This window comes from Streptomyces sp. NPDC025784, assembly GCF_055558435.1.
Genome location: NZ_JBVHMN010000001.1, coordinates 1,237,493 through 1,292,017, shown reverse-complemented (window position 1 = coordinate 1,292,017; position 54,525 = coordinate 1,237,493). Strand labels below are relative to the sequence as shown.

General features: G+C 71.4%; 55 protein-coding genes, 1 tRNA gene, 2 pseudogenes and 1 riboswitch (2 of these 59 only partly in view). Of the genes and pseudogenes, 37 read left to right on the top strand and 21 right to left on the bottom strand.

Going from position 1 to position 54,525, the window contains the following annotated elements:
- From ACZ4IF_RS05645 to dapE, 5 genes and pseudogenes are all read left to right on the top strand, one after another.
- Window positions 1–934, top strand: a pseudogene (locus tag ACZ4IF_RS05645) (MFS transporter) (it extends 498 nt beyond the left edge of the window).
- 293 nt (window positions 935–1,227) lie between these two features.
- Complete coding sequence (locus tag ACZ4IF_RS05640) at window positions 1,228–3,027, top strand: DEAD/DEAH box helicase (protein WP_345640869.1); 1,800 nt, start codon at window positions 1,228–1,230, stop codon at window positions 3,025–3,027.
- A 524-nt stretch (window positions 3,028–3,551) separates the two neighbouring features.
- Window positions 3,552–4,193, top strand: coding sequence for an IclR family transcriptional regulator (locus tag ACZ4IF_RS05635; RefSeq protein ID WP_028804724.1), 642 nt, complete (start codon window positions 3,552–3,554; stop codon window positions 4,191–4,193).
- 726 nt (window positions 4,194–4,919) lie between these two features.
- On the top strand, window positions 4,920–6,368 hold the full coding sequence (locus ACZ4IF_RS05630) for an amino acid permease (RefSeq protein WP_467559751.1): 1,449 nt from the start codon (window positions 4,920–4,922) through the stop codon (window positions 6,366–6,368).
- The gene (gene dapE / locus ACZ4IF_RS05625) at window positions 6,365–7,435 is read left to right on the top strand and encodes a succinyl-diaminopimelate desuccinylase (protein WP_467559749.1); all 1,071 of its coding nucleotides are present in this window, start codon (window positions 6,365–6,367) and stop codon (window positions 7,433–7,435) included. The genes ACZ4IF_RS05630 and dapE overlap by 4 nt, the downstream gene beginning before the upstream one ends.
- On the opposite strand, the gene ACZ4IF_RS05620 is transcribed toward dapE, so the two are convergent.
- Window positions 7,407–9,008: a PucR family transcriptional regulator gene (locus ACZ4IF_RS05620; protein ID WP_467559747.1), complete on the bottom strand. Its 1,602-nt coding sequence runs from the start codon at window positions 9,006–9,008 to the stop codon at window positions 7,407–7,409. The two genes, dapE and ACZ4IF_RS05620, sit on opposite strands and share 29 nt — an antisense overlap.
- Before the next feature lie 105 nt (window positions 9,009–9,113).
- On the opposite strand from ACZ4IF_RS05620, the gene ACZ4IF_RS05615 reads away from it, so the two are divergent.
- From ACZ4IF_RS05615 to ACZ4IF_RS05605, 3 genes are read left to right on the top strand one after another with little or no spacing between them, the layout of a single operon-like run.
- Window positions 9,114–10,019: a chorismate synthase gene (locus ACZ4IF_RS05615; RefSeq protein WP_467559745.1), complete on the top strand. Its 906-nt coding sequence runs from the start codon at window positions 9,114–9,116 to the stop codon at window positions 10,017–10,019.
- Entirely contained in the window at window positions 10,016–11,137 is a 1,122-nt protein-coding gene (gene menC / locus ACZ4IF_RS05610; RefSeq protein ID WP_467559743.1) for an o-succinylbenzoate synthase, read from the top strand. The genes ACZ4IF_RS05615 and menC overlap by 4 nt, the downstream gene beginning before the upstream one ends.
- A 15-nt stretch (window positions 11,138–11,152) precedes the next feature.
- Window positions 11,153–11,941: a S16 family serine protease gene (locus ACZ4IF_RS05605; protein WP_467559741.1), complete on the top strand. Its 789-nt coding sequence runs from the start codon at window positions 11,153–11,155 to the stop codon at window positions 11,939–11,941.
- Window positions 11,942–11,967: 26 nt separating this feature from the next.
- Here ACZ4IF_RS05605 and ACZ4IF_RS05600 read toward each other — a convergent pair whose 3' ends face one another.
- The 7 genes and pseudogenes from ACZ4IF_RS05600 to ACZ4IF_RS05570 all read right to left on the bottom strand — a co-directional run bounded on the left by ACZ4IF_RS05600 (window position 11,968) and on the right by ACZ4IF_RS05570 (window position 17,022).
- A complete protein-coding gene (locus ACZ4IF_RS05600; protein ID WP_467559739.1) occupies window positions 11,968–12,153 on the bottom strand; it encodes a hypothetical protein in 186 nt (61 codons plus the stop codon).
- 33 nt (window positions 12,154–12,186) lie between these two features.
- Window positions 12,187–12,719, bottom strand: a pseudogene (locus ACZ4IF_RS05595) (helix-turn-helix domain-containing protein).
- Between the two features lie 12 nt (window positions 12,720–12,731).
- Complete coding sequence (locus ACZ4IF_RS05590) at window positions 12,732–13,694, bottom strand: glycine betaine ABC transporter substrate-binding protein (protein WP_467559737.1); 963 nt, start codon at window positions 13,692–13,694, stop codon at window positions 12,732–12,734.
- Window positions 13,691–14,560, bottom strand: a complete 870-nt coding sequence (locus ACZ4IF_RS05585) for an ABC transporter permease (protein ID WP_467559735.1) — start codon at window positions 14,558–14,560, stop codon at window positions 13,691–13,693. Before ACZ4IF_RS05585 ends, ACZ4IF_RS05590 begins: the two co-directional genes overlap by 4 nt.
- Window positions 14,557–15,870: a betaine/proline/choline family ABC transporter ATP-binding protein gene (locus ACZ4IF_RS05580; protein WP_467559733.1), complete on the bottom strand. Its 1,314-nt coding sequence runs from the start codon at window positions 15,868–15,870 to the stop codon at window positions 14,557–14,559. Before ACZ4IF_RS05580 ends, ACZ4IF_RS05585 begins: the two co-directional genes overlap by 4 nt.
- On the bottom strand, window positions 15,863–16,510 hold the full coding sequence (locus tag ACZ4IF_RS05575) for an ABC transporter permease (RefSeq protein WP_467559990.1): 648 nt from the start codon (window positions 16,508–16,510) through the stop codon (window positions 15,863–15,865). Before ACZ4IF_RS05575 ends, ACZ4IF_RS05580 begins: the two co-directional genes overlap by 8 nt.
- 41 nt (window positions 16,511–16,551) lie before the next feature.
- Window positions 16,552–17,022, bottom strand: coding sequence for an Lrp/AsnC family transcriptional regulator (locus ACZ4IF_RS05570; protein ID WP_359491795.1), 471 nt, complete (start codon window positions 17,020–17,022; stop codon window positions 16,552–16,554).
- Window positions 17,023–17,144: 122 nt separating this feature from the next.
- Between ACZ4IF_RS05570 and hppD the strand changes: the two genes are divergently transcribed.
- The 5 genes from hppD to nthA all read left to right on the top strand — a co-directional run bounded on the left by hppD (window position 17,145) and on the right by nthA (window position 20,508).
- Window positions 17,145–18,290, top strand: coding sequence for a 4-hydroxyphenylpyruvate dioxygenase (gene hppD, locus ACZ4IF_RS05565; RefSeq protein ID WP_467559732.1), 1,146 nt, complete (start codon window positions 17,145–17,147; stop codon window positions 18,288–18,290).
- Window positions 18,291–18,378: 88 nt separating this feature from the next.
- Window positions 18,379–19,296, top strand: coding sequence for a phage baseplate protein (locus ACZ4IF_RS05560; RefSeq protein ID WP_467559730.1), 918 nt, complete (start codon window positions 18,379–18,381; stop codon window positions 19,294–19,296).
- 4 nt (window positions 19,297–19,300) lie between these two features.
- Window positions 19,301–19,654: a hypothetical protein gene (locus tag ACZ4IF_RS05555; protein WP_467559728.1), complete on the top strand. Its 354-nt coding sequence runs from the start codon at window positions 19,301–19,303 to the stop codon at window positions 19,652–19,654.
- A complete protein-coding gene (locus ACZ4IF_RS05550) occupies window positions 19,647–19,934 on the top strand; it encodes an SH3-like domain-containing protein (protein WP_467559726.1) in 288 nt (95 codons plus the stop codon). Before ACZ4IF_RS05555 ends, ACZ4IF_RS05550 begins: the two co-directional genes overlap by 8 nt.
- The gene (gene nthA / locus ACZ4IF_RS05545) at window positions 19,924–20,508 is read left to right on the top strand and encodes a nitrile hydratase subunit alpha (protein ID WP_467559724.1); all 585 of its coding nucleotides are present in this window, start codon (window positions 19,924–19,926) and stop codon (window positions 20,506–20,508) included. Before ACZ4IF_RS05550 ends, nthA begins: the two co-directional genes overlap by 11 nt.
- 33 nt (window positions 20,509–20,541) lie before the next feature.
- Here the strand turns inward: nthA and ACZ4IF_RS05540 are convergent, their stop codons facing one another.
- Window positions 20,542–22,230, bottom strand: a complete 1,689-nt coding sequence (locus tag ACZ4IF_RS05540) for a tetratricopeptide repeat protein (protein ID WP_467559722.1) — start codon at window positions 22,228–22,230, stop codon at window positions 20,542–20,544.
- Between the two features lie 92 nt (window positions 22,231–22,322).
- Between ACZ4IF_RS05540 and ACZ4IF_RS05535 the strand changes: the two genes are divergently transcribed.
- Window positions 22,323–23,738 (top strand): FAD-binding oxidoreductase, encoded by a 1,416-nt coding sequence (locus ACZ4IF_RS05535; protein ID WP_467559720.1) that lies wholly within the window; start codon window positions 22,323–22,325, stop codon window positions 23,736–23,738.
- Window positions 23,739–23,757: 19 nt separating this feature from the next.
- Here ACZ4IF_RS05535 and ACZ4IF_RS05530 read toward each other — a convergent pair whose 3' ends face one another.
- A complete protein-coding gene (locus ACZ4IF_RS05530; RefSeq protein ID WP_426675494.1) occupies window positions 23,758–24,231 on the bottom strand; it encodes an SsgA family sporulation/cell division regulator in 474 nt (157 codons plus the stop codon).
- A gap of 244 nt (window positions 24,232–24,475) precedes the next feature.
- On the opposite strand from ACZ4IF_RS05530, the gene ACZ4IF_RS05525 reads away from it, so the two are divergent.
- Window positions 24,476–26,134: an RDD family protein gene (locus ACZ4IF_RS05525; RefSeq protein WP_467559718.1), complete on the top strand. Its 1,659-nt coding sequence runs from the start codon at window positions 24,476–24,478 to the stop codon at window positions 26,132–26,134.
- Window positions 26,135–26,227: 93 nt separating this feature from the next.
- Window positions 26,228–27,010 carry an RDD family protein gene (locus tag ACZ4IF_RS05520; RefSeq protein WP_467559716.1) on the top strand — a complete coding sequence of 261 codons (783 nt, stop codon included), beginning with the start codon at window positions 26,228–26,230 and terminating at the stop codon, window positions 27,008–27,010.
- 58 nt (window positions 27,011–27,068) lie between these two features.
- Here ACZ4IF_RS05520 and ACZ4IF_RS05515 read toward each other — a convergent pair whose 3' ends face one another.
- Window positions 27,069–27,353: a hypothetical protein gene (locus ACZ4IF_RS05515; RefSeq protein ID WP_179332442.1), complete on the bottom strand. Its 285-nt coding sequence runs from the start codon at window positions 27,351–27,353 to the stop codon at window positions 27,069–27,071.
- A 441-nt stretch (window positions 27,354–27,794) separates the two neighbouring features.
- Between ACZ4IF_RS05515 and ACZ4IF_RS05510 the strand changes: the two genes are divergently transcribed.
- Together ACZ4IF_RS05510 and ACZ4IF_RS05505 are read left to right on the top strand one after the other, a co-directional pair.
- Window positions 27,795–30,146, top strand: coding sequence for an immune inhibitor A domain-containing protein (locus ACZ4IF_RS05510; RefSeq protein ID WP_467559714.1), 2,352 nt, complete (start codon window positions 27,795–27,797; stop codon window positions 30,144–30,146).
- 121 nt (window positions 30,147–30,267) lie between these two features.
- Window positions 30,268–30,600 (top strand): hypothetical protein, encoded by a 333-nt coding sequence (locus ACZ4IF_RS05505; RefSeq protein ID WP_467559712.1) that lies wholly within the window; start codon window positions 30,268–30,270, stop codon window positions 30,598–30,600.
- Window positions 30,601–30,708: 108 nt separating this feature from the next.
- On the opposite strand, the gene ACZ4IF_RS05500 is transcribed toward ACZ4IF_RS05505, so the two are convergent.
- Both ACZ4IF_RS05500 and ACZ4IF_RS05495 read right to left on the bottom strand, forming a co-directional pair.
- Window positions 30,709–31,293 carry an isochorismatase family protein gene (locus tag ACZ4IF_RS05500; protein ID WP_095934632.1) on the bottom strand — a complete coding sequence of 195 codons (585 nt, stop codon included), beginning with the start codon at window positions 31,291–31,293 and terminating at the stop codon, window positions 30,709–30,711.
- Window positions 31,294–31,490: 197 nt separating this feature from the next.
- A complete protein-coding gene (locus ACZ4IF_RS05495) occupies window positions 31,491–32,819 on the bottom strand; it encodes a nicotinate phosphoribosyltransferase (RefSeq protein WP_467559710.1) in 1,329 nt (442 codons plus the stop codon).
- 93 nt (window positions 32,820–32,912) lie between these two features.
- On the opposite strand from ACZ4IF_RS05495, the gene clpS reads away from it, so the two are divergent.
- The 7 genes from clpS to ACZ4IF_RS05460 all read left to right on the top strand — a co-directional run bounded on the left by clpS (window position 32,913) and on the right by ACZ4IF_RS05460 (window position 37,769).
- The gene (gene clpS, locus ACZ4IF_RS05490; protein ID WP_028804747.1) at window positions 32,913–33,230 is read left to right on the top strand and encodes an ATP-dependent Clp protease adapter ClpS; all 318 of its coding nucleotides are present in this window, start codon (window positions 32,913–32,915) and stop codon (window positions 33,228–33,230) included.
- Window positions 33,231–33,242: 12 nt separating this feature from the next.
- Window positions 33,243–33,848: a DUF2017 domain-containing protein gene (locus tag ACZ4IF_RS05485; RefSeq protein WP_359491664.1), complete on the top strand. Its 606-nt coding sequence runs from the start codon at window positions 33,243–33,245 to the stop codon at window positions 33,846–33,848.
- Window positions 33,849–34,178: 330 nt separating this feature from the next.
- Window positions 34,179–35,630: an amino acid permease gene (locus ACZ4IF_RS05480; RefSeq protein ID WP_467559707.1), complete on the top strand. Its 1,452-nt coding sequence runs from the start codon at window positions 34,179–34,181 to the stop codon at window positions 35,628–35,630.
- Between the two features lie 143 nt (window positions 35,631–35,773).
- The gene (locus ACZ4IF_RS05475; protein ID WP_467559705.1) at window positions 35,774–36,196 is read left to right on the top strand and encodes a M67 family metallopeptidase; all 423 of its coding nucleotides are present in this window, start codon (window positions 35,774–35,776) and stop codon (window positions 36,194–36,196) included.
- A gap of 79 nt (window positions 36,197–36,275) precedes the next feature.
- The gene (locus tag ACZ4IF_RS05470; protein WP_323186695.1) at window positions 36,276–36,377 is read left to right on the top strand and encodes a putative leader peptide; all 102 of its coding nucleotides are present in this window, start codon (window positions 36,276–36,278) and stop codon (window positions 36,375–36,377) included.
- 145 nt (window positions 36,378–36,522) lie between these two features.
- Complete coding sequence (locus tag ACZ4IF_RS05465; protein ID WP_028804751.1) at window positions 36,523–36,801, top strand: MoaD/ThiS family protein; 279 nt, start codon at window positions 36,523–36,525, stop codon at window positions 36,799–36,801.
- Window positions 36,802–36,818: 17 nt separating this feature from the next.
- Entirely contained in the window at window positions 36,819–37,769 is a 951-nt protein-coding gene (locus tag ACZ4IF_RS05460; RefSeq protein ID WP_345640929.1) for a PLP-dependent cysteine synthase family protein, read from the top strand.
- Window positions 37,770–38,246: 477 nt separating this feature from the next.
- On the opposite strand, the gene ACZ4IF_RS05455 is transcribed toward ACZ4IF_RS05460, so the two are convergent.
- Window positions 38,247–38,705 (bottom strand): type II toxin-antitoxin system PemK/MazF family toxin, encoded by a 459-nt coding sequence (locus ACZ4IF_RS05455; RefSeq protein WP_345640931.1) that lies wholly within the window; start codon window positions 38,703–38,705, stop codon window positions 38,247–38,249.
- Window positions 38,706–38,962: 257 nt separating this feature from the next.
- On the opposite strand from ACZ4IF_RS05455, the gene ACZ4IF_RS05450 reads away from it, so the two are divergent.
- On the top strand, window positions 38,963–39,715 hold the full coding sequence (locus tag ACZ4IF_RS05450) for an MBL fold metallo-hydrolase (protein ID WP_467559702.1): 753 nt from the start codon (window positions 38,963–38,965) through the stop codon (window positions 39,713–39,715).
- An 81-nt stretch (window positions 39,716–39,796) separates the two neighbouring features.
- Here the strand turns inward: ACZ4IF_RS05450 and ACZ4IF_RS05445 are convergent, their stop codons facing one another.
- Both ACZ4IF_RS05445 and ACZ4IF_RS05440 read right to left on the bottom strand, forming a co-directional pair.
- Window positions 39,797–41,062, bottom strand: coding sequence for a PTS transporter subunit EIIC (locus ACZ4IF_RS05445; protein WP_345640936.1), 1,266 nt, complete (start codon window positions 41,060–41,062; stop codon window positions 39,797–39,799).
- Between the two features lie 234 nt (window positions 41,063–41,296).
- Entirely contained in the window at window positions 41,297–42,586 is a 1,290-nt protein-coding gene (locus tag ACZ4IF_RS05440) for a PTS transporter subunit EIIC (RefSeq protein WP_467559700.1), read from the bottom strand.
- Between the two features lie 175 nt (window positions 42,587–42,761).
- Between ACZ4IF_RS05440 and ACZ4IF_RS05435 the strand changes: the two genes are divergently transcribed.
- The 4 genes from ACZ4IF_RS05435 to rdgB all read left to right on the top strand — a co-directional run bounded on the left by ACZ4IF_RS05435 (window position 42,762) and on the right by rdgB (window position 45,077).
- On the top strand, window positions 42,762–42,995 hold the full coding sequence (locus ACZ4IF_RS05435) for a PTS sugar transporter subunit IIB (RefSeq protein ID WP_095934620.1): 234 nt from the start codon (window positions 42,762–42,764) through the stop codon (window positions 42,993–42,995).
- Window positions 42,996–43,073: 78 nt separating this feature from the next.
- Window positions 43,074–43,820, top strand: coding sequence for a ribonuclease PH (gene rph / locus ACZ4IF_RS05430; RefSeq protein ID WP_028804758.1), 747 nt, complete (start codon window positions 43,074–43,076; stop codon window positions 43,818–43,820).
- 141 nt (window positions 43,821–43,961) lie between these two features.
- Window positions 43,962–44,354, top strand: coding sequence for a hypothetical protein (locus ACZ4IF_RS05425; protein ID WP_467559697.1), 393 nt, complete (start codon window positions 43,962–43,964; stop codon window positions 44,352–44,354).
- A gap of 120 nt (window positions 44,355–44,474) precedes the next feature.
- Window positions 44,475–45,077, top strand: coding sequence for an RdgB/HAM1 family non-canonical purine NTP pyrophosphatase (gene rdgB, locus ACZ4IF_RS05420; protein ID WP_467559695.1), 603 nt, complete (start codon window positions 44,475–44,477; stop codon window positions 45,075–45,077).
- Window positions 45,078–45,129: 52 nt separating this feature from the next.
- Here the strand turns inward: rdgB and ACZ4IF_RS05415 are convergent.
- From ACZ4IF_RS05415 to bcp, 4 genes are all read right to left on the bottom strand, one after another.
- A tRNA-Leu gene (locus tag ACZ4IF_RS05415) sits at window positions 45,130–45,204 on the bottom strand.
- 8 nt (window positions 45,205–45,212) lie between these two features.
- Entirely contained in the window at window positions 45,213–46,067 is an 855-nt protein-coding gene (locus ACZ4IF_RS05410; RefSeq protein WP_467559693.1) for an HNH endonuclease, read from the bottom strand.
- Window positions 46,064–46,687 carry an HNH endonuclease gene (locus tag ACZ4IF_RS05405; protein ID WP_467559691.1) on the bottom strand — a complete coding sequence of 208 codons (624 nt, stop codon included), beginning with the start codon at window positions 46,685–46,687 and terminating at the stop codon, window positions 46,064–46,066. Before ACZ4IF_RS05405 ends, ACZ4IF_RS05410 begins: the two co-directional genes overlap by 4 nt.
- Before the next feature lie 132 nt (window positions 46,688–46,819).
- Entirely contained in the window at window positions 46,820–47,287 is a 468-nt protein-coding gene (bcp, locus tag ACZ4IF_RS05400; protein WP_359491693.1) for a thioredoxin-dependent thiol peroxidase, read from the bottom strand.
- 138 nt (window positions 47,288–47,425) lie between these two features.
- Between bcp and ACZ4IF_RS05395 the strand changes: the two genes are divergently transcribed.
- From ACZ4IF_RS05395 to ACZ4IF_RS05385, 3 genes are all read left to right on the top strand, one after another.
- A complete protein-coding gene (locus tag ACZ4IF_RS05395) occupies window positions 47,426–47,764 on the top strand; it encodes a DUF3618 domain-containing protein (RefSeq protein ID WP_028804764.1) in 339 nt (112 codons plus the stop codon).
- A 173-nt stretch (window positions 47,765–47,937) separates the two neighbouring features.
- Window positions 47,938–48,240, top strand: coding sequence for a GroES family chaperonin (locus ACZ4IF_RS05390; protein ID WP_187285621.1), 303 nt, complete (start codon window positions 47,938–47,940; stop codon window positions 48,238–48,240).
- Window positions 48,241–48,291: 51 nt separating this feature from the next.
- Window positions 48,292–48,357: riboswitch (guanidine-III (ykkC-III) riboswitch) on the top strand.
- Window positions 48,358–48,387: 30 nt separating this feature from the next.
- Window positions 48,388–48,708: a DMT family transporter gene (locus ACZ4IF_RS05385; RefSeq protein WP_095934614.1), complete on the top strand. Its 321-nt coding sequence runs from the start codon at window positions 48,388–48,390 to the stop codon at window positions 48,706–48,708.
- Window positions 48,709–48,781: 73 nt separating this feature from the next.
- On the opposite strand, the gene ACZ4IF_RS05380 is transcribed toward ACZ4IF_RS05385, so the two are convergent.
- Entirely contained in the window at window positions 48,782–51,181 is a 2,400-nt protein-coding gene (locus ACZ4IF_RS05380) for a transglycosylase domain-containing protein (protein ID WP_467559688.1), read from the bottom strand.
- Between the two features lie 224 nt (window positions 51,182–51,405).
- On the opposite strand from ACZ4IF_RS05380, the gene ACZ4IF_RS05375 reads away from it, so the two are divergent.
- The 4 genes in view from ACZ4IF_RS05375 to ACZ4IF_RS05360 are tightly spaced (at most 49 nt apart) and all read left to right on the top strand, a layout consistent with a single transcriptional unit that may run on beyond the window.
- Window positions 51,406–52,206 (top strand): ABC transporter permease, encoded by an 801-nt coding sequence (locus ACZ4IF_RS05375; RefSeq protein ID WP_345640964.1) that lies wholly within the window; start codon window positions 51,406–51,408, stop codon window positions 52,204–52,206.
- Window positions 52,207–52,255: 49 nt separating this feature from the next.
- Window positions 52,256–53,089 (top strand): ABC transporter permease, encoded by an 834-nt coding sequence (locus ACZ4IF_RS05370; RefSeq protein WP_467559987.1) that lies wholly within the window; start codon window positions 52,256–52,258, stop codon window positions 53,087–53,089.
- A 3-nt stretch (window positions 53,090–53,092) separates the two neighbouring features.
- Window positions 53,093–54,067: an ABC transporter ATP-binding protein gene (locus ACZ4IF_RS05365; RefSeq protein ID WP_467559685.1), complete on the top strand. Its 975-nt coding sequence runs from the start codon at window positions 53,093–53,095 to the stop codon at window positions 54,065–54,067.
- Window positions 54,068–54,077: 10 nt separating this feature from the next.
- Window positions 54,078–54,525 carry the beginning of a DUF1707 SHOCT-like domain-containing protein gene (locus tag ACZ4IF_RS05360; protein ID WP_467559683.1) on the top strand. Its footprint extends 449 nt past the window's final position, so the window shows 448 of its 897 coding nt (coding positions 1–448); it begins with the start codon at window positions 54,078–54,080; the stop codon falls past the right edge of the window.

Below are 54,525 nucleotides of genomic sequence, written 5' to 3'. Positions count from 1 at the left end.
CCGCTCGCCGCCGGGGCGGTCACCGAACATCTCGGCTGGCGCTGGGTGTTCGTCGGCATCCCGGCCCTGGTCACCCTTCCGCTGGCGCTCGCCCTGCCGGAGATGCGGCGGCGGGCCTCGGGAGGGGAGCGGCCCCCGGCCCGGACCGGCCGCGCCCGCCTCGACCGGCGCCGCATCCGGCTCGCGCTCGGCATCTCCCTGGGCGCGGCTCCTCCAGTACGCAGCCCAGGACCTGCGCCCGCTGTCCCTCGCCCCCGCCCTCGCCGGCGCCGCGTTGCTCGTCCCGGCCGTGCTCGCACTGCTGCCCCGCGGCACCTGCCGGGCGGCCCGCGGCCTGCCGTCGGTGGTGCTGCTGCGCGGGGTCGCGGACGGCACGTTCATCGCCGCCGAGTCCTTCGTGCCGCTCATGCTCGTCACCCAACGCGGCCTGTCCCCGACGCTCGCCGGGCTCTCGCTCGCCGCGGGCGGCGGCTCCTGGGCGCTGGGGTCCTATGTGCAGTCCCGGCCGCGGACGGAGCCGTACCGGGAGCGGCTGATGTTCCTCGGCATGGTGCTGGTGGCCGCCGCCATCGGCAGCGCTCCCACCGTGCTGATCCACGCCGTGCCCGTGTGGGTCGTCGCCGTCGCGTGGGGGTTCGGCTGCTTCGGGATGGGTCTCGTGGTCGCCTCCACCAGTGTGCTGATGCTCCGGCTGTCGCCGCCCGGGGAGGCCGGCACCAACTCCGCCTCCCTGCAGATCTCCGACGCCCTGTCCAACGCCCTGCTGCTGGCCGCGGGCGGCGCGGCCTTCGCGGCGCTGGGCGGCGGCTCGGTCACGGACGTCACGGCCTCGGCGGACGGCTCCCACCCGGCCGCCTTCGCCGCCGTGTTCCTGCCGATGGCGGCCCTCGCGCTGATGGGGGCCTGGGTGACGACACGCCTGCGGGAGCGGTGACGGGGAGCGGTGACGCCGGTCGCCTGCCCGGAAGAGCGGTCCCGCGCCGGCCGCGGCCGTGTGACCTCGGTCCTCTCCGCGGTGCCCGCACGAAGGTTTCCCCGGCACCGTCGGCGCGAGCTGTGACCTCAGTCCCATCCACGGGTGACCCGGCACCGTCCGCGCGTTGACACGAGGGGTACGCCGGTAGGGTGGCCCGGTTGTCATACGTAGCCGAGCCGCCCGCCCGTCTCCCCCCACCGATCCGTCCGACGTCCGGCGCGCGGCCTTTGATTCGACCACCCACGGAGACCGTGACTACCACCGCCGCCAGTGCCTCCTCGTCGCACCACCTCTCGCCCGCCTTCCCCGGCCGCGCCCCCTGGGGCACCGCCAACAAGCTGCGTGCCTGGCAGCAGGGGGCGATGGAGAAGTACATCCAGGAGCAGCCGCGCGACTTCCTCGCCGTCGCCACGCCCGGCGCCGGCAAGACGACCTTCGCGCTGACGCTCGCGTCCTGGCTGCTGCATCACCACGTCGTGCAACAGGTCACCGTGGTCGCGCCGACCGAGCATCTGAAGAAGCAGTGGGCCGAGGCCGCCGCGCGCATAGGGATCAAGCTGGACCCCGAGTACAGCGCGGGCCCGCTCGGCAAGGAGTACCACGGCGTCGCCGTGACGTACGCCGGTGTCGGTGTCCGGCCGATGCTGCACCGCAACCGCAGCGAGCAGCGCAAGACCCTCGTCATCCTCGACGAGATCCACCACGCCGGTGACAGCAAGTCCTGGGGCGAGGCCTGCCTGGAGGCGTTCGAGCCGGCCACCCGCCGGCTCGCGCTCACCGGCACGCCCTTCCGGTCCGACACCAACCCCATCCCTTTCGTCACCTACGAGGAGGGCAACGACGGGATCCGCCGGTCCGCCGCCGACTACACGTACGGATACGGTTCGGCCCTCGGCGACGGCGTCGTGCGGCCCGTCATCTTCCTCTCCTACAGCGGCAACATGCGGTGGCGTACGAAGGCGGGCGACGAGATCGCGGCGCGGCTCGGGGAGCCGATGACGAAGGACGCCGTCTCGCAGGCCTGGCGCACCGCGCTCGACCCGCGGGGCGAGTGGATGCCCAGCGTGCTGCGCGCCGCCGACCAGCGGCTGACCGAGGTCCGCAAGGCCATTCCGGACGCGGGTGCCCTCGTCATCGCCTCCGACCAGGACTCGGCCCGCGCCTACGCCAAGCTGATCCGTGAGATCACCGGGACGAAGGCGACGCTCGTGCTGTCCGACGACGCCGGCGCCTCGGACCGCATCGACGAGTTCAGCCACAACCAGGACCGGTGGATGGTCGCCGTCCGCATGGTGTCCGAGGGCGTCGACGTGCCCCGGCTCGCGGTCGGGGTGTACGCGACCACGATCTCCACGCCCCTCTTCTTCGCCCAGGCCGTGGGACGTTTCGTGCGGTCCCGCAGGCGCGGCGAGACCGCGTCGGTCTTCCTGCCGACCGTCCCCGACCTGCTGACCTTCGCCAACGAGATGGAGGTCGAGCGGGACCACGCGCTCGACAAGCCCAAGAAGGAGGGCGAGGAGGACCCGTACGCCGAGTCCGAGAAGGAGATGGAGGAGGCGAACCGGGAGCAGGACGAGGACACCGGAGAGCAGGAGCAGTTCTCCTTCGAGGCGCTGGAGTCCGAGGCCGTCTTCGACCGGGTGCTGTACGACGGCGCCGAGTTCGGGATGCAGGCCCACCCGGGGAGCGAGGAGGAGCAGGACTACCTGGGGATCCCGGGGCTCCTCGAACCCGAGCAGGTGCAGCTCCTCCTCCAGAAGCGGCAGGCGCGGCAGATCGCGCACAGCCGCAAGAAGCCCGACGATGAGGCAGACCTGCTGGAGCTTCCCGCCGAGCGGCGGCCCGTGGTCACCCACAAGGAACTCCTGGAGCTGCGCAAGCAGCTCAACACGATGGTCGGCGCGTACGTCCACCAGAGCGGCAAGCCGCACGGAGTGATCCACACCGAACTGCGCCGGGTGTGCGGCGGCCCGCCGAGCGCGGAGGCGACGGCGGGTCAGCTGCGGCAGCGGATCGCCAAGGTGCAGGAGTGGGCCACCCGCATGCGGTGACCCCGGGTGCGGGGTGCCGGTCAAGGGGTGTGGGTGCCGTTGCCGAGGGTGCCCGTGCCGGGGGTGCCGGGTACGGGTTCCGAGCGGCGGCATCGGGTACGGGCGCGGGTGTCGGGCAGGGGAGCGTCGCGTTGCGGCCCGACCCGCGTGCGGCCGAGTACCGGTGCGCCGCGCCGCCCGAGTCCGGCTCCGCGCCGGTGCGCGGCGGGGTACGTGCGCCGGGCGTGCGCGCGGTCCGCTTCGGGCGCTGCGCACCCCATGATTCGGGGCAAACGGAATCAGTCCGTACCAGCCGATGCCCGGATTCTGGACGGAGACTTCCGCTGAGCGGACCAGCTCGCTACTGTCCCGCTACGCACACGCCCCGTGGCAGCGCCGCCGCGGAGCGCAGCCGTGAAGCGACTCCGCCCGGGATCACCCCGGGTCGCCAGCCGACCGGCGGCCTCTGAAGCGCGTCGCCGACGGGACTCGGTGACGCACAGCCGCGAGGGGGCCGTCGACCTCACCACTAAGGAGTGGGCGTCGTGACCGCGGAGACCTCTCAGACGCTCGACAGGGGACTGCGGGTCCTCAAGCTGCTCGCCGACACGGATCACGGGCTGACCGTCACCGAGCTCTCGAACAAACTGGGCGTCAACCGGACCGTTGTGTACCGCTTGCTGGCCACGTTGGAGCAGCACGCTCTGGTCCGCCGCGACCTGGGCGGTCGTGCCCGGGTCGGGCTCGGGGTGCTGCGGCTGGGCCGTCAGGTGCACCCGCTGGTGCGGGAGGCCGCGCTGCCGGCGCTGCGTGCGCTGGCGGAGGACATAGGGGCGACCGCTCACCTCACGCTCGTCGACGGCACGGAGGCGCTGGCCGTCGCCGTCGTCGAACCGACGTGGACGGACTACCACGTCGCCTACCGCGCCGGGTTCCGGCATCCGCTCGACCGGGGGGCCGCGGGGCGGGCGATCCTCTCCGCCCGGCAGGCGTCGGCGGAGGAGCCCGGGTACACCCTCACGCACGGCGAGCTGGAGGCCGGGGCCAGCGGCGCCGCGGCACCGCTTCTCGGCGTGACGGGGGTCGAGGGGAGCGTGGGCGTCGTCATGCTCGCCGACTCCGTGCCGGAGAGGGTCGGGCCCCGCGTGGTCGACGCCGCGCGCGAGGTCGCGGACGCCCTCCGTTGAAACCGGACGCCACGGAGCGGGCTCAGCGCCGCGCCGGGCCCGGACGACGCCGGGTGCGTATGTCGCCGAGCTGAGCCCGGACGGTCCCGGGCAACCCGTTCCCGGGCCGGGCCCGAGCCCGGACGACGCCGGGGGAGGGCGTAGATTGCCGCGCCGAGTCCGGACGCTGCCCGGGTATCTCGTCGGCACGCTGAGTCCGGACGCTGCCCGGGCACCCGTCCCCACGCCGAGCCCGGACGTCCCCGGGCAACCCCGTGCGCACGCCGACCCCGGACGCCCCGATCGCTCCGTCCCCGCGCCGCGCCCCGCTCCGGGCACCCCCGCGCCCCGCACCGGGCACCCCCGCGTCCCGCACGGAGACCGGAGCCCCCGCTCCGCGCGGAGACCGGAGCCCCCGCTCCGCGCGGAGACCGGAGCCCCCGCTCCGCGCGGAGACCGGAGCCTGCGCTCCGCGCGGAGACCGGAGCCCCCGCTCCGCGCGGAGACCGGAGCCTGCGCTCCGCGCGGAAACCGGAGTCTGCGCTCCGCGCGGAAACCGGAGTCTGCGCTCCGCGCGGAAACCGGAGTCGCCGTCGCCCGGCCGCGCAGGCCCGTCGCGCTCCCTCCGCTTTGGCCGGGACGACAAACCCTTTCGCGTATCTCTGGCCGATGCTCCCACCGGCCGGGGCTGTGGCGTCCGCATCATCAGGGCACTGAAGCGGACGGTGCGGTGGAGGGAGCAGCACGGTGGAGACAGTGCGTACACGGCCGAAGGCCGGTCCGGGGAGCCGGCTGACGCGGCGGCAGGACGTCGGGGCGCTGGTCGCCGACGCCGCCGGGAGCCCGCTGAAGCGGACCATGGGGGTCGGGCAGCTCACGCTGCTCAGCGTGGGAGCGACCCTCGGCACGGGCATCTTCGTGGTGCTGGGGGAGGCCGTCCCCGAGGCGGGCCCCGCCATCGTCGTGTCGTTCGTGCTGGCCGGGGTGACCGCGCTGTTCTCGGCGCTGTCGTACGCCGAGCTGGCCGGCATGATCCCCGGCTCCGGTTCCTCCTACAGCTACGCCTACGCCACCCTCGGCGAACTCGTCGCCTGGGTCTGCGGCTGGTGCCTGATCCTGGAGTACGGGGTGTCGGTGGCCGCCGTGGCCGTGGGCTGGGGCCAGTACGTCAACGAACTGCTGGACCTGACCGTCGGGGTCACCCTGCCCGAGTGGCTCAGCGCGCCGCCGGGCGACGGCGGCGTCCTGAACGTCCCGGCTGCCGCGATCGTCGTCCTGTCCATGGTCGTGCTGCTGCGCGGGGCCCGGGAGAGCGCCGTCGCGAACACCGTGATGGTCGGTGTGAAGATCGCCGCCCTGGTCATGTTCTGCGCGGTGGCCTTCACGGCCTTCCACGCCGGGAACTTCACCCCGCTGTTCCCGCTCGGCACGGCCGGGATGAGCGCGGGCGCCGCGTCGCTGTTCTTCTCCTACATCGGCTTCGACGCCGCCTCCACGGCGGGCGAGGAGGCGCGGAACCCGCAGCGCGACCTGCCCCGCGCGATCATCCTCTCCCTCGTCCTGGTCACCGCGCTGTACGTGCTCGTCGCGGTCGCCGCGCTCGGGGCGATGCCGTGGCAGCGGTTCGAGGGCACGGAGGCCACGCTCAGCCAGGTGCTCGTGCAGTCGGTGGGCGGCGGGAACCTGTGGCCGGTGCTGCTGTCGGTGGGCGCGGTCGTCGCGACCACCAGCGTCGTGCTGACCGTGCAGTACGGGCAGATACGCATCCTGTTCGCGATGTCGCGGGACGGCCTGGTGCCGCCGTTGTTCTCCAAGGTGCACCCGAGGACCGGGGTGCCGCGGGCCAACACCGTCATCGTGTCGCTGTTCATCGCCGTGCTCGCCGCGCTCGTCCCGCTGGGCGCCCTCGCCGACGCCACCAGCATCGGCACGCTGTTCGCCTTCATGCTGGTGAACCTGGCGGTGGTGCTGCTGCGGCGGCGCAGCCCCGAGGCGCCGCGTTCGTTCCGGGTGCCCTTCGCGCCGGTCACGCCGATCCTGGGCGTGGGCTTCTGCGCGTACATGCTGTTCAGCCTGGGCGCCGACACCTGGGTCGCGTTCGGCGCGTGGATGGCGGCCGGACTGGTGATCTACCGGCTGTACGGGATCAGGCACTCCAAGCTCGACCAGGCTCCGGAACGTGAGGAAGCGGCATGACCCGGCTCGATCTCTTCGCCGACGTCGTCGCCCTCACCGGCGCGCTCGTCGACATCCCCTCCGAGAGCGGCCACGAGGCCCGGCTCGCGGACGCGGTCGAGGCGGCGCTCGCCGCGCTGCCGCATCTCACCGTCGAGCGGATCGGGCACTCGGTGGTCGCCCGCACCGACCTCGGTCACCCCGAACGGGTCCTGATCGCGGGCCACTTGGACACCGTGCCGGCCGCGGGCAACCTCCCCTCCCGCCTCGACGGCGGCCTCCTGCACGGCCTGGGTGCCTGCGACATGAAGGGCGGTGTCGCCGTCGCCCTGCGCCTCGCGGCCGCCGTCCCCACGCCGGCCGCCCGTGACGTCACGTACGTCTTCTACGAGTGCGAGGAGGTGGAGGGCGACCGCAACGGTCTCGGGGTGATCGCAGCCGCGCGCCCGGAGCTGCTCGCCGCGGACCTCGCGATCCTCATGGAGCCGTCCGACGCCGGGGTCGAGGCCGGCTGCCAGGGCGTGCTGAGCGCCGACATCACGGTGCGCGGCGAGCGGGCGCACACCGCGCGGTCCTGGAGGGGCGTGAACGCCGCCCACCGCGCCGCCGCCGTCCTCCAGCGGCTCGCCGACCACACGCCGCAGCGGGTCGTGATCGACGGGCTGGAGTACCGGGAGGGCCTGAACGCCGTCGCCGTACGCGCCGGGGTCGCCGGGAACGTCGTCCCCGACGAGTGTGTGATCACCGTCAACTCCCGGTTCGCGCCCAGCCGTTCGGCCCAGGAGGCCGAGGCGTACGTACGGGACCTGTTCCCCGGTCACGACGTCGAGGTCACCGAGGTCGTCCCCGGCGCGCTGCCCGGGCTCGGCCAGGAGGCGGTGGCCTCGCTGGTCGCCGTCCTCGGCGTGGCACCGCGCCCGAAGCTGGGCTGGACCGACGTCGCCCGGTTCGCCGCGCTCGGCGTCCCCGCGCTCAACTACGGCCCCGGCGACCCGGTGCTCGCGCACACGGCGGGGGAGTACGTGCCGGTGGCGCAGCTGCACGCGTGCGAGGAGCGGCTCAGGAGCTGGCTGTCGGCGTCCCCCTGAGCCCCGCGAGTGCCCTCAACTGGAGCCACAGCACCAGCCGTTCGTCGGGATCGTCGAGGTCGATGCCGAGCTGCTGCCGGGCCTGCCGCAGGCGGTAGCGGCAGGTGTTGGGGTGCACGGCGAGCAGCCGCGCCGCGCCCGCCATGTCGCAGCCCGCGTCCAGCCAGCAGATGAGGGTGCGGGCGTAGTCGGTGCCGTGCTCGGCGTCGTACGCGAGGACCGTGCGCCATGCTCCTGCGCTCAACTCCCTTCTCTGGCCGAGCACTTCCGCGAGTCGGAGCAGGGTGACCCGGGGTCGTACCTCCTCGACGGACGCGACGGGCAGCTCCGGTCCGAGGACGCGCAGCACCAGGTCCGCGTCGTCGCGGGAGGCCGTCACCTCGGCGAGCCCCGGCACGACCTCGCCGAGGCCCGCCCGCACGGGCACCCGCAGTGCCTGCCCTGCCCGCCGCACGACGTCCTCCACGAGCTGCTTGTGCCGCGCCCCGCCGCGCTCGCCGACCGCCGGCAGCAGCGCGTACACGACCCCGTCGGCGAGGACGCAGGCGTGCCGCCCGTAGCGCGCCTCGCACTGGAGGCGTACGAGGTCCAGGAGGCGCAGCGCGGTCTGTTCGACGTCGGCCGCCGAGACGGCCGGACCGAGCACGAAGGCGGCCACCCGGACGGGTGCCGGGCCGCCGTCAGGGCCGATGCCCAGGCCGAGCCGGTGGGCCGCGGCGGCGGGGTCGGCGGTGCCGTCGAGGAGCCGGCGCAGCAGGTCGCCGTTCTGGTGCCGGGCCAGCTCCTGCGCGGCCCGGGCCCGCAGCAGCAGCATCGCCGCGGTGGACGCGGCCTGAGCGAGGGCCGCCTCGGCGTCCGGCGCGAGATTCCCGTCGTCGACCACCCAGAGCGAGCCGAGGGTCTCGCCGCCGGCGCGCACCGCGACGGCGAGACGGGGCAGCAGGTCGGCTCCGGTGCCGGTGCCGAGCGCGGGCAGCCGTACCGGCCCGCCGGCCGCGAACAGCACCCGGTACTGCTCGGAGTTCTCCGGGCTCCTCGGCACCTGGAGGCCGAGGATGCCCTGCCTGCGGTCCTCGTCGACCGACTGGCCCGGCACGGTCGAGTACGCGAGGATCCGCTGGCGAGGGTCCTCGACGGCGGTGGCGCCGCCGACGGCCGCCGCGACGGCGTCGGCGAGCGCGAACAGGTCGCCGAGGGCCGCACCGCTCCCGAGGCCCGAGGGGACGGCGCCGATCGCCGAGGCGAGCAGCAGGTGCACGTGGTGCCAGGCGGTGTCCTCGTCGACGGACAGCAGGGCCACGCCCGCCGCCTCGGCCTCCGCGCGCGGTCCGTCCGGGCCGCGCACGACGAGCCCGCTCATCCCGGCCCGCGCCGCCGCCCGCGCGAGCGGTGCCGCCGCGGACGCGTGGACGCCGACGGCGAGCAGCAGCGCCCCGGGCGCGTTCGGCAGTGGCGTGTGGGCGTCGTGGAGCAGGGCCTCCGTCACGGGCACGGTGAGCCCGTGGGGCGCGGTGTGCAGCCGGACCGGGCCGCCGACGACGTCCAGCAGGTCGCCGAGGGTGCAGGCGTCCACGGGACCTCCCTCCCGGCAGTGGCTTGGCCGATCTCATCAGGAACGTACGCGCTCGTTGTCCTGATGCACAACGCGAGGGCGGCGGTGAGCTCGGAGACTCGACGTATGACAGGAGATTCCACGGCAGTCGCCCTCAGGGCGGCGGGTGCCACGGCAGGGGTTCCCGGGGTGGCGGAGAGCGCGACGGGCGGGGCGCGGGAGGTCGCGCGGGCCGCGGCCCGCGCCGCGGGCGTAGAGGTCCGCACGGTGCACGACGTCGCCGGCATCGCCGCCGTGACCGACTTCTTCAGCGACGTCTGGCAGACCCCGCGCAGCACTCCGCCGTACCCGGCCGAGGTGCTGCACAGCCTCGTCCACGCGGGCGGCGCGGTGCACGTGGCCTTCGACGGGGGGCGGCCGGCCGGCGCCTCGGTCGCGGTCTTCGGCCCGCCCGCCGGAGCGGACGTGTACTCCTTCGTGGCTGCGGCCCGTGCCTCCGACCGGGGTGTCGGGTACGCCGTGAAGCAGGCACAGCGCGTCTGGGCCCTGGAGCGCGGCGCCCGGTCGATGCGCTGGACCTTCGACCCGCTGGTCGGCCGCAACGCCCGCTTCAACCTGGTCAAGCTGGGCGCCGCCGGCACGGAGTACCTCGTCGACTTCTACGGGCCCATGGCGGACGGGGTCAACGACGGGGACGAGAGCGACCGGCTCACGGTGACCTGGGACCTGGTCCGTCCCTCCCCGTCGCGTCCGGCGCCGGACGCCGCGGCCCGCGACGCCGCGCCCGCCACGCGTCGCGCCCCCGACGGCGGTCCGCTCGCCCGCCGGGACCCCGGCGAGCGCCACGTGTGGTGCCGCGTGCCGCACGACGCCGTCGCGCTGCGGTCCGCGGACCCGGTCCTGGCGCTGCGCTGGCGGCACGTCGTCCGGGAGGTCTTCACGGAGGCCTTCGCCGAGGGGTTCACCGCGACGGGGATGTCCCGCGACGGCTGGTACACGCTCACCCGCAGCCCCGAGGAGGGCACCGCATGAAGCTCGAACGCGTCGAGGTCGTCCACATCGCCCTCCCGCTGGTCACCCCCTTCCGGACGTCCTTCGGCACCATGACGACGAAGGACACCTTCCTGCTGCACGTCGTCACGGACGTGGCCGAGGGCTGGTCGGAGTTCGCCGCCGACCCCGAACCGCTGTACTGCTCGGAGTTCGTGGCGGGCGCGGAGATCGTGCTGCGGGACTTCCTGCTGCCGCGCGTGGCGGTCCTCCCCGACCTCACGGCCGCCGCCGTCGCACCCGCCCTGGCGAAGGTCAAGGGACACGAGCTGGCCAAGGCGGCGCTGGAGACCGCCGTGCTCGACGCCGAACTGCGTGCGCACGGCATGTCGCTCGCCACCTACCTCGGCGCCGTGCGCGACCGGGTGCCCGCGGGCGTCTCGGTCGGCATCAAGGACTCCGTCCCGGCCCTCCTCGACGACGTCGAGCGCTACCTCTCCGAGGGGTACGTCCGCATCAAGCTGAAGATCGAACCCGGCTGGGACCTGCACCCCGTGCGCGCCGTGCGCGAACGCTTCGGGGCCGCGCTGCCGCTCCAGGTGGACGCCAACACGGCGTACACCCTCGCCGACGCCGAGCAGCTGCGCGGCCTCGACGCGTACGGGCTGCTGCTGATCGAGGAACCCCTGGAGGAGAACAACCTCCACCAGCACGCGCTGCTCCAGAGCCGCATCGCCACCCCCGTCTGCCTGGACGAGTCACTGCACAGCGCCCGCGACACCGCGTCCGCGATCGCCATGGACGCGTGCCGGGTCGTCAACGTCAAGCCCGCCCGCGTCGGCGGCTATCTGGAGGCCCGCCGCATCCACGACGTCGCGCACGCGCACGGCGTCCCCGCCTGGTGCGGCGGCATGCTGGAGACGGGCATCGGCCGCGCCCCCAACCTGGCGCTCGCCGCCCTGCCCGGATTCACCCTCCCCGGCGACACGTCCGCGTCGAGCCGCTACTTCGCCGAGGACATCACCGAGCCCTTCGTCCTGCAGGACGGGCATCTGCCGGTGCCGCGCACCCCGGGGATCGGGACCGAACCGCTCCCAGAGGCGCTGCGCCGCTTCACGACCGCGCGGCGGGACCTGTACGGGGGGCGCGCCGGGCGGTGACGTTAGATTGATCCCGTGCTCTCACGCCTCACACGTCCCAAGGCCCTCGCCGTCTGCGCCGTTCCCGTCGTGGCACTGCTCGCCACGGCGGTGTTCGCGCCGCTGCCGTTCTCCGTGGCGCAGCCCGGCCTGACGGCGAACGTCCTCGGCGAGAACAAGGGCGTCCCCGTGATCACGATCAGCGGCGCGCCCGTCCGTGACACCAGCGGTCAGCTGCGGATGACCACGATCGAGGCGACGGGTCCCGACGCGAACGTCTCGCTCGGTGACGTGCTCGACGGCTGGTTCGCCACGGACCGCGCCGTGATGCCGCGCGACTCGGTCTACCCGAGCGGGAACAGCGTCGAGGAGATCGAGCGGCACAACGCGGACGAGATGAAGAAGTCCCAGGACACGGCCACGGAGGCGGCGCTGTCGTACCTCCACGAGAAGGACGACGTGAAGGTGACGCTGAAGCTCGCCGACGTCGGCGGACCCAGTGCCGGACTGCTCTTCTCGCTCGGCATCGTCGACAAGCTGGACGGCGACGGCAGCGGCGGCGACCTCACGGGCGGCCGGAACATCGCCGGTACGGGGACGATCGACGCCGACGGGAAGGTCGGCGCGGTCGGGGGTGTGTCGCTGAAGACCCAGGCCGCCCGGCGGGACGGCGCGACGGTCTTCCTGGTGCCGAAGGCGGAGTGCTCGGAGGCGAAGGCGGAACTCCCGGAGGGACTCCGCCTGATCCCGGTGACCAGCCTGGCGGGCGCGGTGGACGCCCTGGTGGCGCTGGACGCGGGCAAGGGCGGGGTCCCCGGCTGCTAGGGCGACGCCCCCGAGGAACGGCCGGGTCAGTGCGCCACGGCCGTCCCGGGCGTGGCGGCCGGCCGCAGGCCCACCTCCACGAGGGTCCAGCCGAGCCGGGTGCGCAGCTCGCGCGGGGGCCGGGCCGAGGCCGCGAGCCGGTGGGCGTCCGCCCGGGCGCGCAGGTCGGCGGCGCGGGCGTGGTGCAGTCCAAGAGCGTTGTCCGGGTGCATCGGGACGACCTTTCTGCGGCCTGATCGGGCCGGTCAGTCGGAGACGTGCGGGAACGCGTGCGTGTGGATACGGACCTGTTCCGCCGCGCGGGGTCGTCCTCGGGGGCCTCGCGGGCGCGGTAACTCTCGATCAGTTCGTGCATCCTCCCGATGAGTTCACGGGCGCTTGCCGGTGTCAGGCGCAGGGTGAAGTCGCTCATGTCGCCGGCGTGGGACCATTCCTCGGGCCAGTCGCCGCGCGTGGCCAGCCACGTCGACAGTTCGTGGCCGTGGCTCGTCGCCACCTCGTGCAGGAACAGGTCGGCGGCCCCGCGCACCGCCGGGTCGGGGTGGTCGAGCAGCCCCTCGTCGAAGCCCATGCCCTGGTCGACGGCCCGCCACCAGCGCTCCCGTCCCTTGTTCTGCTCCGGGGCGTCCTCGACGAAGCCGTGCGCGGCGAGCTGGCGGAGGTGGTAGCTGGTCGCTCCGCTGGACTCGCCCAGCCGCTCGGCGAGCATCGACGCGGTGGCCGGACCGCGTTGCCGCAGCACCCTCAGCAGTTCCATGCGGAGCGGCAGGCGAGGCACCTCACCCGCCGCTCACTTCACCAGTCCCTCCGACTTCATCCAGTCCAGGGCCACCTGGTGCGGATCCTCGCCGTCGACGTCGACCTTCGCGTTCAGGTCCTGGGCCACCGTGTTGTCGAGCCTCTTCGTCACCGGCTCGATGACCTGGGCGATCGCCGGGTACTTCTCCAGGGCCTTGGTGTTGATCACAGGCGCGGCGTTGTAGTTGGGGAAGAACTTCTTGTCGTCCTGCATCACCACCAGGTTCATCGACTTGATGCGCCCGTCGGTGGTGAACACCTCCCCGTAGGTGCAACTGCCCTTCGCGATCTGGGTGTAGATGATCCCGGTGTCCATCTGCGTGATGTTCTTCGCGGGCACGCTCATCCCGTAGGCCTTCTCCATGCCCGGCAGCCCGTCGGCCCGGTTGGCGAACTCGCTCTCCACGCACAGGGTCACCGCGCCCGGGTCCGACTTCGAGAGCGCGGCCACCTCGGAGAGCGTCCTGGTCCGGTACTTCTTGAAGTCGGTCTGGTTCATGGCGAGCGCGTACGTGTTGTTGAGGGCGGACGGCGGCAGCCAGGTCACCCCGTTCTTCAGGTCGGCGTCGCGCACCGCCCGCCACTGCTCCTGCGGGTCGGGGATCGGCTTGCTGTTGCCGAGATAGGTGATCCACGCGGTGCCCGTGTACTCGTACATCGCGTCCGCGTCACCGTTCTTGAGGGCCTCGCGGGCGCCGATCGACCCCTGGATGCCGGTGCGGTCGAGGACGTCCGCGCCGGCCGCCTGGAAGGCGATGCCCATGATCGCCCCCAGGATCAGCTGCTCGGTGAACTCCTTTGACGTCACGGTCAGATGCGCGCCCTTGAGCGGTTCACCCTGTCCGATGGAGCCGGGGCCGACGTCGTCGGTCATGGGGGAGCCGCTGGTCAGCCCGCACCCGGCGGCCAGGGCGAGGAGGCCGGCCAGCGCCGGGCAGGCACGCGGACGCCTCATGTCCCCACCTCCAGCCCACGGGGCCGCAGGAACAGTTCGGCCAGCGAGGCGAGCCAGTCGACGAGCAGGGCGAGCGCCACGGTGAGGACCGAGCCGAGCACCAGGACCGGCATGCGCTGGTTGGTGATCCCGGTGGTGATGAGAACGCCGAGGCCGCCTCCGCCGCCGAAGGTGGCGAGGGTCGCCGTGCCCACGTTCAGGACGAGCGCCGTCCGCACACCGGCGAGGATCAGCGGCACGGCCAGCGGGAGTTCGATGCGGGTCAGGACGCCCAGCGGCGACATGCCGATGCCGCGCGCCGCCTCCAGGACCGTCGGGTCGTTGGCCTTCAGCCCGGCGATCGTGTTGGACAGCACCGGCAGGACGGCGTAGACGATGATGCCGATCAGGGCCGCCTTCGTGCCCGTTCCGAGCCAGATGACCAGCAGCGCCAGCAGACCGATCGCCGGGGTGGCCTGCCCCATGTTGGCGATGGTCATCGCGAGCGGCGTCGCCTTCCGGAACGCCTTGCGGGTGAGCAGGATGCCCAGCGGGATGGCGATGACGAGCACGAAGAAGGTCGAGATCACGCTCAGTTCGACGTGCTGCCACAGCGCCTTCGACACCTGGCCGTTCGACAGGGCGTTCCGTGAGATCTCGTCGAGGTCCGCCTGCTGGAACCAGAACCAGGTGGCGAGCAGCAGCGCCACCAGCGTGGCCGGCAGGAAGGTGAGCTTCTGCCAGGTGATCCGCCGCTTCGGCGCGGTGGGGGGCGGCGGCGGGGCCTCCCGCTCGCCCTCGCCGGAGCCGTCGCTGTCGTCGCGGAAGGCGAGCCCCTTGACCTCGTGCTCGCCCTCGGGCCGCCGATCCGTGGGCGGTGTGCTCACGCCTTCGCCTCCCCGGTGTCGACGCCTTCCTGTTCGAAGTGGGTCTGCTGCGCGCGGGTCTCCTCCAGCTCGTGCTGGTGCTCCATCGCGTCCAGCCGGTCGGCCTCCAGGAGCTCGTGCACGGAGTTCATCAGCGTCTCCATGTCGACGACGCCGATGTACTCGCCGCGCCGCCCGGTGACCGCGACCCGGCCCGCGTTGTCCGTGAGGACCGCCTCCAGCGCGTCCCGCAGCGTCGCGTCCAGGGTCACCGTGTCGTGCACCAGCGTCCCCGCCCGCGCCAGCGAGCCCCTGGCCCGCATCAGGTCGCCGCGCCGCAGCCACTTGTAGGGGCGGCCCCGCTTGTCGAGCAGCAGGATCTCGTTCGTCCCGCTGGAGCGGAGCCTGTTGAAGATCTCCTGCAGCGGGTCGTCGACGGTGACCGTCGGATACGCGGTGACCTCCACGTCCCGTACGCGGGTGAGGTTGAGCCGCTTCAGCGCCGCGCCCGCGCCCACGAACCCGGACACGAAGTCGTCGGCCGGGTTGGTGAGGATCGCCTCCGGGGTGTCGAACTGCGCGATGTGCGAGCGTTCCCGCAGCACCGCGATCCGGTCGCCGAGCTTGATCGCCTCGTCGAAGTCGTGGGTGACGAAGACGATCGTCTTGTGCAGCTCGTGCTGGAGCCGGATCAGCTCGTCCTGGAGGTGGTCCCGGGTGATCGGGTCCACGGCCCCGAACGGCTCGTCCATCAGCAACACGGGCGGATCGGCCGCCAGCGCCCGCGCCACCCCGACGCGCTGCTGCTGGCCGCCGGAGAGCTGGCGCGGATAGCGGCCCTGGAACTCGCCGGGGTCGAGCCCGACGAGGTCGAGCATCTCCTCGACCCGCGCCTTGATCCGCCCCTTCGGCCAGCCCGTCATCCTCGGCACCAGCGCGATGTTCTGGGCGACCGTCATGTGCGGGAAGAGCCCGGACGACTGGATCGCGTAGCCGATCTTGCGGCGGAGCTTCACCGGGTCCATGTGGGTGACGTCCTCGCCCCCGATGCGGATGCGGCCGCCGGTCGGCTCGATCAGCCGGTTGATCATCTTCAGGGTGGTGGACTTCCCGCACCCGGACGGGCCCACGAACACGACGATCTCGCCCGCCCTGATCTCCATGGTGACGTTGTCCACGGCGGCGTCGCGGCTGCCCGGGTACCGCTTGGTGAGGTGCTCCAGCTCGATGGTGGCGCCGGTCGTGGACGCGTGCCCGCTCCCGGCCGCCCGCTCCTCGGGGCCGCTCCCCGCGGGCGATTCGGCCGTCGTGTCGGACGCGGGCTCAGGCACGGATCCCCCTGGGAATGGTCAGCCGTCCGACAAGCACGTACGCGGCGTCGAACAGCAGCGACAGGATGATGATCCCGAGCGTCCCCGCGAGCACCTGGTTGAGCGCGTTCTTGCTGCCCAGGGAGCCGATGCCGCGGAAGATCTCATTGCCGAGGCCGGGTCCGGAGGCGTACGCGGCGATGGCCGCGATGCCCATCATCATCTGGGTGGCGACACGGATGCCGACGAGGATCGGCGGCCAGGCCAGCGGCAGTTCGACCCGGACGAGCCGGGCCAGCCGCGACATGCCGATGCCGTTCGCCGCGTCCACCAGCGACGCGTCGACGCCGCGCAGGCCGACGATCGAGTTGCGCACGACCGGCAGCAGCCCGTACAGCGTCAGCGCGATCACCGTGGGCGGCACGCCGAGCCCCACGACGGGGATCAGCAGACCGATCATGGCGAGCGACGGAATCGTCAGGAAGGTGGCCGTCGTGGTCGTCGCGACGTTGCCCGCCCATTGGCTGCGGTAGGTGGCGATGCCGATCAGCACGCCGATGGCCGTCGCCACGACCATGCACTGGAAGACGGCGCTCGCGTGCTGGAAGGCGTCCGTGAACAACTGCTGGTGGCGGCTGCTCAGGTACTCCCAGAAGTTCACGGCACCGGCCCTCACCTCGACGGTGCCCGGGGCCACGGACGTCAGCTGTCTCCCGACGCCTGTTCCACGAGCGGGATGATCCGCAGCGGAACGGGGTTCTCCATGACGATCGCCGTGGAGGCCCGGACGATGCCATCAAAACCGACAACCCGGTCGATCACACGTTGGAGATCCGCGTTCGAGCGGGCGACGAGACGGCACAGCATGTCCCCGCTGCCGGTCGTCGTGTGCAGTTCGAGCATCTCCGGGACGGTCGCCAAGTGCGCTCGCACGTCGGGGCCTTGCCCCTGCCGGATCTGGAGCGTCGCGAACGCCGTCACGGGGTAGCCGAGGGCGGCCGGATCGACCTGCGGCCCGAAGCCCCGGATGACGCCATTCGACTGAAGCCGGTCGAGCCGCGCCTGCACGGTGCCGCGCGCGACCCCGAGCCGCCGGGACATCTCCAGCACCCCGATGCGCGGTTCCTCGGCCAGCAGCACGATGAGCCGGCCGTCCAGATGATCGATCGCCATGCGGACCTCCGAGATGGTCATCATGTACAGAAAGCCCGAAGGGGCGGCCCTCTGCTTGAGCATATTGTCCAGTGAATACGCGAACTATTGCGCACCTTGTGGAACAGAGGGAGTCTGCGCGCATGACGCAGACCACACACCACACTCCCGACACCGCCCGGCAGGCCGACCCCTTCCCGGTCAAGGGAATGGACGCGGTCGTCTTCGCCGTCGGCAACGCCAAGCAGGCCGCGCACTACTACTCCACCGCGTTCGGCATGCGGCTCGTGGCCTACTCCGGACCGGAGAACGGCAGCCGCGAGACGGCGTCGTACGTCCTCGAGAACCGCTCGGCGCGCTTCGTCTTCACCTCCGTCATCAAGGCCGCCACGGACTGGGGTCGCTTCCTCGGCGAGCACGTGGCCGAGCACGGCGACGGCGTCGTCGACCTGGCCATCGAGGTGCCGGACGCGCGCGCCGCGTACGCCTACGCCATCGAGCACGGCGCCCGCTCGGTCGCCGAGCCGTACGAGATCAAGGACGAGCACGGCACCGTCGTCCTCGCCGCGATCGCCACCTACGGCAAGACCCGCCACACGCTCGTCGACCGCTCCGGCTACGACGGCCCCTACCTCCCCGGCTTCGTCGCCGCCGAACCGATCGTCGAGCCGCCCGCCCACCGCACCTTCCAGGCCATCGACCACTGCGTCGGCAACGTCGAACTCGGCCGCATGAACGAGTGGGTCGGCTTCTACAACAAGGTCATGGGCTTCACGAACATGAAGGAGTTCGTGGGCGACGACATCGCGACCGAGTACAGCGCGCTGATGTCCAAGGTCGTCGCCGACGGCACGCTCAAGGTCAAGTTCCCGATCAACGAGCCGGCCATCGCCAAGAAGAAGTCCCAGATCGACGAGTACCTGGAGTTCTACGGCGGCGCCGGCGTCCAGCACATCGCGCTGAACACGAACGACATCGTGGAGACCGTACGCACCATGCGCGCGGCCGGCGTCCGGTTCCTCGACACCCCGGACTCCTACTACGACACCCTCGGCGAGTGGGTGGGCGACACCCGGGTGCCCATCGACACGCTCCGCGAGCTGAAGATCCTCGCCGACCGCGACGAGGACGGTTACCTCCTGCAGATCTTCACCAAGCCGGTCCAGGACCGTCCGACCGTCTTCTTCGAGATCATCGAGCGGCACGGCTCGATGGGCTTCGGCAAGGGCAACTTCAAGGCGCTGTTCGAGGCGATCGAGCGCGAACAGGAGAAGCGCGGCAACCTGTAGAACCCGCAACCGGCGGGGCCGGGAGGGGACTCTCAAGTCCTGTGGGCGCCACGGGGGCGCCCACGGGACGCGGGAGGGACGAGGCCGCATGGGTGATCCGCGGTCCGACAGGACCACCGTCGACGAACCGGTCGACCTGACCACACCGTCCGAGCGCTGGCTGTGGAAGAAGGACACGCTCCGGGAGCCGACGATCCTCCAGTCGTTCGCCTTCGACGAGGTGAACGGCCATCTCTACGTGCTCCAGGTCACCGAGGGCGGCGGCGAGGCCGGCGACCTGTGCCTGACCCGGCTCGACCAGGACGGCGACCGGCTCGGCCACATGTACCTGCCGGGCTTCGGCCACGGCGTGTCCATGGGCGTCCAGAACGCCTCCGACGGCACCGTGTGGATCTGGACCGAGGCCGACGCGGTGGACGGCTACGGGCAGGGCGTGACCCGCTTCCGCTTCGTCGACGGAGCCACCCGCACCCGCGGCCAGGTCCACGTCCGCCGACCGGTACCGGGTTCGACCGGCAACCAGCCCGCCGTCTGCATGGCCACGCGCCGCATCGCCGTACGCCACCGCGTCGACGGCGTGCCGCGCTACCGCGTCTGGGACCTCGACGCGTTCGTCGCCGGCGACTACACCGCGCACCTGGCCGACTTCCCGCAGACCGGCGCCCACCCGGACCCCGCGGTCCCGTTCCAGGGGTACGCGCTGCACGGCGACCACCTCTACCAGCTCGCGGGCGCGGCGTACGACGAGACCGCCAACCCGCCCTCCGGGCACGGCAACACGTACGTCTCCCGCCTCGACGTCCGCACCGGCGCGCTGATGCAGCGGGCACGCACGGAGGCCGGGTACTCGCTCGACCACCGTGAACCCGAGGGCCTCGCCGTCCGCCGCGCCGGGGGCCTGCGGCTGTGCATCGGGCTCGCCTCGGGCGAGCGGGGGGCCCGCAGGTTCTCCGTCTACTGCAAGCCGTTCACGCCCCCTGAGCCGCAGCCCCCGGACGTAGTCTGACCGCATGGCCAGGATCAACGACGTGGGCGGCATGCAGGGGTTCGGCGCCGTCGACACCACCGACGACACCGAACCCTTCCACGCCGACTGGGAGGCCCGGGTCGTCGGCCTCTTCAACGCCCTGCGCGCGCAAGGGCTGTTCAACACGAACGAGTTCCGCGACGCCATCGAGTCCATCCCGCCGACGCAGTACCTCACGACGTCGTACTACGAGCGGTGGTTCATCGCGATCTGCGCCCTGCTGGAACGCAAGGGTGTCCTCGCACCGGGTGAACTGGACGGCGCGGACGGGCCGGACGGCCTCGCGCGGCCCGGCGGGTCCGCCGGCCCCGGACAGCCGGGCGGACCCGATGCCTGACCGTTTCGCGCCCGGCGACCTCGTGCGCACCTACCCCCACGACCCGCCGCACCACACCCGCCTGCCCCGCTACGCGCGCGGCAAGCGCGGCGTGGTCGTCGAGGCGGAGGGCGGCGCGCAGCTCGCCGACGTCAGCGCCCAGGGGCGCGACGACGCCCCCGTCGAGCAGGTCTACGCGGTCCGGTTCGCGGCCCGCGACCTGTGGGGCGAGGGCGACCACCGCGTCGTACTGGACCTGTGGGAAAGCTATCTGGAAGAGGACCCCGAAGATGAGCGGTGACCATCACGACGACGCCCTGATCTCCCGGCGGGTGCGGCGCCTGGAGACCCTCCTGGAGGAGAAGGGGGTGCTCTCGGGCGGCGCGCTGGACGAGGTGATCGACGCCTTTCTGTCGGGCGCGTCCCCCGCCAACGGCGCCCGGGTGGTGGCCCGGGCCTGGACCGACCCGGCCTTCAGGTCCCGTCTGCTGGCCGACGGCACCGCGGCCGTCCGCGAACTCGGCTTCATGGACGGCTCGTACCAGCGGCTGCGGGTCGTCGAGAACACGGAGACCCTCCACAACGTCATCGTCTGCACGCTGTGCTCCTGCTACCCGCTCCGGCTTCTCGGCCCCTCCCCGAGCTGGTACAAGTCCGAGTCCTACCGCTCCCGCGTCGTCCGCGAACCCCGCGCGGTGCTGGTCGAGTTCGGGCTCGGCCTGCCCGCGGACACCGAGATCTCCGTCTGGGACTCCAGTGCCGAGACCCGCTACATGGTCCTGCCGCGCCGCCCGGCCGGCACGGAGTCCCTCGACGAGACGGAACTGGCCGCCCTGGTCACCCGCAACGCGCTGATCGGCACCGCCGCCGTCTGAACCGCACGGGCCCGTCCGGCGGCGTGCGGCCGCTCAGTGCGTCGCCGGGTGACGCGCCGTCGATGCCGCCGTGGGCCCGGCGGAGGGCTGGGCCGGGGCGGCGGGGGAGGAGGCGGCCGGGGTGCGGGTGGCGCCCCCGGACGGGGTCCTGCCCGTGCCGGCGGTCGGCGCCGTGCCCGTCCCCGGAGCCGGAGCCGGAGCCGGTGCCGGGGCAGGAGCCGGAGCCGGAGCGCCGGCCGCCCCCACGGCCGGTGCCACCTCCGGCTCCTCCGCCTCCAGCTCTTCCGGCCCCACGTCCGGGGGCTCGCCCAGGTCCGCCAGGGCCTGCCGGGCCTGCGGCACCAGCAGCGGGGAGAAGTGCGGATTGAGGAGCAGCGCCTCGGAGAGGTGGCGGCGGGCCGAGCCGGTGCGGTCCAGGGACAGTTCGATCTGGCCCAGGTGGTACATGTACAGCGCGCTGCGCACCCCGCCGCCGTGCTCCTTGTCCGTGATCCGGTTGGCGAACTTGATCGCCTCCTCGTCCTCCCCGGCCCGGTGCAGTGCCCAGCCCAGCGCGTCCGCGACGGGCATGCTGGGGTGCCGCTCCCACGCCTCGCGCAGCCGCCACACCGCCTCCAGCGGGTCGCCGTGGTCCGCCTCGAAGATCCCGAGGACCAGTTCGTCGTCCACGCCCTCCGCGCTCTCCTTCCGCACCCGCTGCCGCAGCAGGTCGTACTGGGTGCGCGCGTCGGCGTCCATGCCGAGCTTCTCGTACAGCTCGCCGAGCTCCAGCGCGTACCGGGGCGTGGGCCGCTCGGCGATCGCCGCCCGGTAGGCGCGCACGGCCTCCGAGCTGCGCCCCAGCGCCGCCAGCGCGCGCCCCTGTCCGGCGAGCGCTCCGTGCTCGTCGGGATCGGCGCGCACCGCGGCCCGGTAGTAGCGCAGTGACTCCTCCGGTTCGCCGCGCTCCCACGCCAGCTCACCGGTCTGCTCCATGAGGACCGCCTGTTCGGCGGGGCTCCCCGCGCCCGCCGCCGCGTCCGTGATCACGGCCACCGCGTCCTCGCGCCAGCCGCGGTCCCAGTACACCCGTGAGGCCTGCGCCTGCACGGCCGGTCCGGTGTGCAGCGCCGTCAGCTTGTCGAGCGCCTTGCGGCCGGCCTTGAAGTCCCCGAGACCCCGGTACGCGTCGATGAGCAGCGGATACGTCGTCCATCGCTTCGGCGCCAGCTCCACCGCGGCCTCGCCCCACTTCTTCGCCTCGCGGAAGTCGCCGCGGGCGTCGGCGAGAGCGGCCAAGCCGTCCAGCGCCTCCACGTTCCCCTGCGTCCTGACCCGCAGCGAGGTGCGCAGCGCCTGCTCGGCCTTCGGGTAGTACGCGGGCAGCGCGGTCCGCCGGGCCTGTTCCAGGTACGCGCCGCCGAGCACCGCCCAGGACTGGCCGTCCCGGGGATGGGCCCGCACATGGGCCTCACGATCCCCGATGAGCGCCTTCAGATCGGGCAGCGCGACCGGAACCCCGGCCCCCACCGCCGTCATCGCCCGCGCCACCGAACCCGGCGCGGGCCGCGGTGCCGTGGCGGGCCGCAGCACGGGCAGCAGCACCAGCACACCGGCGAGGACACCGCCGCCGGCCGTCATACCGATCAGCACGCGCCGGACCGTGCGGGGGCGCCGCCGCGGAGCGGCCGGCCCGTGCGGCTGAAGCCCGGTGAGGACCGGCTGTCGCTCTTCGTTCTCCATGCGGCTCACTGTGCGTCAATACGAAGACCACATCGCGGTACGGCAAGCCTCGCGCGGATGGGGTTCACACCGATGGCCGCGGGTGCGAACCTGTGATCATGAGCCGTATCGAAGCCCCGTACGACGAAGCCACGGCGGCGACCGGCGACCTCGTGGACCGCCTGCGCGGCGGCCTGCCGGCCGAATCCGTCCTCGTCGACCCGGACGTCACCGCCTCGTACGCCAACGACATGGCGAGTTTCTGCGAGGCGGGCACGCCCGCCGTCGTCGTCCTCCCGCGCACCGTCGAGCAGGTCCAGCACGTCATGCGGACCGCCAGCGACCTGCGCGTCCCCGTCGTCCCGCAGGGCGCGCGCACCGGCCTGTCCGGCGCCGCCAACGCCTCCGAGGGCTGCATCGTGCTGTCCCTCACCAAGATGGACCGCATCCTGGAGATCAACCCGGTCGACCGGATCGCCGTCGTCGAACCCGGCGTCGTCAACGCCACGCTCTCCCGCGCGGTCAACGAACACGGGCTCTACTACCCGCCGGACCCGTCCAGCTGGGAGATGTGCACGATCGGCGGCAACATCGGCACGGCCTCCGGCGGCCTGTGCTGCGTCAAGTACGGGGTGACGGCCGAGTACGTCCTCGGCCTGGACGTCGTCCTCGCCGACGGACGGCTGATGAGTACCGGCCGCCGCACCGCGAAGGGCGTCGCCGGATACGACCTCACGCGCCTGTTCGTCGGCTCCGAGGGCTCCCTCGGCATCGTCGTCCGGGCCGTCCTCGCGCTCAGGCCGCAGCCGCCCGCGCAGCTGGTGCTGGCCGCCGAGTTCGGGTCGGCGCGCGCCGCCTGTGACGCCGTGTGCCGGATCATGGAGGGCGGCCACGTCCCGTCCCTGCTCGAACTCATGGACCGCACGACGGTGAAGGCCGTCAACGACCTCGCGCACATGGGCCTCCCGGAGACCACCGAAGCACTGCTCCTCGCGGCCTTCGACACCCACGACCCGGCGGCCGACCTCGCAGCCGTGGGCGCGCTGTGCGAGGCCGCGGGCGCCACCCAGGTGGTGCCGGCCGAGGACGCGTCCGAGTCCGAACTCCTCCTCCAGGCAAGGCGGTTGTCCCTCACCGCGCTCGAAGCGGTCAAGGGCACCACGATGATCGACGACGTGTGCGTGCCGCGCTCCCGGCTCGGCGACATGCTCGAAGGCATCGAACGCGTCGCGGAGAAGTACGCCCTGACCATCGGGGTGTGCGCGCACGCGGGTGACGGCAACACCCATCCCACGGTGTGCTTCGACGCCGCCGACCCCGACGAGTCCCGGCGCGCCCGCGAGTCCTTCGACGAGATCATGGCCCTCGGTCTGGAGCTCGGCGGCACGATCACCGGCGAGCACGGCGTGGGCGTCCTGAAGAAGGAGTGGCTGGCGCGCGAGATCGGCCCGGTGGGGGTGGAGATGCAGCGGGCGGTCAAGGACGTCTTCGACCCGCTGGGCATCCTGAACCCGGGCAAGCTGTTCTGATCCGTCCGCGCGCCGGGCGTCACTCCCCGTCCCTGGACTCGTCCGAGGGCCATGGGTCGCCCATCCACAGGTCGTCGGCCGGGGTCGGCGCCAGCAGCTCGGCGAGACCGTCGTCGATGTCGAGCTCCTCGGCCTCGGTGCCCGGCGGGACCGCCCGCAGGGTGCGCTCCAGCCAGGCCGACACCTGCGCGGCGGGCGCTTCGAGCAGGGCGTCCCCGTCCGGCGAACTGAGCGCCATCAGGACGACGCTGCGCCCGGCGACCTTCGTCGGCCACACCCGCACGTCGCCGTGACCGCACGGCCGGAACACACCCTCGACGAGCAGCTCGCGGGCGAAGGTCCAGTGGACGGGGTGGTCGGAGCCGATGTGGAAGGTGATGTGGACGGCGTACGGGTCGTCGGCGCGGTAGGTGAGCCGTGCCGGGACGGGGATGCTGCGTTCGGGCGACAGGACGAGCCTCAGCTCGAGTTCGCGTTCCACGACGGTGTTCATGCCGGTGCGCTTCCTTTCGTCGTACGGGGCCGTCGGGCGGTCCCGTACGAGTGGAGAGCGCGTCGCCGCGGAACCATTACGCGGGTTCCGCGGATTTTTTTCCGGACCGGTTCCGGATCACGGTCGTACGTGGCGGATCCGCGCCCGAAAGGGGTGGGTACGGCGGGAGCGGCCGTGGCGGGAGCGCCGGTCTGGTAGATGTGGAGCCCCCAAGTGACCACCGAGCAGATACGGGACGACGGACATGAGCGCCCCAACCCCGGCCCCCGGCGACGACAGGCCCCGCGAAGGGTATTACCCGGACCCCTCCATCCCCGGATACGTCCGGTACTGGAACGGCGCTGCCTGGGTGCCGGGCACGAGCCGTCCGGCGCCGTCCGAGGGCGAACGGCTCGCGCCTCCGCCGGGTGCGGGCCCCGTCCATGTGCCCGCACCGGCACCTTCGCCCGAGTACTCGGCCCCGCACGGGACGTCGCGCGAACCGGCGGCCACTCCCACGACGGAGGAGACGGGGCCGCACTTCTTCGACGAGGACCCGCAGCCCGCCGATCCGTCCCCGCGGGTGTCGCCGGCCGACGCGCAGCACGGCAGCCGGCCGGAACCCGCCAGCGCGTGGGGCGCCGACCGGTCCCGGCAGACAGGCTTCGGCGGTGAGCAGGACCGCCGGGTCTCCTGGGGCGCGCCGCACGGTGTCGACCCCCGCGTGCCGCGTGCCGCGCAGCCCGCAGAACCGGCCGTGCAGCCCGACGGCGTGTCCGCCCGCACGGACGGCACGGCGACGATCCCGCCCGCGGACTCCGCCGGCGGCGCTCAGCCTCCCGCGTCCGGCGGCACCGTCGTCTTCCGCCGGCCCACGGGACCGGTGCGGCCCGCGGGCCAGGAGGACGGCCAGGGTTCCGGCGGTGCGGAGGAAGCAGGGAACACCGGCTCCGCCGCACCCGGCTCCCAGGGCGCCCAGGACTCCCCTCCCGCCGAAGGCACCATGGCCTTCCGCGCGCTCTCCCCGCGCACGGACCGACAGGGCGGGGCGCAGACGGGGAGCACGGCCCCGGCCGCGGGCACGTCCGGCAGCCCCGCCGCGTCCGGTGCTCCCGCCACGTCCGGCACGCCGAGCGGTCCCGCCGCGTCCGGACCGTCCGGCGCGGGTGCCCCGCCGGCGGGCGGCTTCGGCGCCGGGCAGGCCGCGCAGGCCGCCGGCGCGGTGCGGAACGCCGCCGCACCGTCGGCTCCGGCTCCGGCCGTCCCCCAGCAGTCCGGCGGCTCCACTCCCGTGACCTCCGGTCCCGGTGGCGGACAGCCCTCCTGGGCACAGCAGGTGCACCGGCTCGCGGGTGCCCCGGCCGAGGAGGACCGGCCGGTCACGCCGTGGAAGCCGCCGGTCGACGACGTGTTCCAGGCCGCGGCGCGACGGCAGGCGGCGGCGCGGCCCGCCGGCCTCGGCAAGCGGCTCGCCGCACGGCTCGTGGACACCGTCGTCCTCGCCGGTGTGACCGCCGTGGCCGCCGTACCGCTGGGCACCAGGGCGATCGACCACGTGAACGAGAAGATCGACGCGGCCAAGCTGTCCGGTGAGAAGGTGACGGTCTGGCTGCTCGACGGCACGACCGGCAGCTGTCTCGGCATCGTCCTCGCCGTCCTGCTCGTCTTCGGTGTCCTGTACGACGCGCTGCCCACCGCCAAGTGGGGCCGCACGCTGGGCAAGAAGCTCTTCGGCCTGGAGGTGCGCGACATCGAGGCCCACGAACCGCCGGGCTTCGGCCTGGCGTTGCGCCGCTGGCTCGTCTACAGCGTCCCGGGGATCCTGGTCGTCGGTGTGGTCGGGGTGCTGTGGTGCCTGTTCGACAAGCCGTGGCGTCAGTGCTGGCACGACAAGGCGGCCCACACCTTCGTGGCGTCCTCCTAGGCCCCGGTCCCCAGCGGGGCGCCGGGAGCCGGTGGTCCCCCGGACGGCCGCTCGCCGGATGCGGCGGGGGAGGGTTCGCGGTCGACTCGGGCCATGAGCAGCGAACCGCCGCCCCCCGGGTCCGGCCAGCCACCGGACGACGACCCGTTCAAGAAGCAGCCCCCGCCCGCCGAGGGCGGCGGTTCGCCGTACGACAGCCCGGCGTCCCCGAGCGGTGGCTCGCAGCCTCCCGGATGGGGCGCTCCGCCCCCGGGCGACGGCGCTCCGCCGCCGGGCGGCACCCCGCCTCCCGGCGGCGGCTCACCGTACGACACCCCCTACGGCAGCCAGCCGCCCCCCTACGGCGGCGGAGAGCCGCCTCCGTACGGCGGGGGCGGCGGCGATCCCTACGGCCCCGGAGGGCCCTACGGCGGCGACCCGCTGGCCGGCATGCCTCCGCTCGCCGACAGCGGCAAGCGGGTGCTGGCGAGGATCATCGACATGATCCTGGTGGGCATCGTGGTGTGGCTGGTGTCGCTGGCCTTCGGCTTCCGCCAGTACACCGTGGACACGGACAAGATGCAGTTCGCCGATTCCTTCGGGAAGGAGGTGATCGCCGCCGTCCTCTTCGTCGCCTACGACACGATCATGATGAGCAGGACGGGCCAGACCCTCGGCAAGAAGCTGTTCAAGCTGCGGGTGGCCGACCTCGACAACGGCGCCACGCCCTCCGTGCAGACCATGCTGATCCGGTCGCTGGTCCTGTGGCTGCCGTTCGCGTTCTGCTGCGCGTGCATCTGGACGGCGATCGCCGGCGGCTGGAGCTTCTTCGACAAGCCCTACAAGCAGGGCCTGCACGACAAGGCGGCCAAGACGGTGGTGGTCAGCGCGGGCTGAGGCGGGGGAGGGACAACGGATCGGCGGGCCCGTGATCCACGGGCCCGCCGTCGTGTCGTCAGGAGGCCGTCGGCTCCCGCACCGGGTCGACACCGGCGGAGACGGGCTCCCGCTGCACGGGCACGCGCCGCGGCTCGGGCCGGGCGGCCGGAGCCGCGGCCGGTGGCGCGGTCCTCGGCAACGGCACCGTCATGGCGACGAGCAGACCGAGCGCGAGTGCCGAGACGGTGATCAGTGCGATCCCCAGGCCCGAACTCGTCTGAGACAGCAACAGCATGGCGAGGGTGGAGAAGATCACGGTGCAGGAACCGTAGGCGAGCTGTGCGGCGGTCGGACGAGGCATGGCAATCGTGTCCTCGGATGGGGGTACTCCCCCCGTGCCTCTCGCGATGGGGGAGGGTGCGGATAAGAATCGGGGGTGAGACAACGGTGTCGACTTGGCTTTCCGCCGACTTCCGACGCTCCGCCAATCGACTCTATTCGCCTGCATGCCCGAGTGGAACGACCGGTAAGCGTGACCTTACCCACGGTGCCGGAGCACAGGGGGCGCACGGAGTCATTACGTCCATCAAGTGGACATGTGGACGCGCCCGTTGGGGGTGTTTCGGGGCGTTCGGATACCGAACGCCCGCTCCGTATAGTGTACTTGCCAGGTTCAAGTCAAGGTCTGTTTTTTCTGTGTCAACTCCGGTCGAATGTCGTCACTTGAATCGCGTATACGCGCGCGGACACTCCTGAGACCGGGACCCCCCTCCGCGCGAGCGGACGCGGGGGAGGACATCAAGTGACCAGCAGACCATGGACGTTCAGAGCGACCGCGGTGGGCGTCGCCCTCGCGGCGGCCACCGCCACGTTCTCGACGTTCGCCGTGGCCCAGGCCGACGACGCGCCGTCGGTGCGTGCGGACCGCCACGACCCGATGCCGGCCAAGAACACGGTCGACCACGACCTCGACGGGCCGCTCAGCAAGACGCAGGACGCGCAGCGCCAGGAGGCCTTGAACCAGGTCATATCCGGTGACGCCAAGGTGCAGAACCGCAACGGTTCGCAGGTCGTCCAGCTGAAGAGCAAGAAGGGCGACAGCAAGTACGTCGAGCTGGGTCGCGAGAAGACCGACAAGATCTTCACGATCCTGGTCGAGTTCGGCGACAAGACGGACCCGAAGTACGGAGGCGGCGCCGGACCGCTGCACAACAAGATCGCCGCGCCGGACCGCAAGAAGGACAACAGCACGGCCTGGCAGGCGGACTACAACCAGAAGCACTTCCAGGACCTCTACTTCGGCACCGGCAAGAAGACCGAGTCGATGAAGAAGTTCTACGAGAAGCAGTCCTCGGGCCGCTACTCGGTCGACGGCGAGGTCGCGGACTGGGTCAAGGTCCCCTACAACGAGGCCCGTTACGGCAACAACGCCTGCGGCTCCACCAACTGCCCGAGCGTGTGGAACGTCGTCAGCGACGGCGTCACGGCCTGGGTCGCTGAGCAGAAGGCGGCCGGCAAGTCCGACGCGGCCATCAAGGCGGACCTCGCGCGGTTCGACCAGTGGGACCGCTACGACTACGACGGCGACGGCAACTTCAACGAGCCCGACGGCTACATCGACCACTTCCAGATCGTGCACGCCGGTGAGGACGAGTCCGCGGGCGGCGGCGTCGAGGGCACCGACGCGATCTGGGCCCACCGCTGGTACGCCTTCGGCACCGACGCCGGCGCCACCGGCCCCGCGAACAACAAGCTGGGCGGCGCGCAGATCGGCTCCAGCGGCATCTGGGTCGGCGACTACACCATCCAGCCGGAGAACGGCGGACTCGGCGTCTTCGCCCACGAGTACGGCCACGACCTCGGTCTGCCGGACCACTACGACACCGCCGGCGGCGACAACTCCACCGGTTTCTGGACCCTGATGTCCTCCGGTTCGTGGCTCGGCACCGGCAAGGAGTCCATCGGCGACCTGCCGGGCGACTTCAACGCCTGGGACAAGCTGCAGCTGGGCTGGCTGAACTACGACACGGCCAAGGCCGGCAAGCAGTCCACGCACAAGCTGGGCGTCGCCGAGTACAACACCTGGAACAAGCAGGCGCTCGTCGTCTCGCTGCCCGACAAGGCGGTCACGACCACGGTCGTGAACCCCGCGCAGGGCTCGACCCAGTGGTGGAGCGGCAGCGGCGACAACCTCAAGAACACGCTGACCCGTTCCGTGGACCTCACGGGCAAGTCGGCGGCGAAGCTGACCCTCGACGGCTGGTACGACATCGAGGCGAACTACGACTACCTCTACACCGAGGTCTCGACCGACGGCGGCGCCAACTGGACCGCTCTCGACGGCACGGTGGACGGCGCCGCCATCCCGCGCGACGGCAGTGACAAGCCCGCCCTGACCGGCACGGTCGACAGCTACAAGAAGCTGTCGTACTCGCTCGACGCCTACGCCGGCAAGAAGATCGACCTCCGCTTCCGCTACCAGACCGACGGCGGCGTGGCGCAGAAGGGCTTCGCGGCCGACGAGATCTCCGTGACCGCGGACGGTACGCCGCTCTTCTCGGACAACGCCGAGTCGGCGGACGCCGCCTGGACCGCGGCGGGCTTCTCCCGCATCGGCGCCTCGTTCACCAAGGACTACGCGCAGTACTACCTCGCGGAGAACCGCCAGTACGTCTCGTACGACAAGACCCTCAAGGTCGGCCCGTACAACTTCGGCTTCTCGACGACCCGTCCGGACTGGGTGGAGCACTACCCGTACCAGAACGGCCTGTTGATCTGGAAGTGGGACACCTCGCAGGCGGACAACAACACCAGCCAGCACCCGGGTGTCGGCCTCGCGCTGCCCGTCGACTCGCACCCGAAGGCCCTGTGGTGGGACAACGGGACGCTGATGCGCAACCGCATCCAGGCCTACGACTCGACGTTCAGCCTGTACCGCACGGACGGCATCACGCTGCACAGCGCGGACGTCGCGACGAAGATCCCGTCGTCGAAGGGTGTGTCGGTCTTCAACGACCACACCAGCGACTACTACGACAACCGGAACCCCACCGGTGGTGTCAAGATCACTGACACCAACACCAAGATCACGATCGTCAAGGAGGCCAAGGACGGCTCGACGATCTCGCTCCGGGTGGACCCTGCGGTGAAGTAGACCGCGTTTACGCAGGTCAGAAGGCGATCGGCGGCAACCCCCTGGCGGGTTGCCGCCGATCGTGTTTAGGTGCGTGCTGTGGTTTTCTTATTGACACCGGTCCGCACGGGGGTGTGACTGCATGGCCGCAGGAGGTTTCTGCAAGCTGCCGAACGGCAGCGTGGTGGTGGCGCTGAACCTGCCCAGTCCGGCGGGCTCGGCGGGCGGCTGCGTGCGCTTCCTGGTGCTCGCCCAGAACCGGGCCCGCGCCCTGACCCGGCTGCGGAACCTGGGGCTGCGGGCGGTCTACCTCCGCGGCAACGCGGCCCCGCCCACTCCGGACGAGGTCACCGCGGTCCTGCACCACCCGGACGGCCTCATATGGCGGACCGCACCCGACAACGGTGTCGAGCTCTCCCAGGAGCTGTGGCATCCCGTCAGGGCCCTGCTCAGACGTCCGACACCCCAGATGTGACCATCCGCGATCGCCTGTGACTCTTCGTGAGCGGCGGGCCGCGGGTCGGCGCCGCGGGCACGCGAGCGGCACGCCCGGACGAGGTGGCCGGACGACGCGGTCGCGTGCCTAGACGACGGGCTTGCCGGTGAGCTCCACACCGGCCGCGCGCAGCTCCTCCAGCGCCCGCTCGGTGGTCTCCTCGGCCACCCCGGCCGTGAGGTCGAGCAGCACCTGCGTGCGGAAGCCCGCGCGGGCGGCGTCCAGCGCGGTCGCCCGTACGCAGTGGTCGGTCGCGATGCCCACGACGTCGACCTCGTCGATCTCGCGGGCCCGCAGCCAGTCGGCCAGCGGGACGCCGTTCTCGTCGGCGCCCTCGAAGCCGCTGTAGGCCGCCGCGTACGCGCCCTTGTCGAAGACGGCGTCGATCGCGCCGGAGGCGACGGCGGGGGCGAAGTTCGGGTGGAATCCGACGCCCTCCGTGCCGGCCACGCAGTGCGCGGGCCAGGAGTGCACGTAGTCGGGATTGTCGGCGAAGTGGCCGCCGGGGGCGACATGGAGGTCACGGGTGGCGACGACGTGCCGGTAGCCGGCGGGCGCCTGCCCGATCAGCTCCGTGATGGCGGCGGCCACGTCGGCACCCCCGGCCACCGCGAGGCTGCCTCCCTCGCAGAAGTCGTTCTGCACGTCTACGACGATCAAGGCGCGGCGCATGGTCGGTGTCCTTCGACGGTGGGATGCGACGGGAGGGTGCGGGCCCGGCCGTTGAACTACCGAGCCTAGAGACTTCCGGTGCGGTGCGGGAGGGGGCAAACGGTTTCCGCGAGGTGCGCAGGCACGCTGCCGTTGCATTCCCGCTCACCGGAGGTTCATGCGCCGGGCCCCTTCCGCCGCACCCGGCTCCCGGTGTCTCAGAGGTACTCGGTGGGGAGGACCGGCTCGCCGCGCGAGAGCTGGGTCGCCGACAGCGGGAGGTCGGCGCGGGCGGCGAAGTGCCGGTCGCGTACGACGTCCAGGGGCTCGCGGGCGAGGACCTGACCGCCCTTGACCAGCTCGACCAGGAGCAGTCGCTCGGCCAGTTCGTCGGGCACCGGCCCGGTACCGATCACCTCGGCCTCGGCGGCCCCGCGGTCGTCGAGGCGCCGCGCGGCCCACTTGCGGCCGCCTATGGACGTCTTCCCGCCCCTCGACCGCTTGGCGACCGGCTCCAGCGGGGCCCTCGCGTCCGTCGAGCCGGCGCGGGCGACCAGCTTGTAGACCATCGAGCAGGTGGGGTGGCCGGACCCCGTGACCAGCTGGGTGCCGACGCCGTACGCGTCCACCGGTGCCGCCGCCAGCGAGGCGATCGCGTACTCGTCCAGGTCCGAGGTCACGACGATCTTCGTGCTGGTCGCACCCAGCTCGTCCAGCTGCTGCCGCACCCGGTGCGCGACGAGCAGCAGGTCGCCGGAGTCGATGCGCACGGCACCGAGGTCGGTCCCGGCGACCTCGACGGCCGTGCGGACCGCCTCGGCGACGTCGTAGGTGTCCACGAGCAGCGTGGTGCCCCGGCCGAGCGAGTCCACCTGCGCCTGGAAGGCGTCGCGCTCCCGGTCGTGCAGCAGGGTGAAGGCGTGCGCGGACGTGCCCACCGTGGGGATCCCGTAGCGGAACCCGGCGGCCAGGTCGGAGGTGGTCGCGAACCCGCCGATGTAGGCGGCCCGCGAGGCGGCCACGGCGGCGAGCTCGTGGGTGCGCCGGGCGCCCATCTCGATCAGCGGCCGGTCGCCGGCGGCGGAGGTCATCCGGGAGGCGGCCGCGGCGATCGCCGAGTCGTGGTTGAGGATCGAGAGGATCACCGTCTCCAGGAGCACGCACTCCGCGAAGGAGCCCTCGACGCGCAGGATCGGCGAGCCCGGGAAGTACACCTCGCCCTCGGGGTAGCCCCAGATGTCCCCGCTGAAGCGGTAGGAGGCGAGCCACTCCAGGGTCGGCTCGTCGACGATGCCCCGCTCGCGCAGGAAGCCGAGGACGTCCGCCTCGAAGCGGAAGTTCTCGACGGCGTCGAGGACGCGCCCGGTGCCCGCCACCACTCCGTACCGCCGCCCTTCGGGCAGGCGGCGCGTGAAGACCTCGAAGACCGAGCGGCGCTCGGCGGTCCCCGCCGCGAGCGCGGCCTGCAGCATCGTCAGCTCGTACTGGTCCGTGAAGAGCGCTGTCGAGGGGACATCCACCGGCAGCCCGAGGCCCGCTGTGTTCATGGACGGGATCGTACCCCCATTTCGTCACTCTGACGATTTAGGGCCCCCGTTTAGAGGGGCCCGTTTGTGCGGGCCCCCCTCTCTGGTGGCAGCATGGGCGATGTGACGGCTCCCGCACCCCTAGAGATCGAAAAGACCGAATCGGCCGAGGAGGTCTTCGCCGTACCCGAGCCGGACGTCCCCTGGGTCACGATCGTCCACAACGACCCGGTCAACCTGATGAGCTATGTGACGTATGTCTTCCAGACGTACTTCGGCTACACGAAGGACAAGGCCACCAAGCTCATGCTCGACGTCCATCACAAGGGTCGTGCCGTCGTCTCCAGCGGCACGCGCGAGGAGATGGAACGCGACGTTCAGGCCATGCACGGCTACGGTCTGTGGGCCACCCTTCAGCAGGACCGGAAGTAGCGAACTCACTCCATGCCTGGACACTTCGAACCGCTCCCCGGCGGCGGCGCGGCCGTCGCGCTCGACGAGGTCGAGATCTCCATCATCCGCTCCCTCGCCGTGCAGCTCCTGGAGCTCATCGGCCCGGGCCCCGCGGAGAACGCCCCGGACGACCCGCTCGCCGAGCTGTTCGCGGAGGGCCCCAGCGAGCCGCCCAGCGACCCCGTGCTGCAGCGTCTGTTCCCCGACGCCTACAGCGGCCCCGGCGTCGAGGCGGCCACGCCCGAGGAGGCCGAGGAGCAGCGCGCCCACTCCGCGGAGTTCCGCCGCTTCACCGAGAACGACCTGCGCGCGGCCAAGCGGGAGAACGCCCTCACGGTGATCCGTTCCCTGGACGCGCTGACCCCCGGCGGCGACGGCGCCGCCGTCCTCGAGCTGTCCCTGGACGAGTCCCAGTCGTGGCTGCGCGCCCTGAACGACCTGCGCCTCGCGATCGGCTCCCGGCTCGACGTCACCGACGAGGACGACACCGACCACCTCTACCGGCTCCCGGACGAGGACCCGCGCAAGCCGATGGTGATGGCCTACCTCTGGCTCGGCGGTCTCCAGGAAACCCTGGTGACCACCCTTATGCCCTGAACTGTCAGGACAAATCACCCCCTGATGTTCGCTCAACGGACGCTCAAATCCGAATAACGATCGCGTCACCGCTCCGGCCCGCAATGCGGACCGGAGTCCTTATTTGTCCGGTTCTTCCTGTGGCGTGCCGCACACCGGCCGCCCCCGATCTCTGTTGCGGCCGTGATAAATCTTCACGACCGCCCGGCGGACACCACCCATGTCCCGCCGGGTGCGCCACCGAGCCGGCGGATCGCCGGCCAGGCACAAAGCTCCACCATCCGGGGGGATCGGGACCCGATCCGAAGCCAAGGGACTGGCTCGGGTCGGCATGGAGAAAGGCGCACCGACATGACCTCATCGCAGGTCGACAAGCAGTACGACGGCAGTGAGGCCGTGGGCGGCGACACCCTCGAAGAGGGGTACGAGCGCGGGCTCGGCAGCCGTCAGGTCCAGATGATCGCGATCGGCGGCGCCATCGGCGTCGGTCTCTTCCTGGGAGCCGGGGCGAACATCGCCAAGGCCGGACCCAGCCTCATCCTGATGTACGCCCTCGCCGGCGTCATCATCTTCTTCATCATGCGGGCGCTCGGCGAGCTCCTGCTGTACCGCCCCGTCTCGGGCTCCTTCGCGGAGTACTCCCGCGAGTTCCTCGGCCCGTTCTTCGGCTACTTCACCGGCTGGACGTACTGGCTGATGTGGGTGGTGACCGGCATGGCCGAGCTGACGGCCGCCGCGATCTACGTCCACTACTGGTTCCCGTCCGTCCCGCAATGGGTGACGGCGCTGGTCTTCCTGGTGGTCCTGTTCGTGGCCAACCTGATCTCGGTGAAGCTGTTCGGCGAGATCGAGTTCTGGTTCTCGATGGTCAAGGTCACCGCGCTCATCGGCATGATCGTGATCGGCCTCGGCGTGCTCACCTTCGGCTTCAGCTCCGCCGGTGACACCGCGACGGTCTCCAACCTCTGGCAGTTCGACGGCTTCTTCCCCAAGGGCATCGGCTCCTCCCTGATGACCCTCCAGGGCGTCATGTTCGCCTACCTCGCCGTCGAGCTCGTCGGCGTCACCGCGGGCGAGTCCGAGAACCCCGAGAAGACGCTCCCGAAGGCCATCAACACCCTGCCCTGGCGCATCGCCCTCTTCTACGTCGGTGCCCTCACGGTCATCCTCTGCGTCGTGAAGTGGACCGAGTTCGCACCAGGTGTGAGCCCCTTCGTGAAGGCGTTCGCCATGATCGGCATCCCCGCCGGCGCCGGCATCGTCAACTTCGTGGTGCTCACCGCGGCCCTGTCCTCCTGCAACTCGGGCATGTACTCCACGGGCCGCATGCTGCGCACCCTCGCGGACAACGGCGAGGCCCCGAAGGTCTTCAACAAGCTCTCCTCGACGAAGACCCCGGCCATCGGCATCACCGTCTCGATGCTCTTCATGGGCATCGGCGTGGTCCTGAACTACATCGTCCCGGAGAAGGCCTTCGGCTACGTCACCTCCGTCGCCACCGCGGCCGGCATCTGGACCTGGCTGATGATCCTGATCAGCCACATCCTGTACCGCCGCGCGGTCGACGCCGGCCGCCTGCCCGCGTCCTCCTTCCCCGCCCCGGGCGGTGCGAAGTGCAGCTGGATCGCGGTCGTGTTCCTGCTCTTCGTCACCGGACTGATCGCGTACGACGCCGACTCCCGCGTCTGCCTCTACGTGATGGCCGGCTGGGCCGTCGCCCTCGGCATCGGCTGGGCGGTCCTCAAGGCGCGGAACCCGCAGGTCGCCGAGCGCCGCGAGCCGGAGCTCGAGAAGGTCGGCTGAGCCGGCGCCTCGGGCCCTGAGGGCCGCGCGGGCGGACCCGGCAGGGCCGCGCGGCCAGGCCCTCCGGGCCTGAGCGCTCACCATCTGGGCCGCCCCGTACCACCCTTCGGTACGGGGCGGCCCTTCTGCTTATCCTGACCAGCATGCTGACCATCACCCAGGCCCTCGTCGACCAGATCGTCGCGCACGCGCGGCAGGACCACCCGGACGAGGCGTGCGGCGTCGTCGCCGGCCCGGCGGGCACCGGCCGCCCCGAGCGCTTCATCCCGATGCTCAACGCCGCCCGCTCGCCCACCTTCTACGAGTTCGACTCCGGTGACCTGCTGAAGCTCTACCGCGAGATGGGCGACCGCGACGAGGAGCCGGTCGTGATCTACCACTCGCACACGGCCACCGAGGCCTACCCGTCCCGCACGGACATCTCGTACGCGAACGAGCCCGGAGCCCACTACGTGCTCGTCTCGACCGCCGACGCGGACGACGCCGGACCCTTCCAGTTCCGCTCCTACCGGATCGTGGAGGGCGAGGTGACGGAGGAGGAGGTCACCGTCGTGGAGTCCTACTGATCTCACCTGGCGGCCGAAAGGCGTCCGGAATATGAGATCACATTCCGGGACCCGGACCGGGAATCGATACGATGAGCCCATGGTTTCCCCTGACGTGAGCGACAAGACGCCGGGCATGCTGCTCGTGGCGCGGCTGCACGTCGACCTGTGCAGGCTGCAGAGCGCCATCTGTACGCGCTGACCTGCCGCCGTACGGCCGTGAGCCGCGGCTCCGCACGCCACGTGCCCCTTGCTTCGCCCCCGTAGCGCGCCTTCCCCCGAGCTCCCGGCTTCGCCGGAGCAGGGGGCGCACCGACCCTGACTACTTCCGACAGGAGCCCGCAACCATGGCCATCGAGGTCCGCATCCCCACCATCCTCCGCACCTACACCGACGGCCAGAAGGCCGTCGAGGGGACCGGGGACACCCTCGCCGAGCTGTTCGCCGACCTCGAGACCCGGCACACGGGCATCCAGGCCCGCATCGTCGACGAGGGCAAGCTGCGCCGCTTCGTCAACGTCTACCTGAACGACGAGGACGTCCGCTTCCTCGACAGCATCAACACCAAGCTGTCCGACGGCGACACCGTGACGATCCTGCCGGCCGTCGCCGGCGGCATGGCCTGATAGGCCGCTGATCCCTCATGCGCTACGACTCCCCGCTCGCCGCGGTGGGCAACACCCCTCTGGTGCGCCTGCCGCGGCTGTCGCCGTCCGCGGACGTCCGGATCTGGGCCAAGCTGGAGGACCGCAACCCGACCGGCTCGGTCAAGGACCGCCCCGCGCTGCACATGATCGAACAGGCGGAGAAGGACGGCCGGTTGACCCCCGGCTGCACGATCCTGGAGCCGACGAGCGGCAACACCGGCATCTCGCTGGCCATGGCGGCCAAGCTCAAGGGCTACCGCATGGTGTGCGTCATGCCCGAGAACACCTCCCAGGAGCGCCGTGACCTGCTCGGCATGTGGGGCGCGGAGATCATCTCCAGCCCGGCCGCCGGGGGTTCCAACACCGCCGTCCGCGTCGCCAAGGAGCTGTCGGCCGAGCACCCCGACTGGGTGATGCTCTACCAGTACGGCAACCCGGACAACGCGGGAGCGCACTACGCGACGACCGGTCCGGAGATCCTCGCGGACCTCCCCTCCATCACGCACTTCGTGGCGGGCCTCGGCACCACCGGCACCCTGATGGGCGTCGGGCGTTACCTGCGCGAGCACAAGCCCGACGTCAGGATCGTCGCCGCGGAACCCCGCTACGACGACCTGGTCTACGGTCTGCGCAACCTCGACGAGGGCTTCGTGCCCGAGCTGTACGACGCCTCGGTCCTGACGAGCCGCTTCTCCGTGGGCTCGGCGGACGCGGTCACCCGCACCCGGGAACTGCTCCAGCAGGAGGGCATCTTCGCGGGCGTCTCCACCGGCGCGGCACTGCACGCGGCGATCGGCGTCGGCAACAAGGCGCTGAAGGCGGGCGAGTCCGCCGACATCGCCTTCGTCGTCGCCGACGGCGGCTGGAAGTACCTCTCCACGGGCGTCTACACGGCGGCCACCACGGAGGAAGCGATCGAGACGCTCCAGGGCCAGCTCTGGGCGTGATGCGCCCACCGGACGGGTCCACGGACCCGTCCGGTCCGCCCACGCGCGCGACAGGCGGCCCGTCCGGCCCGCCCGCGCGGGCGAGCGATGACCCCTCCGGTCCGGCGGCACGGGCGAGGAGCGCCGGTCCCCGTCCCAGCGCAGCCGCGCCGGGACGGCCCCGTCTCTGACGCCGGACACCTCGTCATCTCGGCCCGCGGTGGGCAGGCAGCCGTCGTCGCGGCCCGTGGTGCGCGGGTGACCGCAGTTTTGGCCCGCGGTGCGCGGGCAATCACCGCCTCGGCCCGCGGTGCGCGGGCGATCACCGCCTCGGCCCGCGGTGCGCGGGCAATCACCGCCTCGGCCCACGGTGCGCGGGCAATCACCGCCTCGGCCCGCGGTGCGCGGGCGACCACCGCCTCGGGGTGCCGTGCGCGGGCAGCGCCCGCGTGCCGGACACCCCACGCCGGGTCCCGCCGCGTGCGGGCGACCGCCGGGTCAGCCCGCCAGATACCGCACCTGGTCCCACAGCACGGGATCCATGACGCCCACCTTCCGGCGGAAGTCCCACACCGGCACGTCCCGCAGCTCGTCCGTCTCCAGGAAGCTGGGGCGTCCATGGGCGTCACCCACGGCACCCGGCGGCAGCGGGATCACTCCGGCCCGCTCGTCGTGGTACTTGCTGGTGATCTTCGCGACGACGGCCCGGTCCCCGCGCACGACGAGCACCAGGCACGGCCGGTCCTTCGCCCCCGGTGTGTCCTCGTAGGGGACGTTCGCCCACCAGATCTCCGCCGGCCGGGGCCGCGGCGCTCCGCGCCTGCGGCCCGGGGGGCGTCCGGGCGGGCGCGTACGCCCGGCCGGACGGCGCCCGCGGCGCCCCCAGCCGTCCACCAGCGTCGCGACCAGCGCGAGCAGCACCACGGCCGCGAGCGCGAGCCACCAGGACGTGTCCATAGCAACGAAGGTACCGGCGCGCATCCCAGCGCGCTCCCCGCCGCGAACACAGGGCGTCGCACGCTCGTCCCGACGTCCACCGAAACGGTGACACCACAGGTGAGTTCGCCCACAACGGCCCCTGGCGGAGGAGCGACCGGCCCTTTTGCGCCTTACGCTCGACGGACCGCACGACCCCCGTTCCCGTACCCGCTCCGAGTATCTGCATATCGCATCTACTCTCTGCACTTCCTGCCAGCGCGGAGGTTCCAGCTCTTATGAAGCTCACCGTCGTCGGCTGCTCGGGGTCGTTCCCGTCCGCGGAATCGGCCTGTTCGAGCTACCTCGTCGAGGCCGACGGCTTCAGGCTGCTTCTCGACATGGGCAATGGTGCCCTCGGCGAGCTGCAGCGCCACTGCGGTCTCTACGACCTCGACGCGATCTTCCTCAGCCATCTGCACGCCGACCACTGCATCGACATGTGCGCGTACTTCGTCGCACGCTACTACCGCCACGACGGCGGTCGCTGCGATCCCATCCCGGTCTACGGCCCCGAGGGCACGGAGCAGCGGCTCACCACGGCCTACGCCGACACGCCGTCCGCCTCCTCGATGAGCGAGGTCTTCGACTTCCACACGGTCAAGCCGGGCACGTTCGACGTCGGCCCGTTCACCGTGCACACCGAGCGGGTCCGCCACCCCGTGGAGGCCTACGGCATCCGCGTGGAGCACGGCGGAAAGTCACTGACGTACTCCGGGGACACCGGGGTGACCGAGGCGCTGGACGAACTGGCCCGCGACACGGACCTGTTCCTGTGCGAGGCCGCGTTCACCCATGGCAAGGAGGACATCCCCGACCTCCACCTCAACGGCCGCGAGGCGGGCGAGACCGCGACCCGCGCCGGCGCCCGCCGCCTCGTCCTCACGCACATCCCGCCGTGGACGGACCCGCGGACCAACCTCGCGGACGCCCGCGCCGCCTACGCGGGCCCGGTGGACCTGGCGGCGCCCCGGGTTTCGTACGAGATCTAGCGCCCGGACGCGGCCCCCACGCACGACAAGGCCCCCGGAACCGAACGGTTCCGGGGGCCTCCTCGCGCACGGGCGGTGCCGTTACTTGGCCTCGGCCTTCTGGAGCTCCGCGAGCTCCTCGTCGGACTCGCGGCCCGGCGTCGGCAGGTTGAACTTGGTGATCGCGAAGCGGAAGACGACGTAGTAGACCGCGGCGAAGCACAGGCCCACCAGGACCAGGCCCCACGGGTTGGTCGCGATGCCGAGGTTGAGGCCGAAGTCGACCGCGCCGGCCGAGAAGCCGAAGCCGTCCTTCATGCCGAGTGCCCAGGTCAGCGCCATCGAGACACCGGTGAGGACCGCGTGGATCGCGTACAGGACCGGCGCGATGAACATGAACGTGAACTCGATGGGCTCGGTGACACCCGTGACGAAGGAGGTCAGGGCGAGCGAGAACATCATGCCGCCGACGACCTTGCGGCGCTCGGGACGGGCGCAGTGCACGATCGCGAGGCAGGCGGCCGGGAGCGCGAACATCATGATCGGGAAGAAGCCGGTCATGAACTGTCCGGCGGTCGGGTCACCGGCCAGGAAGCGCCCGATGTCACCGCTCTTGCCGTGGTACTCGCCCGCCTGGAACCACGGGAACGAGTTCAGCAGGTGGTGCATGCCGATCGGGATGAGCGCGCGGTTGGCGACACCGAAGATGCCCGCGCCGACGGCGCCCGAACCGACCAGCCACTCACCGAAGTTGTGCAGCCCCGTGCCGAGGACCGGCCAGATGTAGCCGAAGACGATGCCGATGAGCAGGCCCGCGAAGGCGGAGAGGATCGGCACCAGTCGGCGGCCGCCGAAGAAGCCCGCCCAGTCGGGCAGCTTCGTGCGGTAGAAGCGCTGGTAGAGCAGGGCGACGACGATGCCCATCACCACGCCGCCGAGGACCTTGGCGTCCACCGGCGCGTCGACCATGACCACCTTGCCGTCGACGGCCGTGGCCACCTTCGGCAGGTTCTTGTCGGAGAACGTCGCCAGCACGTTCTTGAAGACCAGGTAGCCGACCACGGCCGCGAGCGCCGTCGAGCCGTCCGACTTCTTCGCGAAGCCGATCGCGATGCCCACGGCGAACAGCAGCGCCATGTTGTCGAGGATCGCGTTGCCACCGGCCGTCATGAACCCGGCGATCTTGGTGAGGAACGTGGGGAACGACTCGCGTCCCAGCATGTCGGCGTTGCCGAGGCGCACCAGCAGCGCGGCGGCGGGCAGGGTGGCGACCGGCAGCATCAGGCTTCGGCCGATGCGCTGCAGAACAGCCATCGCGCCGGAGCCCTTCTTCTTCGCGGCCGCGGGAGCGGCGCTGGCCGTGGACACAGGTTCCTCCAGTGAACATGGCGCCGCCCGGGGGACAAGGGGTGGGGACGGCGTGGTCTACACCACTCAGTGGTGTAGACCTGTTGTAGCACGGTGAAGGCTGGATAAGGAACCCGCGGATTTTGTGGGCTGGGCCATAGTCGGAAGAAGTGGCCGCACGGGGTTGCAGACGTGACGAAGGGCCCCCGGACCACACGGTCCGAAGGCCCCTGACGGGTACGGGGAAGACCTTACTTATGGCTTGGTCGTGTCCACCACCTCGTCCTCCGGCTCCCGCCCCGGAGTCCTGAGGTCGAACCTGGTGATCGCGAAGCGGAAGATCGCGTAATACACGACCGCGAAGCACAGCCCGATCGGGATGATCAGCCACGGCTTGGTCGCCAGATGCCAGTTGAGGGCGTAGTCGATCAGACCCGCCGAGAAACTGAATCCGTCGTGGACCCCGAGCCCCCACGTCACCGCCATCGACACACCTGTCAGGACCGCGTGGATCACATAGAGCAGCGGAGCGATGAACAAGAAGGAGTACTCGATCGGCTCGGTGATGCCCGTGACGAACGACGTCAGCGCGACCGAGAGCATCATCCCGCCGATCTCCTTGCGGCGATGCGGCTTCGCGCAGTGGGCCATGGCCAGCGCGGCGGCCGGCAGCGCGAACATCATGATCGGGAAGAACCCCGAGGTGAACTGGCCCGCGTCCGGGTCACCGTGCAGGAACATGTTGATGTCTCCGTGCACCACCTCCCCGCTCGGCGTGGTGAAACTGCCGAACTGGAACCAGATGGGCACGTTCAGGAACTGGTGCAGACCGATGACGAGCAGCGCCCGGTTCGCCACGCCGAACACACCCGCGCCCCACGCGCCCAGACTCACCAGCCAGTCGCTGAAGCTCTCCAGCCCGTCGCCGATCGGCGGCCAGACCCACAGGCACAGCCCGGCGAACACGATGGCCACGAACGACATGATGATCGGCACCAGCCGGCGCCCGTTGAAGAAGCCGAGCCAGTCCACCAGCTTGGTGCGGTGGTACCGCTGCCAGAAGTACGCGGTCATCAGCCCCATGAGGATCCCGCCGAAGACCCCCGGATTCTGGTACGTGAACGCCGTCACGGAGAAGTCGGGCGCCTGGCAGCCGATGTCCTTGATGACCTTCGCCTGCTGGGCACACTTCTCCGGGAACTCGTGCAGCACGCCCAGATACACGAGGAATCCCGCTACCGCCGCGAGCGCGGTGGAACCGTCCGCCTTCTTCGCCATGCCGATGGCCACCCCGACGCAGAACAGCAGCGGCAGCCCCAGCTCACCGTCCAGCAGAGCGGTGCCCGCACCCTTCATCACCTTCGAGACGCCGTCCCAGCCGAGCCCGTCGGCCCCGAACACGTCCGGCTGGCCCAGCCGGGTCAGGATGCCCGCCGCCGGCAGCACCGCGATGGGGAGCTGAAGACTGCGCCCCATCTTCTGCATCCCCTGGAACAGACCGTTCCAGCGGTCGCGCGCGGTGGGAGCGGTGCTGTCCGCAGTCATGGGCGTCCTCCGGGCGAGGCCGGGTTTGGCGCCCGCCCGCCCACTGGTGTAGACCAGTTGATGACCGGTCGCTCTGTCGTGACCGCCATCATTCGGCACGAACGACATGACCGCTCGCAAAGATGGGCCAACTGTGGGTTACTGCGACAAAGCGGTTCGGATCAGGGAGTAGGACATGGCCAGCAAGGCTGAGAAGATCGTCGCCGGACTCGGCGGCATCGACAACATCGAAGAGGTCGAAGGCTGCATCACCCGCCTGCGCACCGAGGTCAACGACCCCTCGCTGGTCGACGAAGCCGCCCTGAAGGCCGCCGGCGCCCACGGCGTCGTCAAGATGGGCACCGCGATCCAGGTCGTCATCGGCACCGACGCCGACCCCATCGCCGGAGAGATCGAAGACATGATGTGAGCCACCCCGCTCACCCCCGAGGGGCTGCATCCATCACCGGACGCAGCCCCTCACCCGTATACGACTAGGCTCGTCGCCATGTCTCGCATCGACGGCCGCACCCCCGAACAACTGCGCCCCATCACCATCCAGCGCGGCTGGAGCAAGCACGCCGAAGGCTCCGTGCTCGTCTCCTTCGGCGACACCAAAGTCTTCTGCACCGCCTCCGTCACCGAAGGCGTCCCCCGCTGGCGCAAAGGCAGCGGCGAAGGCTGGGTCACCGCCGAATACTCCATGCTCCCGCGCGCCACCAACACCCGCGGCGACCGGGAATCCGTACGCGGCAAGATCGGCGGCCGCACCCACGAGATCAGCCGCCTCATCGGCCGCTCCCTGCGCGCCGTCATCGACTACAAAGCCCTCGGCGAGAACACCATCGTCCTCGACTGCGACGTCCTCCAGGCCGACGGCGGCACCCGCACCGCCGCCATCACCGGCGCCTACGTCGCCCTCGCCGACGCCGTCACCTGGGCCCAGGGCAAGAAACTCGTCAAGGCCGGCCGCAAACCCCTCACCGGCACCGTCAGCGCCGTCTCCGTCGGCATCGTCGACGGCATCCCCCTCCTCGACCTCTGCTACGAAGAGGACGTCAAGGCCGACACCGACATGAACGTCGTCTGCACCGGCGACGGCCGCTTCGTCGAAGTCCAGGGCACCGCCGAAGCCGAACCCTTCGACCGCAAGGAACTCAACGCCCTCCTCGACCTCGCCGTCGCCGGCTGCGACGAACTCGCCGCCATCCAGCGCGCCGCCCTCGAAACGACCCTCGAGGCAACCGGACGATAACCCTTCGCGTTCTAAGAGGTACGGGCGTACGGTCCAGCCGAACGCCCACCGACCGCACCGCGGGCCGAGCCGACCCACCACCGGCCGGACCGGCCCGCGACGGCCGGGGACCACATCACGCCCACGGGGAGGGACCGTTCCATGGCCGCGCGCCATCGCCGCCGCACCGCCACCATCGCCGCCGTCGCCGCACTCGTCGCCCTGCCGACGACCATCGGATGCGACGCCGTCGACAAGGCCCTGGACTGCGTCCAGACCGCCGACTCCATAGCCGACAGCGTCACCGACCTCCAACAGGCCGTCGAGAACGCGGCGAACGACCCCACACAGACCGACGCATCCCTCAACTCCATCGAGAACAACCTCGACAAGATCGGCGACAAGACCGACAACGCCGACATCAACAAAGCCGTCGACGACCTCGACAAAGCCGTCGGCAACGTCCGCACCGCCATCAAGAACGGCGACAACACCCCCGACGTCAGCCCCGTCACCGACGCCGCCGGCGAACTCACCAAGGTCTGCACGCCGTAACACCCGCCCGCCCCTCGCGCCGGGCCGCCCGCCACAGCCCCACCACACCCCGCCGGCCGGCCCGACGCGAAAAGGCCACGGGCTCCGGGCCGCCCACCGGCACCGGAGATACTGACACCCATGACCCGCCTGATCCTCGCCACCCGCAACGCCGGAAAGATCACCGAACTCCGGGCGATCCTCGCCGACGCAGGCCTGCCCCACGAACTCGTCGGCGCGGACATTTACCCCGACATCCCCGACGTCAAGGAAACCGGCGTCACCTTCGCCGAGAACGCCCTCCTCAAGGCCCACGCCCTCGCCCAGGCCACCGGCCTGCCCGCCGTGGCCGACGACTCGGGCCTGTGCGTCGACGTCCTCAACGGCGCACCCGGCATCTTCTCCGCCCGCTGGGCAGGCCGCCACGGTGACGACCAGGCCAACCTCGACCTGCTGCTCGCCCAGCTCTCCGACATCGACGCACCCCACCGCGCCGCCCACTTCGCCTGCGCGGCGGCCCTCGCCCTGCCCGACGGCACCGAACGCGTGGTCGAGGGACAACTCCGCGGCACCCTCCGCCACACCCCCGCCGGCACCAACGGCTTCGGCTACGACCCGATCCTCCAGCCGGACGGCGAGACCCGCACCTGCGCCGAACTCTCCCCCGCCGAGAAGAACGCCATCAGCCACCGCGGCAAGGCGTTCCGGGCCCTGGTACCGGCGGTGGGGGAATTGCTGGGCTGAGCCCCGGACATGCCGAAGGGGTGCCGTCCTTCGACGACACCCCTCTCGACGGTGGGCCCGGTGGGACTCGAACCCACGACACACCGGACCTAAACCGGCGCCCTCTGGCCAGCTGGGGTACGGGCCCCGTCGCGGTTACTTTACTGGGCTGCGCGCGTCGGCCATGCGGCGAGGCCGGGAGTGGCTCCGCGTCTGACTGTGGCAGGACGGACACAGATACCGCAGATTCTCCCGGCGGTTGTCCAGCCGGTCGCCGTTGACGTGATCGATCTCCAGGACGAGACGACGGCCCTGCCAGGAGTCCCCGACGCCGCACTCCGCGCAGCGGTGCGGCACACCTAGGTCGTCGAGGGCTCGTCTCAGGAGCGGGGTACCCGTCCGAGGCGATCCGGGCGGTCTGCGCCGCAGGATGTCGTCGGCCGTCCTGCGATGTGGTGACGTCGACCCGCGGCCGTGCGCCTGGCCGGTGAAGTGCCCGGTCGGGACGCCGTGTTCCCTCAGGCTTCGCTTCACCCGGGCTCGGGCGGCTCCGCTGTCGGCGATGCCGAGCGCCGTCAGCAGCCCGGCCAGACTGCTCGACCGGGCCGCGGCGGTCATGAGCGGCTGCCGTGGCAGGAGTCCGGCACCGGTTCGGCGGCCACGGGTGAAGTGCGACGTGTCGATCCCGTAGTGGTCGAGGCGCTTCCTGATGTGGCTGTACGGACCGTCGTCGGGGGAGAGGCCCAAATGCTCGAACATCTCCCGGATGCTGTGGGAGCGGGCCGCCGCGTGCTCCAGCAGCTCTCTCGGGTAGGCGCGCTTCTCGCGCGGGGGGAGGGGCTCGTCGACCATGTGGGAGGTGTCGATCCCGTAGTGGTCGAGACGCCCGCGTATGTAGCCCAGCGTGCGGCTGCCCAAAGGCGCGCCGAGGCGCCGCAGCAGGTCGACCGGACTGGTGGAGACGGCCGCGGTCCTCGCCAGCACATCCCGCGGATAGCGCGTCCGGCTCATGCGCGCCGCCGCCTGCGACCGCGGTAAGTGTCCGTCACGGCATGGCAGTTCGGGCACAGCAGGCGCAGATTCTCCGGCCGGTTGTCCCACCAGTCGCCGTTCATGTGGTCGACTTCGAGGGTGAGCGGGCGGTCGTTCCACATCGGGCCCGTGCCGCACTGGGCGCAGCGCTCGTCCACTCCCAGACGCAGCAGCTCGCGGCGGAGCCGGCGGCCGGGGATCCTGCCGGCCTCCGGCGGACGCAGGGCGAGGGGGCTGCCGAGCGAGCCCCGGGGAGCACCCCGGCGAGCCGTGGTGAAGTGCGAGGTGTCCATCCCGAGTGCCGTGATCCGTCGGGCGACGTGCGCCTGGTTGCCGCCGACCTGGCTGAGCCCGAGGTGGCGCACGACGTCCGTGACGCTGGTCGAGACACCGACGGCGGCGCGCAGTCGCTCCTCGGTGTGCCGTACCTGGTTCGTCGCGAGATGGCTGATGTCCACCCCGGCTTCGGCCATCTTCCGCCTCAGGTACCGACGGCTCCCCGGTGTGGGCCGGCCGCCGCACCACCGGACGGCGTCGTCGATGTGCCGTGTCTCGCGCGCCGCCTCCTCCAACAGCTCGCGGGTGTATCTGGTGCCCATACCCCTCCCCTTCCGGACGCACGTTCGCCGCCTCGTACGGAGTAACGAACCGACGCCCGTCCCGTCACGCGGGAAACGCGGAGCGGCTCGCGCCGACGGGGCGGGGCGAGCCGCTGCGGGAGGGGTGGGGGCTCAGATGCCGAGGTCCTTGATGATCTTCGCCACGTGGCCCGTCGCCTTGACGTTGTACAGGGCCCGCTCGACCTTGCCCTCCTCGTCGACGATCACGGTGGAGCGGATGACGCCGACGACCGTCTTGCCGTAGAGCTTCTTCTCGCCGAAGGCGCCGTAGGCCTCCAGGACGGTCTTGTCGGGGTCGCCGACCAGGGTGACCTTGAGGGACTCCTTCTCGCGGAACTTGGCGAGCTTCTCGGGCTTGTCGGGGGAGATGCCGATGACGTCGTATCCGGCGCCCGCCAGCAGGTCGAGGTTGTCCGTGAAGTCGCAGGCCTGCTTGGTGCAGCCGGGGGTCAGGGCGGCCGGGTAGAAGTACACGATGACCTTGCGGCCCTTGTGGGCGGAGAGGGAGACCTCGTTGCCGTCGGCGTCGGGCAGGCTGAAGTCGGGGGCGGTGTCGCCGGGCTGGAGTCGCTCGCTCATCGGTACCTCACGTGGCCGGGAGATGGTTTACGGACCTATGGGTGACGAGCGTAATGGGGGTGCCGAGGGGTGCGCGGCTGCCCGAGCTGACAGACTGTCGAAAGCAGGGAGTCAGAACACGACCACGGAGGCAGCGCGGTGTCGGATACGTCGAGAACGTCGGATACCAGGACTCCGGCGGAGATCGAGGCGGACATCAAGCGCCGCCGCGAAACGCTCGCCGAGACCCTCGACGAGATCGGCGTGCGCGTGCACCCGAAGACGATCGTGGGTGACGCGAAGGCCAAGGTCGCCTCGCACATCGACCACACGCTCGGCCGCGCCTACGTCGGTGTCAATCGCGTCGTCAGCGATGTGAAGGGCCAGCTGGTCACCGAGGAGGGCGCGCCCCGTCTGGAGCGCATCGTGCCGGTGGCCCTGGTCGTGGTCGGTGTCGTCGGGCTGCTCGCCGTCGGTTCCCGGCGCCGCAGGCGCTGATCCGCCGGCGTCCGGGGGTGGGGCGGGTGCGGCCCGTCCCGGGGGTGCCGGGTGGTTTCCGCGGGGCGAGGATCGACCCACTCGCGTGCGGAAGCGGCCGGGACAGGTAGGTTCGGTGCGTGAGCGCCAATCGGGATAAGCACAGCACCCATCACGACAAGTTGCCCATCCGCATGCTGCACGACCGTGTGCTGGTGCGGCAGGACGCCGCGGAGGGCGAGCGCCGGTCCGGCGGCGGCATCCTGATCCCCGCGACGGCGGCGGTCGGCCGCCGTCTGGCCTGGGCCGAGGTCGTCGCCGTCGGGCAGAACGTCCGGACGGTCGAGCCGGGCGACCGCGTTCTGTACGACCCGGAGGACCGTGCCGAGGTCGAGGTGCGCGGGATCGCCTACGTGCTGATGCGCGAGCGGGATCTGCACGCCGTCGCCGCGGACCGTTTCGAGGGCTCCGAGGACTCGACCGGCTTGTACTTGTAGGTGTACGTCTGCCGAAGGGGCTGGTGACCATGGTCACCAGCCCCTTTTGCCTGGGTTTTGCTACCGTGGAGGAACCCGACGAGACGCGCCGTACCGGGATCGCAAAGACGACGCACCCCCTGTCGTCCGATTCTCGGAGGTGCCGTCATGGCCTGGGTTCTGCTCGTCGTCGCCGGTCTGCTGGAGGTGGGCTGGTCGATCGGGATGAAGTACACCGACGGTTTCACCCGGCTGTGGCCGAGCCTGGCCACGGGTGCCGGGATCGTCGCGAGCATGCTTCTTCTCTCGTACGCCGCGAGGTCCTTGCCCATCGGTACCGCCTACGGCGTCTGGGTCGGGATCGGCGCCGCCGGGGCGGCGGTGCTCGGCATGGTCGTGCTCGGCGAGCCGGTGACCGCCGCCCGGATCTTCTTCGTGTGTCTGCTGCTGGTCGCCGTGGTGGGTCTCAAGGCGACCTCGGGCCACTGACGGGTCCGGTCGGCGGCCCGGCCACGGCCCCACCCGGCCGTCGACCGGCCTGGCCACCGACCGGGCCGAGGGCCTAGGAGCGGCGGTGCGGGGCCCGCCCGAACGGGTTGGTGCCGGCGATCGTCCCGTTCGTGCTGCCGTCGGTCGTGCCGCCGTCCGTCGACCCTCCGGTGCTGGTGCCGTCGGTGGTGCCCCCGTCGGTGGTCCCGCCGTCCGACGTGCCACCGTCGATCGTGCCGCCGTCCGTGGTGCCGCCGTCCGTCTGGCCCTCGGTCTGCCCCTGGCTCTGGCCCTGGTCCTGGCCCTGGTCCTGCCCCTCGGTCTGTCCCTCGACCTGTCCTTGGCTCTGGCCCTGGTCCTGGCCCTGGATGTCCTGGCCGTCCGACGTGCCGCCGTCGTCGTCCTGGCCGCCGATGGTGTCCGGCGTACTGGGTTCGGTCGTCGGGGTCTGCGTCTGCTCGGCGCCGGGCTGGAGCTGGAGGTCGAAGTCCGCCACCGGGGTGCCGCGGAGCGCGGTGCGGGTGAACTGCGCCCAGATCCGGGCCGGGTAGGCGCCGCCGTTGATGCGGTTCTCGCCGAGGGCGCCGTACAGCGGCTTGTGGGCGCCGGTGTCGGGATCCTGGCCCATCACGGACACCACGGTGGCGAGGTCCGGGGTGTAGCCCGCGAACCAGGCGGCCTGGTCCTCCTCGGCGGTGCCGGTCTTGCCGGCCGCGGGTCGGCCCGCGGCCTGCGCGGCGGTGCCGGTGCCGCCCTGGACGACGCTGCGCAGGACGGAGGTGGTGGTGTCCGCCGCTTCGCGGCTCACCGCCTGGTGGGTTTCGTGGCTCGGCAGGTCCACGACCTCCGCGCCGTCCTTGGTGATCTTTGCGACGAGCGTGTACGTGCCGCGCCTGCCGTGGTTGGCGAGGGTGGCGTAGGCCTCCGCCATGTCGAGGACGCTGGCGGTGGCCGGGCCGAGCGCGATGGAGGGGGAGGCGGTCAGGTCGGGGGTGTTCGAGGGGATGCCGAGGGACACGGCCGTCTTCTCGACCTCGTCCGGGCCGACGTCGACGGCCATCTGCGCGTACACCGAGTTCACGGAGCGGTCGGTGGCGGTGCGCACGGTGATGTCGCCGTACGAGTAGCCGTCCTCGTTCTCGGGGGCGTACGCGGCGCCGCTCCAGCCCTGTACGGGGCGTTTGTTGGTGCCGTCGTAGACGGTGTTCGGGTTGATCATGCGGCCGTCGCGGGTCGTCGAGTGGTTCTCGACGGCGGAGGTGAACACGAACGGCTTGAAGGTGGAGCCGACCTGGTAGTCGCGGCGGGTCGCGTTGTTCACGTACTGCTTGGTGTAGTCGATGCCGCCGTACATGGCGACGACCTTGCCGTTGGAGGGGTCGATGGCGACGCCGCCCGCGCGGACGTAGGTGTCGGTCTTGCGGTTCTTCTTGTCGAGCTTGTCCATCACCTGGTCGTCGACGGCCTTCACGAAGGCGTCCTGCTTGGGCTTCTGCAGTGTGGTGGTGATGCGGTAGCCGCCGGCGGCGAGGGTGTCCTCGTCGATGATCTTGTTGCTGGTGAGGTACTCCTTGACGGCCTGCACGAGATAGCCGCGCTGGCCGGACATGCCGGCCGAGCCCTTGGCCTGCTTGGGCGCGGGGAATTTCACGCCGGTGCGCTCCGCGGGGGTGAGCCACTTCTTGGCGACCATGCCGTCCAGGACGTAGTTCCAGCGGGCGAGGGCGGCGGGCTTGTTCTCGGGGTGCGCGATCACGTCGTACTCGCTGGGCGCGTTGAGGAGGGCGGCGAGGTAGGCGCCCTGGCCGACCGTCAGTTCGTCCGCGTCGACGCCGTAGTAGGCCTGCGCGGCGGCCTGGATCCCGTACGCGTTGCGGCCGTAGTAGCTGGTGTTGAGGTAGCCCTCCAGGATGTCGTCCTTGCTCTTCTCCCGGTCGAGCTTGATGGAGATGAAGAACTCCTTCGCCTTCCGCGTGACGGTCTGCTCCTGGCCCAGGTAGTAGTTCTTCACGTACTGCTGGGTGATCGTCGAGCCGGACTGCCTGCCCTTGCCGGTGGCGGTGTTCCAGGCGGCGCGGAGCATCGCCTGCGGGTCGACGGCCGACTCGCTGTAGAAGTCCCGGTCCTCGGCCGCGAGCGTGGCGTGCTGGGCGTCCTTGGAGATCTTCGCGAGTGAGACGTTCTCGCGGTTGACCTCGCCGTCGCGGGCGAGCTGGCTGCCGTCGGCGTACAGATAGACGTTGCTCTGCTTGGTCGCCGCGGCGTTCGCGGGCGGGATCTTCACCAGGTAGTAGCCGAGCGCGAAGAAGCCGATCAGAAGCAGCATCGCGACGAGGAACGTGCCGAACACCATCCGCCAGGTCGGCACGAGCCGGCGCCAGCCGGTGCGCCCCCGCTTCTGCTTCTTGCCGGGCTCGCCCGGTGCTCCTTCCTGCGGACCCGCTCCGTGCTGCGGCTGCGGCTCGTCACTCATCAGTTCGCCGGACTCCCGTTTCGCTTCGTACGTCGCCGTACGACCTCGTACGCCTTGTGCGCCCCCACTTGAAGACTTTCGCACCCGTCATTCCGTTCCCGGTTCCCGGCACGCGTCCCGCCCGGAAAATGCATGGCGGGTGCCCCGGCCCCGCGGTTAGGCTCCCGACCTTTGGCCTCGGCGCGGCTGCCGGCGGGCTCGGGCACACCAGAGAGGATCTCCTCGTGGGCACAGGGCGGTTGTACGCCGCCGTCGCGGTCGGCGGGTTCCGGCGCTACGCCACGTACCGGACCGCCACGGCGGCGGGGGTGTTCACCAACACCGTCTTCGGGCTGATCCTGGCGTACATCTTCATCGCGTTGTGGGACGACAGACCGCACCTCGGCGGCTACGACCAGGCGCAGGCGCTCAGTTACGTGTGGCTGGGCCAGGCCCTGCTGATGGTCGTCGCGGTGATGGGCGGCGGCTTCGAGGACGAGCTGATCGAGAGAATCCGTACGGGTGACATCGCGATCGACCTGTACCGGCCCGCCGACCTCCAGTTGTGGTGGCTGGCCCAGGACGCGGGCCGTGCCCTGTTCCATCTGCTGGGGCGCGGTGTCGTCCCGCTCGCGTTCGGCGCGCTCTTCTTCGACCTGGCGCTGCCCGCCGACCCGCTGGCCTGGATCGCGTTCCTGGTGGCGGTGGCGCTCGGAGTGGTCGTCAGCTTCGCCCTGCGCTTCCTGGTGGCGCTCTGTGCGTTCTGGCTCCTCGACGGGGCCGGAGTGGCCCAACTCGCCTGGATCGCGGGCATCTTCTGTTCCGGGATGCTGCTGCCGCTGAACGTGTTCCCGGGCGTCCTCGGCGAGGTGGTGCGTGCCCTGCCCTGGTCGTCGCTGATCCAGGCGCCCGTGGACGTTCTGCTCGGCACGGCCGACCTGCCGCGCACCTACCTCTTCCAGGCGGCGTGGGCCGCCGCGCTGCTCGCTGCCGGGCGGCTCGTCCAGTCCGCGGCGACCCGACGGGTGGTGGTGCAGGGTGGTTAGCCCCCCGCGCGACGGCACACGGCCCGCGGAGCGGGGTCCGGCGGACGCCGTGTGGGCCCCGCAGGGCAGGTACGAGCAGGTCCGCGAGGGACTGCGTGCCTACCGGATGATCGCCGCCATGTGGATCCGCTCCACGATGGCCTACCGTGCCTCCTTCGCGATGACCGCCTTCGGCAACTTCGCGGCGACCGGTCTCGACTTCGCCGCGATCCTGCTGATGTTCTCGCAGGTCGACCGGCTCGGCGGCTACTCGCTGCCCGAGGTGGCCTTCCTGTACGGGGTGGCGGGCACCGCCTTCGGGTTCGCCGACCTGGCGTTCGGCTCGATGGACCGGCTCGGCCGGCGGGTGCGCGACGGCACCCTCGACACGCTGCTGGTGCGCCCCGCGCCCGTGCTCGCTCAGGTCGCCGCGGACCGCTTCGCGCTGCGCCGTCTCGGCCGCATCACCCAGGGACTGCTGGTCCTCGGGTATGCCGTCGCCGTGCTCGACGTGTCCTGGACGCCGCTCAAGGTCCTCATGGTCCCGCTGATGCTGCTCAGCGGCGGAGTGATCTTCGCCGCGGTGTTCGTGGGCGGCGCGGCGTTCCAGTTCGTCGCCCAGGACGCCTCCGAGGTGCAGAACTCCTTCACCTACGGCGGCAGCACGCTCCTTCAGTACCCGCCCACCGTCTTCGCCACGGAGCTGCTGCGCGGGGTGACCTTCGTGTTCCCGATCGCGTTCGTCAACTGGCTGCCCGCGCTGTACGTGCTGGGGCGGCCCTATCCGCTCGACCTGCCGACGTGGGTCGCCTTCGCGCCGCCGCTGGTCGCGGCGGTCTGCTGTGTGCCGGCGGGTCTCGCCTGGCGCGCGGGCCTTCGGTCGTACCGCAGCACAGGGAGCTGACCCATGGACAACGAGGACGCCGCCCTCATCCTTCTCGACCGTGTCGAGAAGGTCTTCGAGGTGCGCCGAAGGACCGGCTTCCTGCGCGCCGAGCGGCGGCAGGTGCGCGCCGTGGACTCGCTCTCGTTCTCCGTGCGGCGCGGTGAGATGGTCGGCTACATCGGGCCGAACGGCGCGGGGAAGTCGACCACCGTCAAGATGCTCACCGGCATCCTGACGCCGAGCGGCGGCCGGCTGCGTGTCGCGGGCATCGACCCGTCCCGCGAGCGCACCCGCCTCGCGCGGCGCATCGGGGTGGTGTTCGGGCAGCGTACGACCCTGTGGTGGGACCTGCCGCTGATCGACTCCTACCGGCTGATGCACCGCATGTACCGCATCCCGGACGGCCGCTACCGCGAGAACCTCGACCGCTGCGTCGAACTCCTCGATCTGGGCGAGCTGTTGGACGTGCCGGTACGGCAACTCTCCCTGGGGCAGCGGATGCGCGGTGACATCGCTGCCGCGCTGCTGCACGACCCCGAGGTGCTCTACCTCGACGAGCCGACCATCGGCCTGGACGTGATCAGCAAGGCGCGGGTGCGGGAGTTCCTGCGCGACCTGAACGCCGAACGCGGCACGACCGTGCTGCTGACCACCCACGACCTCACCGACATCGAGCAGTTGTGCCGGCGGGTGATGGTCATCGACCACGGCCGGCTGGTGTACGACGGTTCGCCGGCCGGGCTGCACGAGGTGGGGGAGAGCGAGCGGACGCTGGTCGTGGACCTGGAGCGGGAGCTTCCGCCGATCGAGGCGGAGCCGGCGCGCGTGGTGAAGGTGGAGGGGCCGCGGCAGTGGCTGGCCTTCCCCGCCTCCGAGTCGGCCGCTCCGCTCGTGGCGCGGATCGCGGCACGGTACCCGCTGGTCGACCTCTCGGTGCGGGAGCCGGACATCGAGGCGGTCATCAGCCGCATGTACGCGGGCAAGGCAGTCTCGTAGGCTGACCTCCATGACCGACGATGTGCCGGAACTGCGAGCCTCCGACGCCGACCGTGAACGAGTCGCCGAGCAGCTGAGGGACGCCCTCGCGGAAGGCCGTCTCGACATGGAGGAGTTCGAGGAGCGGCTGGAGGCGACCTACCAGGCCCGTACCTACGGGGAGCTGGCGCCGATCACCCGCGACCTTCCGGGCGCGGCGGCCGCGGCCCCGGTCTCCATGGTCAAGGAGCCTGTGGGGGACGGCAGTTGGGCGGGGCGGATCGTCGGTGGCGAGGGGTCTTCCTCGTGGGGCGTCGCGATCCTTTCGGGCTTCGAGCGCAGGGGCCGCTGGACGGTCCCCAAGCGCTTCAATTCCTTCGCGTTCATGGGTGGCGGCGAGATAGACCTGCGCGAGGCGAACTTCGCGGACCGTGACGTGGTCATCAACTGCGTGGCGGTCATGGGCGGTGTCAACGTCA

What these genes read in the sequence shown, in the direction of transcription:
- ACZ4IF_RS05550 (WP_467559726.1), top strand. Translation starts at nt 19,647, where the DNA reads ATGCCTGACCGTTTCGCGCCCGGCGACCTCGTGCGCACCTACCCCCAC.
- ACZ4IF_RS05560 (WP_467559730.1), top strand. Translation starts at nt 18,379, where the DNA reads ATGGGTGATCCGCGGTCCGACAGGACCACCGTCGACGAACCGGTCGAC.
- ACZ4IF_RS05425 (WP_467559697.1), top strand. Translation starts at nt 43,962, where the DNA reads ATGGCCGCGCGCCATCGCCGCCGCACCGCCACCATCGCCGCCGTCGCC.
- ACZ4IF_RS05505 (WP_467559712.1), top strand. Translation starts at nt 30,268, where the DNA reads ATGGCCGCAGGAGGTTTCTGCAAGCTGCCGAACGGCAGCGTGGTGGTG.
- bcp (WP_359491693.1), bottom strand. Translation starts at nt 47,287, where the DNA reads ATGAGCGAGCGACTCCAGCCCGGCGACACCGCCCCCGACTTCAGCCTG.
- ACZ4IF_RS05435 (WP_095934620.1), top strand. Translation starts at nt 42,762, where the DNA reads ATGGCCAGCAAGGCTGAGAAGATCGTCGCCGGACTCGGCGGCATCGAC.
- ACZ4IF_RS05590 (WP_467559737.1), bottom strand. Translation starts at nt 13,694, where the DNA reads ATGAGGCGTCCGCGTGCCTGCCCGGCGCTGGCCGGCCTCCTCGCCCTG.
- rph (WP_028804758.1), top strand. Translation starts at nt 43,074, where the DNA reads ATGTCTCGCATCGACGGCCGCACCCCCGAACAACTGCGCCCCATCACC.
- ACZ4IF_RS05405 (WP_467559691.1), bottom strand. Translation starts at nt 46,687, where the DNA reads ATGGGCACCAGATACACCCGCGAGCTGTTGGAGGAGGCGGCGCGCGAG.
- ACZ4IF_RS05455 (WP_345640931.1), bottom strand. Translation starts at nt 38,705, where the DNA reads ATGGACACGTCCTGGTGGCTCGCGCTCGCGGCCGTGGTGCTGCTCGCG.
- ACZ4IF_RS05440 (WP_467559700.1), bottom strand. Translation starts at nt 42,586, where the DNA reads ATGACTGCGGACAGCACCGCTCCCACCGCGCGCGACCGCTGGAACGGT.
- ACZ4IF_RS05380 (WP_467559688.1), bottom strand. Translation starts at nt 51,181, where the DNA reads ATGAGTGACGAGCCGCAGCCGCAGCACGGAGCGGGTCCGCAGGAAGGA.
- ACZ4IF_RS05465 (WP_028804751.1), top strand. Translation starts at nt 36,523, where the DNA reads ATGGCCATCGAGGTCCGCATCCCCACCATCCTCCGCACCTACACCGAC.
- ACZ4IF_RS05600 (WP_467559739.1), bottom strand. Translation starts at nt 12,153, where the DNA reads ATGCACCCGGACAACGCTCTTGGACTGCACCACGCCCGCGCCGCCGAC.
- ACZ4IF_RS05450 (WP_467559702.1), top strand. Translation starts at nt 38,963, where the DNA reads ATGAAGCTCACCGTCGTCGGCTGCTCGGGGTCGTTCCCGTCCGCGGAA.
- nthA (WP_467559724.1), top strand. Translation starts at nt 19,924, where the DNA reads ATGAGCGGTGACCATCACGACGACGCCCTGATCTCCCGGCGGGTGCGG.
- dapE (WP_467559749.1), top strand. Translation starts at nt 6,365, where the DNA reads ATGACCCGGCTCGATCTCTTCGCCGACGTCGTCGCCCTCACCGGCGCG.
- ACZ4IF_RS05365 (WP_467559685.1), top strand. Translation starts at nt 53,093, where the DNA reads ATGGACAACGAGGACGCCGCCCTCATCCTTCTCGACCGTGTCGAGAAG.
- ACZ4IF_RS05475 (WP_467559705.1), top strand. Translation starts at nt 35,774, where the DNA reads ATGCTGACCATCACCCAGGCCCTCGTCGACCAGATCGTCGCGCACGCG.
- hppD (WP_467559732.1), top strand. Translation starts at nt 17,145, where the DNA reads ATGACGCAGACCACACACCACACTCCCGACACCGCCCGGCAGGCCGAC.
- ACZ4IF_RS05385 (WP_095934614.1), top strand. Translation starts at nt 48,388, where the DNA reads ATGGCCTGGGTTCTGCTCGTCGTCGCCGGTCTGCTGGAGGTGGGCTGG.
- ACZ4IF_RS05485 (WP_359491664.1), top strand. Translation starts at nt 33,243, where the DNA reads ATGCCTGGACACTTCGAACCGCTCCCCGGCGGCGGCGCGGCCGTCGCG.
- ACZ4IF_RS05460 (WP_345640929.1), top strand. Translation starts at nt 36,819, where the DNA reads ATGCGCTACGACTCCCCGCTCGCCGCGGTGGGCAACACCCCTCTGGTG.
- ACZ4IF_RS05480 (WP_467559707.1), top strand. Translation starts at nt 34,179, where the DNA reads ATGACCTCATCGCAGGTCGACAAGCAGTACGACGGCAGTGAGGCCGTG.
- rdgB (WP_467559695.1), top strand. Translation starts at nt 44,475, where the DNA reads ATGACCCGCCTGATCCTCGCCACCCGCAACGCCGGAAAGATCACCGAA.
- ACZ4IF_RS05555 (WP_467559728.1), top strand. Translation starts at nt 19,301, where the DNA reads ATGGCCAGGATCAACGACGTGGGCGGCATGCAGGGGTTCGGCGCCGTC.
- ACZ4IF_RS05495 (WP_467559710.1), bottom strand. Translation starts at nt 32,819, where the DNA reads ATGAACACAGCGGGCCTCGGGCTGCCGGTGGATGTCCCCTCGACAGCG.
- ACZ4IF_RS05570 (WP_359491795.1), bottom strand. Translation starts at nt 17,022, where the DNA reads ATGGCGATCGATCATCTGGACGGCCGGCTCATCGTGCTGCTGGCCGAG.
- ACZ4IF_RS05515 (WP_179332442.1), bottom strand. Translation starts at nt 27,353, where the DNA reads ATGCCTCGTCCGACCGCCGCACAGCTCGCCTACGGTTCCTGCACCGTG.
- menC (WP_467559743.1), top strand. Translation starts at nt 10,016, where the DNA reads ATGAAGCTCGAACGCGTCGAGGTCGTCCACATCGCCCTCCCGCTGGTC.
- ACZ4IF_RS05615 (WP_467559745.1), top strand. Translation starts at nt 9,114, where the DNA reads ATGACAGGAGATTCCACGGCAGTCGCCCTCAGGGCGGCGGGTGCCACG.
- ACZ4IF_RS05520 (WP_467559716.1), top strand. Translation starts at nt 26,228, where the DNA reads ATGAGCAGCGAACCGCCGCCCCCCGGGTCCGGCCAGCCACCGGACGAC.
- ACZ4IF_RS05500 (WP_095934632.1), bottom strand. Translation starts at nt 31,293, where the DNA reads ATGCGCCGCGCCTTGATCGTCGTAGACGTGCAGAACGACTTCTGCGAG.
- clpS (WP_028804747.1), top strand. Translation starts at nt 32,913, where the DNA reads ATGGGCGATGTGACGGCTCCCGCACCCCTAGAGATCGAAAAGACCGAA.
- ACZ4IF_RS05470 (WP_323186695.1), top strand. Translation starts at nt 36,276, where the DNA reads ATGGTTTCCCCTGACGTGAGCGACAAGACGCCGGGCATGCTGCTCGTG.
- ACZ4IF_RS05410 (WP_467559693.1), bottom strand. Translation starts at nt 46,067, where the DNA reads ATGAGCCGGACGCGCTATCCGCGGGATGTGCTGGCGAGGACCGCGGCC.
- ACZ4IF_RS05525 (WP_467559718.1), top strand. Translation starts at nt 24,476, where the DNA reads ATGAGCGCCCCAACCCCGGCCCCCGGCGACGACAGGCCCCGCGAAGGG.
- ACZ4IF_RS05530 (WP_426675494.1), bottom strand. Translation starts at nt 24,231, where the DNA reads ATGAACACCGTCGTGGAACGCGAACTCGAGCTGAGGCTCGTCCTGTCG.
- ACZ4IF_RS05540 (WP_467559722.1), bottom strand. Translation starts at nt 22,230, where the DNA reads ATGGAGAACGAAGAGCGACAGCCGGTCCTCACCGGGCTTCAGCCGCAC.
- ACZ4IF_RS05390 (WP_187285621.1), top strand. Translation starts at nt 47,938, where the DNA reads ATGCTGCACGACCGTGTGCTGGTGCGGCAGGACGCCGCGGAGGGCGAG.